General features: G+C 51.9%; 52 protein-coding genes (2 of these 52 cut by a window edge). 20 read left to right on the top strand and 32 right to left on the bottom strand.

The genetic code is table 11. The features are described from left to right. The 4 genes from ACFO3I_RS13275 to ACFO3I_RS13260 all read right to left on the bottom strand — a co-directional run. A protein-coding gene (locus tag ACFO3I_RS13275) for a flavin reductase family protein (protein ID WP_377334596.1) crosses the window boundary here: on the bottom strand, positions 1–1,013 show its 5' portion. Its footprint begins 94 nt before the window's first position; the window shows 1,013 of its 1,107 coding nt (coding positions 1–1,013); the start codon lies at positions 1,011–1,013; its stop codon lies beyond the left edge, outside the window. 273 nt (positions 1,014–1,286) lie between these two features. Further along, positions 1,287–1,748 carry a GNAT family N-acetyltransferase gene (locus ACFO3I_RS13270; RefSeq protein ID WP_377334594.1) on the bottom strand — a complete coding sequence of 154 codons (462 nt, stop codon included), beginning with the start codon at positions 1,746–1,748 and terminating at the stop codon, positions 1,287–1,289. A gap of 49 nt (positions 1,749–1,797) precedes the next feature. Beyond that, positions 1,798–2,295, bottom strand: coding sequence for a thiol peroxidase (gene tpx / locus ACFO3I_RS13265; RefSeq protein ID WP_377334592.1), 498 nt, complete (start codon positions 2,293–2,295; stop codon positions 1,798–1,800). Between the two features lie 41 nt (positions 2,296–2,336). Next, positions 2,337–2,963, bottom strand: a complete 627-nt coding sequence (locus ACFO3I_RS13260) for a methylamine utilization protein (RefSeq protein ID WP_377334590.1) — start codon at positions 2,961–2,963, stop codon at positions 2,337–2,339. A 136-nt stretch (positions 2,964–3,099) separates the two neighbouring features. Here ACFO3I_RS13260 and ACFO3I_RS13255 point away from each other — a divergent pair, with 136 nt between their 5' ends. Further along, positions 3,100–4,398 carry a hypothetical protein gene (locus ACFO3I_RS13255; protein WP_377334588.1) on the top strand — a complete coding sequence of 433 codons (1,299 nt, stop codon included), beginning with the start codon at positions 3,100–3,102 and terminating at the stop codon, positions 4,396–4,398. A gap of 15 nt (positions 4,399–4,413) precedes the next feature. Here ACFO3I_RS13255 and ACFO3I_RS13250 read toward each other — a convergent pair whose 3' ends face one another. Continuing rightward, complete coding sequence (locus ACFO3I_RS13250; protein ID WP_377334586.1) at positions 4,414–5,037, bottom strand: LysE family translocator; 624 nt, start codon at positions 5,035–5,037, stop codon at positions 4,414–4,416. A gap of 113 nt (positions 5,038–5,150) precedes the next feature. Then, on the bottom strand, positions 5,151–5,993 hold the full coding sequence (locus ACFO3I_RS13245; protein WP_377334584.1) for a DNA ligase: 843 nt from the start codon (positions 5,991–5,993) through the stop codon (positions 5,151–5,153). 227 nt (positions 5,994–6,220) lie between these two features. Here ACFO3I_RS13245 and ACFO3I_RS13240 point away from each other — a divergent pair, with 227 nt between their 5' ends. Beyond that, positions 6,221–7,495 carry a DUF3422 family protein gene (locus ACFO3I_RS13240; RefSeq protein ID WP_377334582.1) on the top strand — a complete coding sequence of 425 codons (1,275 nt, stop codon included), beginning with the start codon at positions 6,221–6,223 and terminating at the stop codon, positions 7,493–7,495. 5 nt (positions 7,496–7,500) lie between these two features. Here ACFO3I_RS13240 and upp read toward each other — a convergent pair whose 3' ends face one another. Beyond that, positions 7,501–8,151: a uracil phosphoribosyltransferase gene (upp, locus tag ACFO3I_RS13235; protein WP_377334580.1), complete on the bottom strand. Its 651-nt coding sequence runs from the start codon at positions 8,149–8,151 to the stop codon at positions 7,501–7,503. Positions 8,152–8,265: 114 nt separating this feature from the next. Here upp and ACFO3I_RS13230 point away from each other — a divergent pair, with 114 nt between their 5' ends. The 3 genes from ACFO3I_RS13230 to ACFO3I_RS13220 all read left to right on the top strand — a co-directional run bounded on the left by ACFO3I_RS13230 (position 8,266) and on the right by ACFO3I_RS13220 (position 12,915). Then, a complete protein-coding gene (locus ACFO3I_RS13230) occupies positions 8,266–9,087 on the top strand; it encodes a M90 family metallopeptidase (RefSeq protein ID WP_377334578.1) in 822 nt (273 codons plus the stop codon). 48 nt (positions 9,088–9,135) lie between these two features. Next, positions 9,136–9,618, top strand: a complete 483-nt coding sequence (locus ACFO3I_RS13225; protein WP_377334576.1) for an FKBP-type peptidyl-prolyl cis-trans isomerase — start codon at positions 9,136–9,138, stop codon at positions 9,616–9,618. 231 nt (positions 9,619–9,849) lie between these two features. Then, positions 9,850–12,915, top strand: coding sequence for a transglycosylase domain-containing protein (locus ACFO3I_RS13220; RefSeq protein WP_377334574.1), 3,066 nt, complete (start codon positions 9,850–9,852; stop codon positions 12,913–12,915). A gap of 63 nt (positions 12,916–12,978) precedes the next feature. Here the strand turns inward: ACFO3I_RS13220 and ACFO3I_RS13215 are convergent, their stop codons facing one another. The 5 genes from ACFO3I_RS13215 to ACFO3I_RS13195 all read right to left on the bottom strand — a co-directional run bounded on the left by ACFO3I_RS13215 (position 12,979) and on the right by ACFO3I_RS13195 (position 20,842). Then, complete coding sequence (locus ACFO3I_RS13215; protein ID WP_377334572.1) at positions 12,979–15,390, bottom strand: putative bifunctional diguanylate cyclase/phosphodiesterase; 2,412 nt, start codon at positions 15,388–15,390, stop codon at positions 12,979–12,981. Between the two features lie 3 nt (positions 15,391–15,393). Further along, positions 15,394–16,581 carry a hypothetical protein gene (locus ACFO3I_RS13210; RefSeq protein WP_377334570.1) on the bottom strand — a complete coding sequence of 396 codons (1,188 nt, stop codon included), beginning with the start codon at positions 16,579–16,581 and terminating at the stop codon, positions 15,394–15,396. Beyond that, entirely contained in the window at positions 16,541–16,954 is a 414-nt protein-coding gene (locus ACFO3I_RS13205; protein WP_377334568.1) for a substrate-binding domain-containing protein, read from the bottom strand. The genes ACFO3I_RS13210 and ACFO3I_RS13205 overlap by 41 nt, the downstream gene beginning before the upstream one ends. 112 nt (positions 16,955–17,066) lie before the next feature. Beyond that, the gene (locus ACFO3I_RS13200; RefSeq protein WP_377334566.1) at positions 17,067–19,544 is read right to left on the bottom strand and encodes an EAL domain-containing protein; all 2,478 of its coding nucleotides are present in this window, start codon (positions 19,542–19,544) and stop codon (positions 17,067–17,069) included. Between the two features lie 536 nt (positions 19,545–20,080). Continuing rightward, positions 20,081–20,842 (bottom strand): type 1 glutamine amidotransferase domain-containing protein, encoded by a 762-nt coding sequence (locus ACFO3I_RS13195; protein ID WP_377334564.1) that lies wholly within the window; start codon positions 20,840–20,842, stop codon positions 20,081–20,083. Between the two features lie 89 nt (positions 20,843–20,931). Here ACFO3I_RS13195 and ACFO3I_RS13190 point away from each other — a divergent pair, with 89 nt between their 5' ends. The 3 genes from ACFO3I_RS13190 (at position 20,932) to ACFO3I_RS13180 (ending at position 24,254) form a co-directional block, all read left to right on the top strand. Then, on the top strand, positions 20,932–21,843 hold the full coding sequence (locus ACFO3I_RS13190) for a LysR family transcriptional regulator (protein WP_377334562.1): 912 nt from the start codon (positions 20,932–20,934) through the stop codon (positions 21,841–21,843). A 356-nt stretch (positions 21,844–22,199) separates the two neighbouring features. Continuing rightward, complete coding sequence (locus tag ACFO3I_RS13185; protein WP_377334560.1) at positions 22,200–23,123, top strand: alpha/beta fold hydrolase; 924 nt, start codon at positions 22,200–22,202, stop codon at positions 23,121–23,123. 3 nt (positions 23,124–23,126) lie between these two features. Further along, positions 23,127–24,254, top strand: a complete 1,128-nt coding sequence (locus tag ACFO3I_RS13180; protein ID WP_377334558.1) for an RNA polymerase sigma factor — start codon at positions 23,127–23,129, stop codon at positions 24,252–24,254. 28 nt (positions 24,255–24,282) lie between these two features. Here ACFO3I_RS13180 and ACFO3I_RS13175 read toward each other — a convergent pair whose 3' ends face one another. The 4 genes from ACFO3I_RS13175 to cysS form a co-directional block, all read right to left on the bottom strand. Further along, positions 24,283–25,245 (bottom strand): hypothetical protein, encoded by a 963-nt coding sequence (locus ACFO3I_RS13175; protein WP_377334556.1) that lies wholly within the window; start codon positions 25,243–25,245, stop codon positions 24,283–24,285. 1 nt (position 25,246) lies between these two features. After that, the gene (locus ACFO3I_RS13170) at positions 25,247–25,591 is read right to left on the bottom strand and encodes a PadR family transcriptional regulator (RefSeq protein WP_377334554.1); all 345 of its coding nucleotides are present in this window, start codon (positions 25,589–25,591) and stop codon (positions 25,247–25,249) included. A 193-nt stretch (positions 25,592–25,784) separates the two neighbouring features. Next, positions 25,785–26,108 (bottom strand): hypothetical protein, encoded by a 324-nt coding sequence (locus ACFO3I_RS13165; protein WP_377334552.1) that lies wholly within the window; start codon positions 26,106–26,108, stop codon positions 25,785–25,787. 9 nt (positions 26,109–26,117) lie between these two features. Next, positions 26,118–27,497, bottom strand: coding sequence for a cysteine--tRNA ligase (gene cysS, locus ACFO3I_RS13160; protein WP_377334550.1), 1,380 nt, complete (start codon positions 27,495–27,497; stop codon positions 26,118–26,120). A 151-nt stretch (positions 27,498–27,648) separates the two neighbouring features. Here cysS and ACFO3I_RS13155 point away from each other — a divergent pair, with 151 nt between their 5' ends. From ACFO3I_RS13155 to ACFO3I_RS13140, 4 genes are all read left to right on the top strand, one after another. Beyond that, on the top strand, positions 27,649–28,146 hold the full coding sequence (locus ACFO3I_RS13155) for a peptidylprolyl isomerase (protein WP_377334548.1): 498 nt from the start codon (positions 27,649–27,651) through the stop codon (positions 28,144–28,146). After that, positions 28,139–28,912: a UDP-2,3-diacylglucosamine diphosphatase gene (lpxH, locus tag ACFO3I_RS13150; RefSeq protein WP_377334546.1), complete on the top strand. Its 774-nt coding sequence runs from the start codon at positions 28,139–28,141 to the stop codon at positions 28,910–28,912. The genes ACFO3I_RS13155 and lpxH overlap by 8 nt, the downstream gene beginning before the upstream one ends. After that, positions 28,884–29,666, top strand: coding sequence for a tRNA isopentenyl-2-thiomethyl-A-37 hydroxylase MiaE (gene miaE / locus ACFO3I_RS13145; protein ID WP_377334544.1), 783 nt, complete (start codon positions 28,884–28,886; stop codon positions 29,664–29,666). Before lpxH ends, miaE begins: the two co-directional genes overlap by 29 nt. A gap of 237 nt (positions 29,667–29,903) precedes the next feature. Continuing rightward, positions 29,904–30,503: a Yip1 family protein gene (locus ACFO3I_RS13140; RefSeq protein ID WP_377334542.1), complete on the top strand. Its 600-nt coding sequence runs from the start codon at positions 29,904–29,906 to the stop codon at positions 30,501–30,503. 69 nt (positions 30,504–30,572) lie between these two features. On the opposite strand, the gene purF is transcribed toward ACFO3I_RS13140, so the two are convergent. From purF to fabB, 10 genes are all read right to left on the bottom strand, one after another. Then, positions 30,573–32,090: an amidophosphoribosyltransferase gene (purF, locus tag ACFO3I_RS13135; protein WP_377334540.1), complete on the bottom strand. Its 1,518-nt coding sequence runs from the start codon at positions 32,088–32,090 to the stop codon at positions 30,573–30,575. A gap of 20 nt (positions 32,091–32,110) precedes the next feature. Next, positions 32,111–32,599: a CvpA family protein gene (locus tag ACFO3I_RS13130; RefSeq protein WP_377334538.1), complete on the bottom strand. Its 489-nt coding sequence runs from the start codon at positions 32,597–32,599 to the stop codon at positions 32,111–32,113. A 59-nt stretch (positions 32,600–32,658) separates the two neighbouring features. Beyond that, positions 32,659–33,372 carry an SPOR domain-containing protein gene (locus ACFO3I_RS13125; protein WP_377334536.1) on the bottom strand — a complete coding sequence of 238 codons (714 nt, stop codon included), beginning with the start codon at positions 33,370–33,372 and terminating at the stop codon, positions 32,659–32,661. Further along, positions 33,369–34,643 (bottom strand): bifunctional tetrahydrofolate synthase/dihydrofolate synthase, encoded by a 1,275-nt coding sequence (gene folC, locus ACFO3I_RS13120; RefSeq protein ID WP_377334534.1) that lies wholly within the window; start codon positions 34,641–34,643, stop codon positions 33,369–33,371. The genes ACFO3I_RS13125 and folC overlap by 4 nt, the downstream gene beginning before the upstream one ends. 9 nt (positions 34,644–34,652) lie before the next feature. Beyond that, complete coding sequence (gene accD, locus ACFO3I_RS13115) at positions 34,653–35,525, bottom strand: acetyl-CoA carboxylase, carboxyltransferase subunit beta (protein ID WP_377334532.1); 873 nt, start codon at positions 35,523–35,525, stop codon at positions 34,653–34,655. Positions 35,526–35,653: 128 nt separating this feature from the next. Continuing rightward, positions 35,654–36,442: a tRNA pseudouridine(38-40) synthase TruA gene (gene truA, locus ACFO3I_RS13110; protein ID WP_377334530.1), complete on the bottom strand. Its 789-nt coding sequence runs from the start codon at positions 36,440–36,442 to the stop codon at positions 35,654–35,656. 61 nt (positions 36,443–36,503) lie between these two features. Beyond that, complete coding sequence (locus tag ACFO3I_RS13105; protein ID WP_377334528.1) at positions 36,504–39,437, bottom strand: FimV/HubP family polar landmark protein; 2,934 nt, start codon at positions 39,435–39,437, stop codon at positions 36,504–36,506. 288 nt (positions 39,438–39,725) lie between these two features. After that, positions 39,726–40,745 (bottom strand): aspartate-semialdehyde dehydrogenase, encoded by a 1,020-nt coding sequence (locus ACFO3I_RS13100; protein ID WP_377334526.1) that lies wholly within the window; start codon positions 40,743–40,745, stop codon positions 39,726–39,728. A gap of 16 nt (positions 40,746–40,761) precedes the next feature. Further along, complete coding sequence (locus tag ACFO3I_RS13095) at positions 40,762–41,877, bottom strand: 4-phosphoerythronate dehydrogenase (RefSeq protein ID WP_377334524.1); 1,116 nt, start codon at positions 41,875–41,877, stop codon at positions 40,762–40,764. A 207-nt stretch (positions 41,878–42,084) separates the two neighbouring features. Next, positions 42,085–43,299, bottom strand: coding sequence for a beta-ketoacyl-ACP synthase I (gene fabB, locus ACFO3I_RS13090; protein ID WP_377334522.1), 1,215 nt, complete (start codon positions 43,297–43,299; stop codon positions 42,085–42,087). Between the two features lie 156 nt (positions 43,300–43,455). Here fabB and mnmC point away from each other — a divergent pair, with 156 nt between their 5' ends. Then, a complete protein-coding gene (gene mnmC / locus ACFO3I_RS13085; protein WP_377334520.1) occupies positions 43,456–45,276 on the top strand; it encodes a bifunctional tRNA (5-methylaminomethyl-2-thiouridine)(34)-methyltransferase MnmC2/FAD-dependent 5-carboxymethylaminomethyl-2-thiouridine(34) oxidoreductase MnmC1 in 1,821 nt (606 codons plus the stop codon). Between the two features lie 55 nt (positions 45,277–45,331). On the opposite strand, the gene ACFO3I_RS13080 is transcribed toward mnmC, so the two are convergent. Further along, complete coding sequence (locus ACFO3I_RS13080; protein WP_377334518.1) at positions 45,332–46,198, bottom strand: flagellar protein MotY; 867 nt, start codon at positions 46,196–46,198, stop codon at positions 45,332–45,334. Between the two features lie 118 nt (positions 46,199–46,316). Between ACFO3I_RS13080 and rnt the strand changes: the two genes are divergently transcribed. Continuing rightward, positions 46,317–47,003: a ribonuclease T gene (gene rnt / locus ACFO3I_RS13075; protein WP_377334516.1), complete on the top strand. Its 687-nt coding sequence runs from the start codon at positions 46,317–46,319 to the stop codon at positions 47,001–47,003. 50 nt (positions 47,004–47,053) lie between these two features. Here rnt and ACFO3I_RS13070 read toward each other — a convergent pair whose 3' ends face one another. Further along, positions 47,054–47,398 carry a Grx4 family monothiol glutaredoxin gene (locus ACFO3I_RS13070; protein WP_377334514.1) on the bottom strand — a complete coding sequence of 115 codons (345 nt, stop codon included), beginning with the start codon at positions 47,396–47,398 and terminating at the stop codon, positions 47,054–47,056. Between the two features lie 200 nt (positions 47,399–47,598). Between ACFO3I_RS13070 and ACFO3I_RS13065 the strand changes: the two genes are divergently transcribed. From ACFO3I_RS13065 to ACFO3I_RS13050, 4 genes are all read left to right on the top strand, one after another. Next, the gene (locus ACFO3I_RS13065; RefSeq protein WP_377334512.1) at positions 47,599–48,186 is read left to right on the top strand and encodes a Fe-Mn family superoxide dismutase; all 588 of its coding nucleotides are present in this window, start codon (positions 47,599–47,601) and stop codon (positions 48,184–48,186) included. Between the two features lie 232 nt (positions 48,187–48,418). Next, positions 48,419–50,341, top strand: coding sequence for a PrkA family serine protein kinase (locus tag ACFO3I_RS13060; RefSeq protein WP_377334510.1), 1,923 nt, complete (start codon positions 48,419–48,421; stop codon positions 50,339–50,341). Positions 50,342–50,362: 21 nt separating this feature from the next. Further along, entirely contained in the window at positions 50,363–51,643 is a 1,281-nt protein-coding gene (locus ACFO3I_RS13055; RefSeq protein ID WP_377334508.1) for a YeaH/YhbH family protein, read from the top strand. A 50-nt stretch (positions 51,644–51,693) separates the two neighbouring features. Beyond that, positions 51,694–53,196: a SpoVR family protein gene (locus ACFO3I_RS13050; RefSeq protein WP_377334506.1), complete on the top strand. Its 1,503-nt coding sequence runs from the start codon at positions 51,694–51,696 to the stop codon at positions 53,194–53,196. Positions 53,197–53,199: 3 nt separating this feature from the next. On the opposite strand, the gene ACFO3I_RS13045 is transcribed toward ACFO3I_RS13050, so the two are convergent. Both ACFO3I_RS13045 and ACFO3I_RS13040 read right to left on the bottom strand, forming a co-directional pair. Next, positions 53,200–54,162: a sensor domain-containing diguanylate cyclase gene (locus ACFO3I_RS13045; RefSeq protein ID WP_377334504.1), complete on the bottom strand. Its 963-nt coding sequence runs from the start codon at positions 54,160–54,162 to the stop codon at positions 53,200–53,202. Positions 54,163–54,167: 5 nt separating this feature from the next. After that, entirely contained in the window at positions 54,168–55,199 is a 1,032-nt protein-coding gene (locus ACFO3I_RS13040; protein ID WP_377334502.1) for a response regulator, read from the bottom strand. Between the two features lie 151 nt (positions 55,200–55,350). Between ACFO3I_RS13040 and tpx (ACFO3I_RS13035) the strand changes: the two genes are divergently transcribed. Both tpx (ACFO3I_RS13035) and ACFO3I_RS13030 read left to right on the top strand, forming a co-directional pair. After that, positions 55,351–55,959 (top strand): thiol peroxidase, encoded by a 609-nt coding sequence (gene tpx / locus ACFO3I_RS13035; RefSeq protein WP_377334500.1) that lies wholly within the window; start codon positions 55,351–55,353, stop codon positions 55,957–55,959. Positions 55,960–56,082: 123 nt separating this feature from the next. Next, positions 56,083–56,556: an Hsp20 family protein gene (locus ACFO3I_RS13030; RefSeq protein WP_377334498.1), complete on the top strand. Its 474-nt coding sequence runs from the start codon at positions 56,083–56,085 to the stop codon at positions 56,554–56,556. On the opposite strand, the gene ACFO3I_RS13025 is transcribed toward ACFO3I_RS13030, so the two are convergent. Both ACFO3I_RS13025 and ACFO3I_RS13020 read right to left on the bottom strand, forming a co-directional pair. Continuing rightward, complete coding sequence (locus ACFO3I_RS13025; RefSeq protein WP_377334496.1) at positions 56,538–57,296, bottom strand: alpha/beta fold hydrolase; 759 nt, start codon at positions 57,294–57,296, stop codon at positions 56,538–56,540. The two genes, ACFO3I_RS13030 and ACFO3I_RS13025, sit on opposite strands and share 19 nt — an antisense overlap. Next, a protein-coding gene (locus tag ACFO3I_RS13020; RefSeq protein ID WP_377334494.1) for an MAPEG family protein crosses the window boundary here: on the bottom strand, positions 57,297–57,671 show its 3' portion. It continues 6 nt past the right edge of the window; only the last 375 of its 381 coding nucleotides appear in the window; the start codon falls outside the window, past its right edge — the gene reads right to left on this strand; its stop codon occupies positions 57,297–57,299.

The following is a 57,671-nucleotide window of genomic DNA, read 5'->3' as shown; positions in this document are numbered from 1 at the left end:
CGCTGGCCAGTACGCAGATTGAGCACCACGCCAGACTCCTTCTGGCACACACATTGATAACAGACTCCCATACGACAGCCGAAGCTGGGTTGCAGGCCCGCTTGTTCTGCTTGGTCAAGCAACGACTGACTGGCATTGACGTCGCTTACGACCTGCTGCTCTGCCATTTGCCAGCGCACTTGCCACTGCTGATCCCCGGCGGTCTCAACCAATGGCGGCAAATGAAAAAACTCACGCTGGCAGTCTGCCGGTTTTAACCCACAAGCAGCGCCAAAGGCTAACGCCGCTTCGGTAAAAGCGTAAGGTCCACACGTCAGTAACTGTTGGCTATCGGCAGCGTCAGGTAATACCTCAGCAAAGGGCTGTCTGCCGGCGCTGGCAGTTTCAACCAGCTGCAACCGGAACAATGGCTGAGCAGAAGCGAGCTGTTGCAACTCAGCCAATAATGCGGCCTCCGCTTGCTGCCGAACGTAATACAGCAAGGTGACAGGTGCCGTCCAGCAACGCTGACTGAGCAGCATAGAAGCCAGAGGTGTGATGCCTGACCCGGCCGCCAGCATCAGGCTTGAGCTGGCCGGACTGTGCCACTGAAAGTCACCAGCTGCAGGCGAAATACTTAACCAGCGTAGCGCCCCTTCGGCAATCAGTTTTGGCAACTGACGGCTTAACTGGCCTTGCGGGTTTATTTTGATGGTCAAGCGGATCTGCCCCTCCCTCTGCCATTGCTGTAACGACGAGCTGATGCTGAAACGCCGGCTTAACCAACGGCCGTTGTTGTCAAAGCCAAGCTCGATGGACTGCCCGGGAACAAAGCCAGGCCAGTTGGCAGCAGGTTTTAGCCAGAGGCTGTAACTGGTTGCGCCGTCAGGATGCACAGACAACACCCTGGCGCGGTAGTAGCCGGGCCGGTAACCAGGAAGGCACCAGCTCAATAGCGGCATTAACGCCAGTGACAGACGGGGTTGATTCCCCAGCAGCATCGACAGATGCCGCTCAATAACAGGGTGGAACACTTTTGCGACTCGCCAGATGATTTCAGCGCACATTTGTACACTCAAATTAAAATTAATTCCAGATAAAGATCTGATCAGTCAGCACATAAAAACGTAAAACATTGTTTTTAAAACACTTATTCAAATTAAAAAAATCAACCCATTCATTAAAAAATGAACACATGTTCGCAAAAATAGCAAATCACCTGCTGAAGCTGGTGATTTAAGGGCTGAAAACAAAAAAGCCACCAGAGTCTCTGGTGGCTTTCATAACTGGACAAGCAGCGCTGGTGTTTACAGCGATTTCTCCATAAATACACTTAACGGATCCGGCTGATAACCCGCAAATGGCGGTCGATACTGGTAGCCCAGTTTTTCATACAAACCAAGCGCTTCTGGCTGATGGATACCGGTTTCCAGCCGGGCCAGCGATACTGATTTTGCTTTCAGCTGGTGCTCAAGCTCGAGCATCAGAGCTTTGGATAAACCCTGACCACGAAACTCAGGCAGCACAAAAACCCGTTTAACCTCACCATAAAGCCCGTCATCGCTCAGGATCTTTACCGCGCCACAGCCTGCGAGTTCGCCATGCCAATAGACGGCCAAAAACACCACGTTTTCTTTGGTTAATGCTTCTGCGCTTTCGATGTGATTACTTTCAGCCGGATACAGTGCAGCCAAATAGGCCTCTGACTGGCGGAAAATCTGCTGTACCGGCTCCGACAACGGATCCGCGCTACAAATAACAAGGGACATATCAGCACCCATTAGCTCACAGGCTGGCCAGAACCAGCCTGTTTCCGGTTTAAGCTAAAGCGGCTAACGCTTTTTCATAAGACGGCTCATCAGCCGTTTCAGCAACCTGCTCGGTATACAGCACAGTGCCATCCGCACCGACAACCACCACGGCACGTGACAGCAGACCGGCCAGCGGACCGTTGGCAAAACTCACGCCATAATCCTGACCAAAACTGCTGCGGAAGCTGGAACCGTTTTTCACCTGTTCCAGTCCTTCAGCACCACAAAAGCGTGCCTGAGCAAAAGGCAGGTCAGCAGACACACAGAGAACTGTGGTGTTGCTCAGGCTGGATAATGCCTGGTTAAAAGTGCGTACAGAGGTCGCACAGGTCGGGGTATCCACACTTGGAAAAATATTCAGCACCAAACGCTGACCGGCAAAATCAGTCAGTTTCACGTCAGCCAGGCCTGCGCCCGTTAACACAAAATCAGGCGCTTTACTGCCTACTGCGGGTAATTCACCTACGGTCTGAAATGGGTTGCCTTTTAAAGTTACAGTTGCCATTGGTTCCTCCAGAGTTGTTATGGCGTCGTAAAAGTTCAGGTTTAACTGCCAGTGTAGGCACCAAAACCTTTTTTCGGTTTCTGCGGTTTTTGTTGATGTGTGATAGCCAGGCTGGATTGATAGATCTGGCCTGCACTGAGTGTCACCTTCTGCGGTTGCCAGTCTGCATTTTGCCAGGGATGCCACAGCACCAGTTGGTACTCTCCGGCGGGTACTGCCAGCGTCACCAAGCCGTTTTTACCTGTCACCGCAAGGTGCGGACTAGTGCCCACATAAATGTAAGCCTGCATATAGTCATGAATATTGCAGCCAAGTGCCACTATTCCGGCTTTGTCAAAAAGCACCGGCGCTTCAGGTTTGCCGACATAAAGTTTTAATTCAAATTCTTTGGCAGGAGAAAAGGAATAGACGTGATGGCGGGTCTTGTCCATATTGGGGAACTCAACCTTAGTGCCACGCACCACCGCCGAAACAAAAGGCACAAAGGTCAGGTCCTGCTGTCGGACTTCTGCATGCACCGCCTTGCCACTGCCAGGCTGGGATGAAATCAGCTCAACCACAGCATCTTCCAACGGCTGACCAGCCTGGTCATTGACCTGGATCGTCACCTCAGCCAGACAAGCTGTGCTCAGACCAAAGGTGAACAGCAACACGAGTAATAGCTTCACGGTATATCCCCTGTGATCTCAGGCTCGCTGGGTAGCCAGCACAATTACCGGCTGAAGTCTGACGCTGGTAAGAAAGGTAACACCAGCTCAGTTCAGCGAAGTTCAGGCAGTGTAAAAGGCTGGCCTGCGGAAATCTATGGTTAAATTCGGTCTGCCCGTCAGCAAAATTCAGGGTATGCTGCCAGACAAAAAACAGAAGGACAACAGTATGCGCTGCAGCTTTATCGCTCTGGTACTCAGCTTCTACCCAATGACCCTCACCGCAGCAGAACTCAGCATAGCCGGACGTGGCGAATTCTATCTGAGCCAGACACCAGACAGCGAACCCTATGCCCGCCCCTGGTGGCAAAAAGGCACAGGCCAACTGGCCCAGCAAAAGCAATTCAGCGCAGGCCCGCAGTATCTGGTCAGCCGGCTTGACACTGACAGCGCCTGGTCAGCACAGCTACATGCCCAGTGGCACCGGACCCCCGAAGCAGGTTTTGGCATCACCGAAGGCTGGTTGCAGTACAGCCCCCTGCCCTGGTCAGGCTATCGCTTTCGCAGCCGCATTGGCTACTTCTATCCGTCGTTATCGCTGGAAAATACCGATATCGCCTGGACCTCCCCCTACAGCAGCAATTTTTCGGCAGCCAACAGTTGGATTGCTGAAGAAATAAAAGCCAGAGGCGTGGAGATCAGCCTGAGCCGGCCAGGGCGCTTTTTTCACACAGAGCACAGTCATCAGGCAGTAGTGGGGCTGTTTCAGGGCAATGACCCGGCCGGCAGTCTGCTGGCCTGGCGTGGTTTTGCCATCCACCCTTACCAGACTGCCTTAGGAGAGCGGGTCGATTTCGCCCGCTATCTCAGCATTGGCCCTGGTAGCGCAATTCCAAATCAGCCTTCCTGGGTGGAACCCAACCGGGAGCTTGACCAGCGCACCGGTTATTACCTTGGCTGGCACTGGTTATATCAACAGACTGAGCTGCGCCTCTACCATTACGACAATAAAGCTGACCCACTGGTGCTGACCAATCAATATGGCTGGCGCAGCAAATTTACCAATCTGGCCATACAGCACCAATGGACGGAGCAACTGCGGCTAGTGGCGCAGTGGTTACGCGGAGACACTCAAATGGGCGCTGACGTCGTCAAAGCCGGCTACCAAGCCTGGTTTTTGTTGGTCAATTACCAGGCAAATGACTGGCAAGGCACAGTGCGTTATGACAGTTTCTGGGTGAAAGACCGCGATCAGACGCAAGCAGATGACAATAACGGCGATGGCGACAGCTGGACTTTGCGTCTGGCTTATCCGCTGACTGAGCAGCTCAGCTCCGCACTGGAATACAGCATCGTCAACAGTAGCCAGGCCAACCGAGCGCAGTGGGCTGGCTGGCCAGTTGAATTCAGTCAACGCAGCCTGCGCTTCACCCTGACGTATCAGTTTGCCCTGTAAGCGGCCTGCGCACTGTTAATCCAGCACCATCCACACCGCCAGTCCTGCCATCAATACAGCACAGATACGGTTGAGCCACTGTGCTTTGGCCGGGTTTTGGAAAAAGCGGGCCATCATGCGACCGCTGCCGGCGTACATCAGCAGACAACTGAATTCGAGCGCCAGCAGAATAAACAGCAGTACCAGCAGTTGCGGCCAGAACGCCAATGACGGGTCGATAAAAGGTGGCAGTAACGCCATATGAAAGGCCCAGCCCTTTGGGTTGGAGACGGCGGTGATAAAGCCCTGACTAAACAGCTCTTTGCGCGGCAACAGTACCCGGGCTTCACCGGGCTGCGGCAAACGGAAGCTGCCTTTGGACCACCACATCTGTGCTGCCATATACAGCAGATACAAAGCACCTGCGCATTTAATATAAAAAAACCAGGCCGGAAATTGCAGCATCAATGCCGCCACCCCACAAACAGCAGCAGTTGCCACCAAGCCTACGCCCAATAACTCGCCAGCCATCATCCAAAGCGCGCGGCGCATGCCCTGGCTCATGCCGACCGTCATAGCCATGGTCATACACAAGCCCGGGGACACAGAAACCAAAAAAAAGGTGGGAATAAATGCGCCCATTAATGCCAGATTGACCATAGAAACTCCGCTGAGACTACTTAGGCTGCGTCAGGCCCGGAAAAGCGGGAACTACTGCCAGCGGGCGCTATTGTGGCGCCGTCCCCGCGCTTCGGCAAGCCCTGCCGGTCTGACTACAGCTGCGGCTGTGTATTCTGGTCAAGCTCCGACATAAAGACCGCAAATCGGGGGATCTCTTTATGCGTCAGCCCCTGGTATTTGAAGCGAACCCAACGACCAATAGCGGGCGGTGCTTTGCGCTCAGCCAGACTAAACCCAGTACCCAGTTTAAAACGGCGTCCATCCGGCAATTCGACCAGCAAAGACCCAAGCACCCCAGCGAACTGGCCTTTACCCGGCAGATGGGCCACCACCCTGGCCTCCGCGTCGGTATAGCTTTTCAGTTTCAATAAATGGCTGACTCGCCCAGCCTGATAACGGGCATCCAGGCGATGCAACATCAGGCCTTCGCCACCGGCCGATTCCACCTGCTGCAGCAACTGCTGAAGTTCGCTTTCCCTGGTAAGTCGTTGCTGCGCCACCAACTGAATAAAGGACGACTGCGGCAGCATACGACGAAGAAACTGTTGGCGCTCGCCAAAAGGGCCTGTGTGTTGTGGTGCGTCAAACACCATCAGCTTGAGCTCCGAATACGCGGGGTCAGACAGCGGTCGCTGCAGCAGCGCCTGCAGCTCGGCAAAACGCCCAGTCCCCAGCCAAAGTTCAGCGTCCAGTGCAAAAGCTGGCAACTGCTGCACAAGCTCTGCCGGCAATGCCAGCCAGTTGCCGGAACGGCTGCGTAAGCGGCTGCCGTCCCAGTACACCCGCACTCCGTCATACTTCTGGCTCACCAGGTAGCCACTCAGGTCAAGACCGCCCGGGTAGACTGAAGCCAGCTGTAACGAAGGTAGAGTTTCTGCGACAAGAGCCGGGCTGAACACCAGCAAACCGGCTGAAAGGATCAGATGGTTGTTCATAAAGGCACTCCTTTGCCCTATCAGGAGTAGTAAGTGTAGCCCCTTCCCTCAGGCTGTGCCGTCCCGGCTCAGTTACGCCCAAGCCTGGTGCAATACAGGCTTAAGCCACTGGAATGACATCCGGCTGACTTAAAAATTAATGATAAAAATCAATAAACTGCCTTCAATTGTTCATCAGGGGAACGAAAACTGCTTGCTGCAGATATCCGCAGCGGCAGGAGTTGTGTATGAGCCTTACCCATTTACGCCAGCACCCGTTACGTGACGCGCTGGAACAAGAACTGCAACAACGTTTTTTCCCCCCTCTGCAAAGTCCGGCGCTGTTGTGCCAATTTGTGCTGACGCTGTCTGCCAGCTCCAGAGCACAGGAACTGCAACTGATGAAGCAACTGGCTGCGCAACTGGGGCAACAATTACTGGACCATGAGCAGGACGCCAACCTGCACTGGGGAGAGGTGATGCTGCGCTGGGAACGGCACAACGAATTCTCCACCCTCACCTTTATTCGTGCCGGGCTGACCAGCAATTTATTTGCAGAGCCCATGTCACTGGTACCAGACCCTGACTGGCTGGCGCAATTACCAGGTCAGGTATTCCGCGTGGTGGTGATGGCGGTGGTCAGCCCTGCCGATTTGGCCGGACGGGATCCGGCCAGCCTCTTTGCCAGCCAGCATTTAATCAGCAGTGAACTGGCGTCAGGCCAGGCCAGATTGTGGACAGATTTTCGTAAACACAGTGAAGGCGCTGGCCGCATCTTATTGCTCGACAGAGGCTTAAGCCCTGGCGCTTTAGCCGCCACAGTGCAACAGGTATTCGATTTAGGTAACTACCGCAAACTGGCATTGCTTGGCTGGCCTTACTGCAAACAGGCGCTGTACCAACTGGCCCAACAAGAACAGCAGCTGGCCGATATTACTCGTCGTATTGAGCAAAAAAGTGATGATGAGACCCGGCTGTTGGACGAGCTGATGCAATTGGCTGCTCAGTCAGGTCACCAGCAGGCCGACAACGCCAGCCGCTTGCAGGCCAGTCATGCCTATTACCAATTAACGCTGGACCGGCTGAAGAGCCTGAATGAAAGCCCGGTGGAAGGCTTAATGTCGCTGCAGCATTTTACCGAGCGCCGCCTGACCCCGGCCTGGCGCACCGCCCGTTCGGTGCTGACCCGCCAACAGCAGTTGTCTGAACGGCTGGGCCGCGCTACTGAATTGCTGCGCACCCAAATTACCATTCGACTAACCCGGCAAAACCAGCATTTACTGAGCTCTATGGAGCAACGGGCAGGCCTGCAACTGAAGCTACAGGCCGCGGTGGAACGCTTGTCTGTGGTGGCGATCAGCTACTATGCGCTGCAATTGCTGGATAAAGCCCAACAAAGCCTGAAACACTGGTGGCCAGCCTGGCCGGCCGACTGGGTGCAGGCATTCAGCATTCCGCTGGTGATTGGTCTGGTGTTCTGGTACTTCTGGCGGCTGAAGCGCCAACTGCACCACGCTGAATAACCCGTTCAGAGCTTGCTGCCAAAGCAGAGATCACCGGCATCGCCCAGGCCCGGCACAATATAGGCTTTTCCGTTCAGGCCCTGGTCGAGTGCCCCCAGCCATAAGCTGCTTTGTGCTGGCAATTGCTGCTGCAGCAAAGCCACCCCTTCAGGGGCCGCGATGGCGCAGGCAATATGCACTGAACGCGGCTGCCCGTAAGCACTGAGGTTTTGCCAGACTTTCAGCAAACTCTGTCCGGTCGCCAGCATGGGGTCAATCAGGATTAGATCCCGGCCGGTTAAGTCCGGCAGCGCCTGATAATTCAGCGCAATCTCTAAAGGTTCGCCTTCGCTTTCAACCCGGTACGCGCCAATAAACCCACTGTCGGCCTGGTCGAATGCGTCAGCAAAACCCTGATAAAACGCCAATCCAGCCCGCAGCACCGTCACCAGCACCGGCGCTTGTTGCAATAACGGAATACGGGTGCTGCCAAGCACCGTTTGCACCGGCTTGAGGTCCGTTGGCAACCCTTTGGCAATTTCCGCCGCCAGCAAAAAACCCAGCCGGGTCAGGTTAAATTTAAATCTGAGCCTGTCGCGTTGAGTGTCCGGGTCCCGCAGTTGAAACAGAATTTGATGCACTAACCCAGGAGTTTGATTTAACTGGAAAATATTCATGAATATGCCCTTTTGTTGTCTGCTATCAGACTAGAGCTATTTTGCCCTTTCCTGCAAGTCACCTTGAAAGCACAGTGCAGAGCAGCCATTTCAGGAAAAAATAGGGAGCCTGTAATGATTGCACTTGTTGTACTAGCCACGTTAACCCTTGGGGTATTGGCGGCTATTTTTGTTCCACCATACTGGCGCCGCTACCGACGCCACCACCTGATGCAGCAACCTTTTCCGCATGCCTGGCGACAAATTCTGAAGCAGCGCATGCCTTATTTTCGCGCCTTACCAGCCGATTTACAGCTGCAACTGAAGAAATTGATCCAGGTTTTTGTCGCAGAAAAACACTTCGTCGGCTGTGCCGGTCTTGAAGTCACTGACGAAATGCGGGTGACGATAGCCGCACAGGCCTGCTTGCTGATGCTGAACAAACCCGCCCATTTTTACCCTAAGCTGCGGCAAATCCTGATTTATCCCGGCGCTTTTGTGGTGCCGGCCACACAACAGGATGCAGCCGGAGTTGTCCAGCAAAACCAGCAGGTTCGGCTGGGTGAATCCTGGCAAAGCGGTCAGTTGGTGTTGTCCTGGCTCGATACCCTGCAATCCGCCGCGGTCACCGACGATGGCCATAACCTGGTGATCCATGAATTTGCCCATCAGCTGGATCAGCTAAAAGGCGCCGCCACCGGAGTGCCGTTATTGGCGACTGTCGGCGCCTATCAGCGCTGGACTGACGTCTTCTCCGCCGAACTCCAGCAGTTGCAACAGCAACTGGCCCGCGGTGAAGCCACTTTTATCGACCCCTATGCCGCAACGAACCCGGCCGAGTTTTTCGCCGTGCTCTCTGAAGTGTTTTTTGAGCAGCCCAAACAGCTTGCGGTTCGGCACCCGCAGCTTTACCAGCTGTTGAAACAGTATTATGCGCTTGATCCATTGAGCTGGTAGGGCCCATCCGCCATAATAGCGCCTCTTTTTTTGCCGAGGATTTCTCAAATGCAAGTCAGCCAGAACAGCGTAGTGCAGTTTCACTACACCTTAAGTGACGAAAACGGCCAGTTAGAAAGTTCAACAAACCAGGACCCAGTGCTGTATCTGCACGGTCACCAGAACCTGATCCCTGGGCTTGAGAATGCGCTGGCGGACAAAAAAGCCGGCGACAGTTTCAGCATCACTCTGGCACCGGCCGATGCGTACGGCGAGCGGAACGAAGACGCCATTCAAAGCGTTCAGGTGAAACACCTGATGGGTGCGAAAAAATGGAAACCAGGTATGGTCGCTGTGGTCAATACCAGCGAAGGCCAACGTCAGGTCACTGTCGTGAAAGTCGGCATGTTTAAAGCCGAGGTCGATACCAACCACCCACTGGCCGGTAAAACCCTGACCTTCGCGATTGAAATTCTGGATGTGCGCGAAGCCAGTGCAGAAGAAATTGAACATGGTCACGCCCATGGCGTTGGTGGTCACCACCACCACTAAGGCTGCAGTGCCAACCTTGCCGAAAGCCCGCATTGCGGGCTTTTTTCATTGCTGCAGGCCCCAAGCCCGGCCGAACGATGGCAATGGAGGACGCCAAATCGCGGCCGCCGCCTTAGCTCCAGCCCCGCCAATGACTTAGCAGCTATAAGTCTGGAAAATTCAGCTGCACAAGGCGGTCAATCACGTTAGAATCGAAAACACGGACTGTTGCAGAGCGTCATGGAACCCAATTTGTCGTCCCCACCAGAAATGAATCAGATACAGTTTGATAATTACCGCGAAGACAGAGCGCCAGAGCCTGAAGCTCCTGCAGCGCCAGTGCGTAAGCGCAAAAGTCTGTTGCCCTGGCTGTTTTTATTGCTGTTGTTATCGGCAGCAGCACTGGTCGCTTACGAGCTGCATACTGCGCATTATCAGTCCACCGAAATTACCAAATACGCGAAGAAGCTGACCTATCAGCTAAAGGACGGCCCGACCGATCAGGTGATTTATCCGGTATCTGGTCCTTTTGACCATCGCCTTGGTTATTCCAAATTGCCCAAATTCTTGCCACGCCTGACCCAAAATAATTTTGTGGTTGAGCGTCAGGCTCAGTTTTCTGCCGAAATGCAGTTTTACAGTCAGTTAGGGTTCTTCCCGCCTTACCGTGAAAAAGCTCAGGCCGGTTTATTGATTGGCGATTGCCGCAACGAGCAGCTGTTTTCCTTCGCTCACCCACAGCGCGTCTATCAACAACCGGCAGATGTGCCGGCGTTGGTGCGCGACAGCCTGCTATTTATTGAAAACCGTAAACTACTGACATCGCCACCACGGGCCAACCCTGCCGTGGACTGGCCTCGTTTTATCATGGCTGCCGTGTCTCAGGTGGGGAAAGTGCTGAATGTCGAAGGCCAGTCGGCAGGCGGTAGTACCTTGGCTACTCAAATTGAAAAATACCGGCACTCGCCACAAGGCTTAACACGCAATTTTACCGACAAGTTTCTGCAAATGGTCTCAGGCTCAGTACGGGCTTACCGCTATGGCTCCGACACATCGTTAAGCCGGCATGAAATTGTTCTGGATTACCTCAATTCAGTCCCCTTGTCGTCTGCACCTGGTTTTGGTGAAGTTCATGGTGTCGGCGACGCGCTCTGGGCCTGGTTTGGTACCGACTTCAACCGCTTTAACCAGGTGCTTAAAGCACCGCTCACTGAGCAAAACCTCAAGCTGAAAGGCCTGGCACTGCGCCAGGCGCTGGCGTTGATGATTGCACAGCGTCGCCCATCCTATTACCTGCTGCAAGGCCATGACGATCTGGAACAACTGACCGACAGCCACCTGCGAGTATTGTCCAGTGCACGGGTGGTGGATAAAGCCGTCGCAGACGCAGCCATTGCCCAGCGTCTGGTGTTTAAAGGTGGCAAAGCGCCTACCTTAAAGCTCAGCGCACAGGAATTAAAAGGTATTAACGTCGCCCGCGGCCGGCTGGGTAATCTGCTGAACCAGCAGCTGTACGACCTGGACCGGTTAGACCTGACCGCCAAAGTGGCACTGCACAATGAACTGCAGCAAAAAGTCAGTCAGTATCTGAATAACCTGGCCTCCCCTGCTTTTGCGGAGAAAGTTGGCTTGTTGGGTGAGCGTTTACTGACAGCCAGTACCACGGATCAAATCACCTACAGCTTTACCTTGTTTGAACGCACCCCAACAGGCAATAGAGTCCGGGTGCAAACCGACAATACCGATCAGCCGTTTGATTTAAACGAGCAAAGTAAACTGGAGCTGGGTTCCACCGCCAAATTACGGGTACTGACCACCTACCTGGAAATTATTGCGGAACTGCACGATGCCTTTGCTGAAGAATTACCAGAGAACCTGCTGAACCTGGAAATTGCGCCCAATGACCAGCTGACCCGCTGGGCTGCTCAGTATATGGCGCACACCACAGACCGCGATTTAACCAAAATGCTGGACGCGGCCTTGCAGCGCACCTACTCGGCTTCGCCTAACGAGCGTTTCTTCACCGGCGGCGGCTCTCAGGTGTTTGGTAACTTCCAGAAAAAAGACGATGCCAAAGTGGCGACTATGTTGCAGTCGCTGCAGGAATCACTGAACCTGCCTTTTGTCCGGCTGATGCGCGACATCGTCGCCTACAGCAGTAGTTACCAGACCGCAGGCAGCAGTTCGCAATTGCTGAAAAACGACAATGACCCGCGCCGGGAAGAGTACCTGCGTAAGTTTGTCGATAAAGAAGGCACCACCTTCCTGTCGCGTTTCTGGCGTAAATACCAGAAGAAAACCGAAGCAGAACGGCTGGATATGTTTTTTGAAGGCCTGAAGCAAACGCCGGACCGACTGGCCGCTGTGCACCGGTATTTACTGCCGGACTCGGATTTTGCTGTGTTCAGTGCCTTCCTGCAGCAACGTCTGCCGGAAGAAAACCTGACCGTAAAAGACATTGACGAGCTGTACAACAAATACGGTCCGGGCAAATTCAGCCTGCCGGATCAAGGCTATATTGCCAGGGTTCACCCGCTGGAGCTCTGGTTGCTGAGTTACCTGCAGCAAAACCCGGAAGCCAGTTTCCAGGACGCCGTCGATCAATCCAAAGATCAGCGCCAGCAGGTCTATCGTTGGTTATTTAAAACATCCAACAAGTCAGCCCGTGACACCAGGGTGCGAATTATGCTGGAGGTTGAAGCCTTCCTGGATATCCACCAGCGCTGGAAGAAACTGGGTTACCCCTTTGACTTCCTGGTGCCGTCTTTAGGCACTGCACTTGGCAGCTCGGGCGACCGGCCCGCCGCATTGGCCGAGCTGATAGGTATTATTCAAAACGGCGGTCTGCGCTTGCCGACAGTGCGGGTAGATGCGCTGCATTTCGCAGCCGGCACGCCTTATGAAACGCAGCTGCGTTACCAGCCGGCTGCACCAGAGCGGGTGATGAAAGCCGAAGTCGCCGCTGCGCTGAAACACGCCTTGTCGATGGTGGTGGCTGATGGTTCTGCCCGCCGTCTGAAGGGTTCTTTCCTGAACCGGGATCAGAGCGAAATGGCGATCGGCGGTAAGACGGGGACTGGTGATAACAAAGTGGCGACTCAGGTTATTCGTGGTAAAACCGTGGCAGCCACCAAAGTCAGTCGTACTGCGACTTTTGTGTTTTACCTCGGCGACAACTACTTTGGCACCCTGACCGCTTTTGTACCGGGCAAAAGCGCGGAGAACTTCAGCTTTACCTCGGCATTACCACTACAGGTATTAAAAGGCATGGCGCCTCTGCTGACGCCTTATGTGCAGCAGCAGGAGCTTTGTCAGTAGACCTGATGCGCTCTTCGGAAATAGCCCCGCATTGCCGGGGCTATTTCTTTCAGGCTAACTCATTTAAGGCTGCTGAGGATGCCAGACGCCTTGAGTGAAGTGCTGTTCTATATAGCCCAATAACTCGGTCTGAGGAATAGGCCGGGCAATCAGATAGCCCTGAGCCATATCGCAGCCGTGCTGACGTAAAAACTCCAGTTGCTGGGTGGTTTCCACCCCTTCGGCCACCACCTGCAATTCCAGCTGATGCATCATGGCAATAATCGAGGTAATGATCTGACCGTCCGCCCGGTTTTCCAACATGCCGGATAAAAAGCTTTTATCTATCTTGATGCTGTCCATCGGCATCTGCTTCAGGTAGTTCAGGGACGAGTAGCCGGTACCAAAATCATCAATCGCCAGATGCACGCCTAAGGTTTTAATTTGTTGCATGCGTTGCAGCATGCAGTCAATGTCCTGCACCAGGGTGCGCTCCGTCAGCTCCAGCTCGATAAAGCGGCCATCCACTTCATACTGCTGCAATAACGCCGTCAGACGATTGAAGAGTTCCGGATCACTGAACTGCTCTGCTGACAAGTTGATGGCAATACGCAAGTCATGCCAGCCAGCGTACTGCAGGCTTAAACTCAGCTGCAGGCAGCGTTCAATAATCCAGTAGCCGAGCGGAATGATCTGGCGGTTTTGCTCTAGCACAGGAATAAAGTGGTCTGGCGGCACATGGCCCCGCTCTGGGTGTTTCCAGCGGATCAGCGCTTCAAAACCAACCAACTTGCCGCTACTGACTTCCATTTGTGGCTGAAAACTCAGACTGAATTGCTGTTGTGCTAATGCCAGGGTTAAATCCTGCTCGAGCCCAACCCGCTGCCGCACCCGCTGGTACATGTCCAGGTTATAGGCCTGAGCGCCATTGCCGCCATTTTGCTTCGCAGCATACATGGCAATATCAGCCTGGCGGATCAGGTCGTCAGCTACAGAGCCTGCATCGTCTGTCAGCGCAATGCCAATACTGGCAGTGATGACAAAGTCACGGCCGTCCAGGGTAAAAGGCGGCTCCAATAGCTGCAATAAGGTACTGGCAAGTTGAAATGGCAGATCAGCTTCTTTGCAGTGACTTTGCACCAGCACAAACTCGTCGCCGCCAAAACGGCACAACAAGCGCGGCTCGGCCTGCACGGATTTCAACCGCTCTGCCACCTGTTTTAATAAATCATCACCTAAGGCATGACCCAGACTGTCATTAATACGTTTAAAATCATCCAGGTCGACAAACAAAAGGCAGATAAAGCCCTGAGGTCTGGCTTGTTTGAGCAGCAACCCCAGTTGAGATTGCAGCATATTGCGGTTCGGCAAGCCGGTCAGTAAGTCATACATCGCGACTTTTTCCAGCTCTTGATTATGGTGTTCCAAGCGCTGGTTCAATTGTTCCAGTTCGACCGACAAATCCACCGCAGCATCACGCAGATAATCTACTTCGTCGGTCAGCAGGCCATCCCGATTCTGGCTTTGTTGGCGGAATTTCTGGTATTGCTTTTGTGACAGCAGCGGCAGGCTTTTGGTCAGGTTACTTAAACGCAGGCTGATGCGCCGCATCATCAGATACACCAGCAGCAACATAGCCACCAGTAAAGCGGCGCTAGACCACCAAAGCTGAGTCCGGTAGTACTGATCGGTCTGGACAAAGTCGGTCACATCTTCAATCACCGCCAGGTAGATCCCTTTGGTTTCCAGCATAAAAGCTGACAGCAGGTAATAACGGCCATCCTGCTCCAGCTGCACGCCCTGATGCAGCAGCAGATTATTCACATCGTCCGGCAGCTTTTGCAGCAATTGACGGGCCAGCCTGGGGTTGGAGCCAGACAGCAGCTTGCGGTTTTGCCCCCCTTCGGTCGCCGTGAGCCGGATCAGTGCCAGATCTGCCGCCAGGCTTTGATGCAGCGCTGACAGCATATCGACCAGGGTGGTACTGACACTGATCACCGCTATATCCGCATTGGCATTAAGCACTGGCACACTGAGCTGACGCACACAGTAGTCTTTGCACAAATAGGCACTGGCCGGGCTTTGTTGGCGCAGCACCTGCTGCACCAACAAGGGGTCAAATAAACCCGGGCTGGGCTGACTGGCAAACAGCATTCGCTGATTGGCGTCATGCAACCATAACTGGTCAATATTCAGGTGCAGCTGCATAGTGGCACTTTGTTCGGCCAGTTGACGGCCGAAGCTGACGAAATCATGTTGTTGGTTCAGCTGGATCAAGTCGACAAAGCTCTCCAGCCACAAACGGATTTGCTGTTCAGCAATCTGGTTTTGCTGCATAAACTGCTGTTCAGCATAATTGCGGCGCAATTGCTGCTGGCGTTCAAAGGTCGCGTCCATCCGTAATAAACTCAGGCCGGTATGCAATAAGGTCATCACCAGCAACACAGTGCTGGTCAGCAGCAGAAATTTCAGCGGTAAGGACAACGCGGGTTTCATCAATCAGAACCAGTACATCAGTTGCAGAGCCCAGAGCTTCCAGTGCTCTTCTGTGTTGTGCTGAATATCCGGCAATACCGGATACGCCAGACGTGCGGTGCCATCGACCCAGTGGTGTTCCAGCATTAGCCGCAGGTTATCATCCAGGTCAATGCTAAGGCCGAGGCTAAGATCGTTCTGATAACCAAAGTAAGCAGGAACTAACCCGCCGGTGCTTAGCGGGAAATTGCTGCCACTGCGGTTGTCTTTATCCAGGTCAAAATTATCGTAGGTCAGGCTAAGCCAGCTATGGTCCAGCCATTGGTAACGGCCCTGCACGTACCAGCCCTGGCTGAAACTTCCCCGACGGAAACCCGGTGCAAAAAAGTCATAAATACTCATGCGTTCCTGCATCCATTCACCGGACAGTTCCCAGAATTCGGCGGCGTAGCGAAAGTTGGCCATCACCCGCTGCACAGTAATGCCACCATCGAAATAATAATCCTGCTCTGCGCTGTCGTAGCTGAAGTCGGAATCCAGCAACGAAATGCCCCACTGCCAACCACTTTGTGCTGGTCGCCAGTACAGGCTCAACTGATGCACATAGTCCTGCTCTGCATCGCCTTGCGCCAGAGTACTAAGCAGCAACTGACTTTGCTCTTTGCTCAGATTGGTAGCGCCATAACTCCAGTTCAGTTCCCACTCGCCGTAATCCGTTAAGCGAATTGCTTTGAGCGCCAGGCCGTCACTGCCCATCGCGATATCGCGGAAGGAATCAAAATACACAGATTGCGGCAACACAATGGCATTGCGGGTGAAAGGCACATCACGGGTTGCAGAGTACAGCCAGTGCTGATTTTTAAAACGGCCTAAAAACAAATCCAGCCGCCAGTCAAAGCTGCTGTGTACAGTCCAGTCCAGAAACAGGTAATCCAGCTTGCTGCCCTGCACAAAACGGCGGCCACCATCGACATAGACCACTTGCCCGGCCAAACGCAGTTCGTCAGTCAGGGTCCAGGACGCATTCAGGCCAACTTCGGTCAGCTCGGCCGAGACCTTGTCATCCAGATTGACAAAGTTGGTGTCTTTCGCCTGCATCAGCCCCTGCGAGACAAAGCCGTGCCAGCTGGGCTCATCCGCCAGTGCGTTGCTTTGCCATGGCCATGCCAGGCTAAAGACGAATAGGCAGCACAGTAACGGATGAATTTTCATCGGCTTCCTCAACATATCCTATGGCACCTGTAGTATTGCTGACCATTTCCAGCATTTGTGCAGCGGAATTGACCACTACAGGGGCAGATCCCAAACCTGAGTAGGTAATTTTTTGCCAGATCCTATCCAGCTGATACGGAAACATCTGCAGCTTTTGTTTACTGAACTGCTGATGCACATCACTTTTGGCGGGCAACACAAAAACCCGGATCGGTTGCCCGTCCGGCCAGTTTTGTTGGCGCATGGAATAAATACTTCGCAACTGGGTGACATTCAGCTCAGCCATACCGACGCCGGGATGCACAATCACATCCAGCGCCAGACTAACGCCTGAATAAAGCAGCAACAAAACTGTGACCAGTAAGCGGCTCACCTGAAAGCTTTCCCTTCGCAAAAATCAAAATATGAAAAATTCAGCAATTGATGCGCAGTATAGCCAGCCGTCTCCGAAAAAACAGAGAGAACTGAAAAATAAACGCGGAAAATCAGCAGTTTCCTGCCTGCGCCAGCGGGATAATTTCAGGTTCTGGTAACCAAAGTCGGGTCATAGGTTCAGGTTGATGCAGGCTGTAGCCCTGGCCATAACGCACACCAAACTGCTGCAACCAATAGACGGATTCAGGGTCGGACACAAATTCGGCAATACACTCTTTACCCAGGCTTTGAGCAATTTCGGCAATGGCTTTCACCATAGCGCGGTCAGCGCTATCGAGCTTCATATTGCGGACAAAAGAGCCGTCAATTTTGACGTAATCCACCTTCATATGCTTCAGATAGCTGAACGACGACATACCAACACCAAAATCGTCCAGCGAAAAACGACAGCCAATTTGCCGCAGGCTGTTAATAAACCGGCTGGCGCTGGCCATATTACTGACCGCAGCGGTTTCGGTGATCTCAAAGCAAATCTGATCCGGTCGTACTTTCGAGCGGGCAAAACGTTGTGAAATCATCGCCAACAGCTGCTCATCGCCAAGCGACAGACCGGACAGGTTTATAGCGCATTTGGTTAAGCGGTCCAAGTGTTGTGGTTGACGTTCCAGCTCGGTCATCACATGGTTAAACACATAGGCATCAATTTGCTGCATCAGGCCATGACGCTCTGCCAGCGGAATAAAAATGGCCGGGCTAATCCATTCCCCTTCGGAGCTTTGTAAACGCAACAACACCTCGTAATGCAGCTCCTGGCATTGCGGGTCCAGCGGTTTAATTTGCTGGTAATACAATTGAAACTGCTGATGCGCCAACGCCTGCTGCACTGTATGCAACAGCTTCAGCTCAAACTGGCGGTGGTTTAGTTGTTCCGTTTTGTCATGCACCACAAAATACCGATTTTTGCCTGACACTTTGGCCTGGTAGCAGCCACTGTCGACCGCCTGCACCACACTGACCGCATTGTGGCCTTTGCCACTGAGTGCCATTACGCCGATGCTGGCACCAATTTCAAACACATGCTGCTGCCAGACAAAACGGTACTCGCTGATCCGGCGCAGCAGGCTGCGCAGGCGCTCTTCGACCTGCTCCAGCGACAAACCAAAATAAATCAGACAAAACTCGTCGCCACCAACCCGGGCCAGCACGTCTTTTTCCCCCAAATCCAGCGCCAGAATACCGGCAATATGGCGTAGCAGCTCATCACCGGCCAGATGACCGCAACTGTCATTCACCAGCTTAAACTGGTCCATATCGATGTAACACAAGCAGCAATCGGCGCCTTTATTCAGCAACTGATCCAGTTGACGGTTAAAGGCATAACGGTTCAATAACCCCGTCAGCTGATCATGGTCGGCCTGGTAACGGATTTTCTGCTGCATCGCATGCTCAGCCGTCACGTCCCGGCCTATGCCTTCGATAGCCACCAACTGGCCATGGTCACCCAGCACCGGCGCATCCCGGTATTCAATCAGCTTACGTTCGCCGGCTGGTGTCTGGTATTCCACCAGATAAGGTTCAGGAGTTTTACCCCGGGCAATCACCGCCTGCGCTAAAGCACGCTCTTCCGGTGCTTTGCTGATGTAATCCAGGTGGTGTAACTGAAATTCTGCCGCCGGGTAACCCAAAATATGGCTGACACTTTCGCTGACAAATTCAACCTGCCAGTCGCGCGACGCACGATAAATAAAATGCCCCTGTAAGCCTTCCACTAAACGGCGGTATTTGGCCTCATGACTGGCCAGCAAACGCTGCTTGCCCAACGAGTGCGTCAGCACCCAGGCGGAGATGCAGGCGATAACCAAACCAAGCAGCAGCACCAGCACGCTGATGCTCAGGCCTACAGGCTGTGACTGCACCCGGAATACCCAAGGCCGGCCGGCAAACTCAAGCGGCTGTTCACTGATACTGCGTTCACTGAAAAATACATTGTGCTGTTTGACCAGTCGCTGCTGGTCGAGCACAGCGAAACTTAAGTCTTCCTGCTCCAAGCCGCCCGTCAGTACAGTCAGAATTTCTGGGGTATCAAACACGGCAGCAATGTAACCATAGGTGGCGTGTTCAGACAGCACAGGCCAAATCATCAGGTTGTAACTTTTCTCTGGTAGCTGCACAAACAAGGCTCTAGCCTCACCACCTTGCGCCGGTAAGTCTTGCTTTAGTTGCGGCCAGTCAGCGACCTGTGTATGTTCACGGAATTCTTTATTGATAGACCAGAGTAAGCGACCCTGCTTATCCAGCAGCAAAATATCGGCAAAACCAGGTAGCATGCGGGCCAAAGTACGGGAGCGCACATTAAACCAATCGACGTGATTCACATGGTTCACCGGCCAGCTGCCAATCAAATCCTGCATGGCACGCACCCGGTCTGCTGAAAACACTTCCAGATTGTTGCCAACCTGCTGCGCTATCACGGCCGATTTCACTTCGGAATTTTTTAGCTCCGCATAACGGATATAACCGCAAAATAAGGCGGTCAGCAGCAGAACCACTAAGGCGACAAGTACGGGAAGATAACGGGCTTTTAGCATAACTGGCAGGTGACAAAACCGAGTAATGTCAGCTTAACGGGGATAAATGGCGGTTTTATGACAAAAATCAGTACCACTGTACCGAATGAGACAGACGCACTACCTCCTGCGAGGTTCAGCCCATAACACAAGCCACCCCAAACCAGGGGGCGTCAGCAGCTCTCCCGTGTCGATAAAAAAAGGGCCTGTAAAGGCCCGGAGAACTCTCAAGCAATGCAACAAGCCCTGCCAGTATGGGTAAAGCCTGTTGCACCTGCATGACACTAAATCTAGGGCTTGTTGACGTTTCGAGATTAAATTTTGTTCGCTCTGGCGGCGTTCTGAACGCGAAACGAGGAGCGAAGTTTAGTTATTCTAAATGAACGACGAGTGACAAAGTGCAGGGCGCCGCCAGAGCGAACCCGAAGGGCAGCGCCTGGCCGGTCTTTCTGCTGCGTTAGTGCTCGCTTATGTAGAATAACTACACTGCACTCGCACTGCCTTGCATAAAAACCGGCCAGACTGCTGCAAAAATAACCCTGAAACGTCAACAAGCCCTAGTTCGATGACAGTGCAGCAGCTTTAAGTAGTTTGCTGACCTCATGCCCGACGGCTTCGGCAGATTGTGGGTTTTGCCCGGTGACCAGCCGCTGATCGACCACTACATTGGATTGCCACAAGCCGGCCGCGCTGTATAGCCCGCCACGGCTGGTCAGCTCATCCTGTAACGAAAACGGCACGACCTGATCCAGTTTGACTGCTTGCTCTTCTTCATTGCTAAAGCCGGTTAGTTTTTTGCCTTTAATCAACAAATCGCCGCTGCTCAGCCGAATATTCAGTAGTGCCGCCGGACCATGACAAACCGCGGCCACCACCCCTTGTCGCTCATAAAGTGCTGCGGCAAATTGTTGCAATACCTGATCGCTCGGAAAATCCCACATGGTGCCGTGCCCACCAGCAAAGATCACCGCGTCATACTCTTCTGGCTTTAAAGCACTCAGCTTCAGGCTCTGTTCTAACTTTTGCTGATGCACTGCGTTCTCTGCAAACCATTGATTGACACTGTCTTTGCTGTCCAAGCTGCGAGGGTCTGCCGGCGCTTTTCCACCTGCCAGACTGGCAATATCCACGCTAAATCCGGCATCTGTCAGTACCTTATAAGGGTGAGTCACTTCACTCAGCCAATAGCCGGTTTGCTCAGCGGTGTTGCCCATCTGACTGTGGCTGGTCACCACGATCAGTACTTTGTCTGCAGCCTGAGCCGCGACAGAACTTAAGCCCAGCAAGGCTGTTGCTGCAGCAGTGATCACTATTTTCATCGGTTTGTCCTCTTGTGTTGGTTGCATGCAGTCTAGGTGCAGCGTAGATTCAGATGAAATGAATTGATTAAATACAAGCCATCCAAATTATGAATATCAGTAACCATGATCTGAACCTGCTGTTGCTGTTTAAAGTGGTGTATGAAGAGTTGAATCTGACCCGTGCTGCCCAACGGATGCATTTGAGCCAGCCAGCGCTGAGCCACCAATTAAACAGGTTACGCAAAGAATTTGACGATCCGCTGTTTGTGCGTGCCGCCCGCGGCCTGACGGCGACTCCAAGGGCAGAACGACTGGCCACCGAACTGCTCGGCCTGGTCGCACAGCTGGAACAGTTTTACCAGAATGCACAGTCTCCTGGCTTGCATCAGCAAAAACGCCAGCTGCGGATTTACAGTACGGACTATATTGAGCAACTGTTATTACCCAAGCTGTTGCCCGTACTTGCCAGAGAGGCGCCGCAACTGCAGTTGGTGTTTCGCAATACCCAAGGCCAGCTGCCAAAGATGGAGCTGGAACGCGGTGATTGCGACCTAGCCATCGCCGGTTTCTACCAGGACTTGCCACTGACCTTTTACCAACAGAAATTGCAGCAGGAACACTTTGTGGTTCTGCTGTCTGTCAGTCACCCGCTGGCGTTAAATGCTGAATTGTCATTCAGTGACTACTGCCAGGCCCGGCACCTGATGACCACCTTAACCGGAGACATGCACGGCCTGGTGGATAAAGCCCTGGCGCTACAAGGGTATAAACGTCAGGTGGTGGCTGGATTGTCCAGCTTTATGACCCCGGCGGCCATGCTGGCAGAGACCGATCTGCTGCTCACTTGCCTGGCTTCCATTGCAGAACAAGCCTGCAGCCAAAACCCTCAGCTGACCACCAGGCCTTGCCCCGTTGAGCTCTCACCGGTGCAAGTGTCACAAATCTGGCATTCCAGAACACAAGGGGATTTTGTACTCGCCTGGCTTCGGCGACAAATTCATCAGCTGTTAACGCAGTAAAGGAGAGAGACGCAAGTTGGGTTCATCCCTGAACCCCTTCCTGCATGTCTGTCAGTGCATCCTTTACAGGATCACCGCCATTGCCAGCCAACAAGGCTGGCAAAATGGGTTGTGTCAGCTGGAGTGCAATCAGGCTGACAGTTTCAGTTTACGGCCCTTAGCTTTACCTTGGCTGAATGCTGTTCTCAAAACTGACGGCTGAAAACTGCTCTGCAACGCTGATAAAAAAACCGAGGTAAATCAGTAGCCTTAGTCTTGCCGAAAAAAAATCAAAAATTTTTGTCACAGTCAGTTCGTCTGCCGGCACTTGGAATTAAACACAGCAATTAATTTCAAACCACACGGAGACTACGTCAATGAGCACCAAAACGATCATCAATAAAAATGCCGCTAAAAAACCTGGCTTCTGGACCCATTTCGCCATCAGTCTGACCATTGTCGCCGGTGTACTGGCTGGCAATCTGAAAGCTGAAGAGCGGCAATTTGACGTAGAAGTGCGAGGGAAAGGCCCTGCCGTTATTCTGATCCCGGGCCTGATGTCAGACCAAAGGGTTTGGCAACAAAGCGCCGAAGTACTGAGTCAGGATCACCAACTGCACCTGATCAATGTTAAAGGTCTTGGCCAAACAGCAAGCTCGGCCCATCAGGGCCACCTGCTGCAGACCCTGACAGAGCAGCTGGCTGACTACATCCGTCAGCACACCCTGCACCAGCCGGTAGTGATTGGCCACAGTATGGGTTCGTTCCTCGCGCTGAATCTGGCCAGCCAGTACCCGGAGTTAACAGGCAAAGTGGTGGCCGTAGATGGCTTGCCGTTTCTTGCCCCCATTTTTACGCAGTCGAATCAGACCACTGCAGCCCAGATGCAACCTCAGGCTGCGCAACTACAAGCCCTGTACCAGGCGATGAGCGCTGAGCAGCTTAAAGCCATGACAAAGCAAGGTATTCACATTCAGGCAGTGACCCCGGCCGCTCAGCGCCTGGTGCTGCAAATGGCGGCCAGCTCGGATCCAAAACGCACAGGCCAATTGGTGGCGGAACTGCTGACCAGCGATATTCGCAGCAAGATGCCGGCCATCGATGACAAAGTACTGTTCCTTGGTGCCAATGCCGGCCTGCCAACCCGTGAGCAGCAAGCACAAGCGGCAAAGCTGTACCGTGAACAACTGGCAGGAATTCAACAGCTTGAGCTTGAATTTGCACCAAGAGCACGGCATTTTATTATGCTGGACCAACCCAGCTGGTTTCTCAGCAAAGTGCAGGCTTTTTTAAAGGATTAACCCATGACCAGTCAAACTCAGGAACAACGCCTGCTGCCAGATGTACTGGCAGCAGGCCAGGGGGATGTCCAGGCATTCAGTCGTCTGATGCAACAAAGTCAACGCACGGTCAGCAGCATTGCGCTGGCGATAGTGAAAGATTTGGATGCCAGCGAAGACATTACCCAACAAGTGTTTATTTATGCCTGGAAACAGCTGCATAGTTTGAACAATCCGGCCAGCTTCTTACCCTGGCTGCGACAAATCACCCGCTACCGCGCTTTTCATTATCTGCGTGACAACAGGGTTCAAAGCACTGAACGTGGTGAAGAAGCTGAAGCCTTACTGGAATCCTTTTGTTCAGGTATAGAGCCTGAGCAAGATTTAGCGCGTGAGCAGCAAAATCAGTTGATTGGCAGCCTGATAGAGCAGCTGCCCGACGAAAGCCGGGAGATAGTACTGCTGTTTTATCGCGAAGAACAAAACAGTCAGCAGGTGGCACAACTGCTCGGGTTAACCGAAGCCAATGTGCGCAAAAAACTGCAGCGGGTGCGCGAGTTATTAAAAGCCCAGTGGTTGCGACGGGGCGGCGAATTGTTGTGCTCCACTGCGCCAGGGCTGGGCTTAACCACCGCCGTCTGTGCAGTGCTGAGCAGCGTTGCGCCACCTGCCGCAGCCGCGACGGTTTCAGGTCTGGCGGCCAGCCAAAGCGGCTGGGCAAAATGGCTGCTGCTGTTCAGTGGTGCCATGCTGGGCGCTTTTGTTGCGGTCATTGGCGTCATTATCGGCATGCAGCAGCCGATTAAAAATGCCGATTCACCTGTTTTGCGCCAGCAACTACGCAAGTTGCGTAATCAGACGGTTGCCTGGGTGCTGCTTAGTGGCCTGGCCCTGACAGCTGCCTATGAGCTCACTTCTGGGGCTGTCGCTCCTCTGCTCTGCTTCACCGTCTTTCTGGCGGGACTGAGTCGGCAGCAATACCGGATGTGGCAATTGATTGCACCTGGGCTGGAGCAAAAAGCACTGTTCAGCGCAGCGGGACGGCGCAGTGTGCTCTGGCAGAAGCTGGGCTGTCTGTTTGGCCTGGTGGTCGGTTATGGCGGCGGCTTATTTGGTATGGTTTACGGTTTAATCCAAAGCGGGCGTTTGTAAGTGCCCGCTTTGCGATGCGGCGCTGCCGTCAGTCCCATTGACGCAAGCGCAACGAATCCCGCAGCACTTCATAGCCTGGGAACAACGACGACACCAGCAGACCCCAGCTGAGCCCCCGTTCTAACTGCAATTGCGTCAACATGCCGGCCAAGGGCTCGTGCCGGGCTTCCAGTAGCGGTTGTTGCCACAGCGGGTATTGCAAGCCCAGCCAAACCAACATCGCCAGCCAACTCAGATTCACAGCAATGGCCGTTGTCAGCATGGCTTTGCTCCATAAACGGCGTTGCAATTGCCAGAAACAAAAGGCGACCGATAACGCCATCACCGGGCTGAAAAACCATAACCACAATTGCGCGTCGCTGTTGAATACCAGCAGCAGGCCTTGTTGCTGAGCGTCACTCATCCAAACAGGCATAGTGGTCAACACCAGCACAAAGATATAAGTGGCCAGGTCGGTAAAGACGTCACTTAACCGGATGTAGCGCCAGGATTGCTCGGCTTTGGGTAACTGTGACGGCTCCCATAACTGCGCACAACGTGACGACAGACTGCGGCCATCCTGAGCCGCCAGCCAGAACGAGATCACTATCACGGCAAACACAAAACAACCTTGACGGATCACATCAGCCAACAGCTGAAAGACAAAACGAAACGGATTGGGGTCGGAAAACACCAGCCGGGCTGACGCTTCCACCACTTCGAATACAAAAATAACCCCAATCACCATCGCCAGTACATGCCACAACAGAGGCATGTCGTCAGCAGCCACCAGCGGGCGCACAGGCACAAATTGCCGTGCGACCCGAGCCGGGTGGCCACATTGCCTTAAAAGCTCAGCCCATTCGCTACCGTTTAACACTCGGCCAAGCTCTTGTTCCTTCTGCTCTGCACTGTCGAGCAGATTGGCTTTCAGCTCGCGGCTGATTTCATCCCGCAGTGACTCCGGGAGTTCACGCGCTACGGCGCTCAGATAACGTTCCAATAATTCCATCTTATTCTGCCTCCGAAAGAGTGTTCAGTAAGGGTGAAAGTGCGCTACCAAGCAGCAACCACTCCTGTCGCAGTTGTTGCAATAACTGCTGCCCTTGCTGATTCAATTGGTAGTAGCGACGCTCCCGCCCTTCGGCCTGCTGCCACTCGCTGTCGAGCACCCCCTGCTCTGCCAGCCGCCGGATCAGCGGGTACAAGGTGCCTTCATCAATCTCTACACCAGCGTCTTGCAATTGTTTGCGTAATGAATAGCCATAATGCGGTTGCTTTAACGACGCCAAAACCGCCAGCACCAGCACGCCCCGCCTTAACTCCAGCCGCATTTTGTCCAGTTGCGATGTGGTCATTTCGATGTTTCCTTATACTGTGCGACACATACTGTGCGACACACAGCAAATACTATGCGCCACACAGTATATTCGCAATGTTTTTGTGCGCAAAAACAGCAATAGAAATTTAAGCCATTGAATCTAATAGAAATATAAATGGAGTGTTCGACGTCATTTTATGGTCGGCGAGACAATAAAGGAGCAATAAGGTTTAGACGATGCTGAAAAACAACAGAGATAACAGAAGGATGCAGCAAAGCAGCACGGCACAGCACCAGCAGACCCGGTCAGCAACACTGCATGCTGACCAGTGCTGAACAACAAAAACTGAACGGGTCAGACAGCAGAGCAGCATCCAGACACCACTGATAATGGACACCGGTGCCAGAAAAAGTGCAAAAAAGGTGAGCAACATAGGTGTACCACCTGCAGCGCTATGCGCGGAAGTGGCACTCAGCAGTGCCCACCATAATAGTGCACTGCTGAGCAACGCCGGTACTGAGTAACGCAGTGACTGCAGCGACAGTATGCTCATTGCTCAGTGTCAGGCACGACGCCAGCTGGTGACACCTGCTTTGTCTTCAAGAATGATGCCTTTTGCAGTTAAGGCGTCACGGGCCGCATCGGCCGCGGCCCAGTCTTTCGCTGCACGGGCTGCATTACGCTCGGCAATGAGGGCTTCAATTTCTGCTACATCATCAGCGGCAGTCCCCGCTTGCAGGTAAGCCTCTGCATCGCCTTGCAAAATGCCCAACACAGCACCCAGGGTTTTCAGCAGCGCCGCAAGCTCAGACGCTTTGGCCGGGTTGGCCGCTTTTTCTTTATTGATGTCACGGGCCAGTTCAAACAGCACGGGCAAGGCCAGCGCGGTATTAAAATCATCGTCCATCGCCGCTTTGAAGCTCGCCACATAGCTGTTGTCCAAGCGGACCTGCTCTGCTGGCGTCACTTCACGCAGCGCTGTGTAGAGGCGGCCTAACGCCGACTGCGCCTGTTCCAGGTTTTCTTTGGAGTAATTCAGCTGGCTGCGGTACTGGCTGGAGATCAGGAAATACCGCACGGCTTCCGCGTTGTGGTCCGCCAATACGTCTTTCACGGTAAAGAAATTGCCCAGTGACTTGGACATTTTTTCTTTATCCACCTGCACCATACCTGTGTGGATCCAGGTATTCACATAAGGTGAATCATGGGCGCAGCAGGACTGTGCAATTTCGTTTTCGTGATGCGGGAACTGCAAATCAGAACCGCCACCATGAATATCGAAATGCTTGCCCAGGTGCTTCGCGCTCATCGCCGAGCATTCAATGTGCCAGCCAGGACGGCCTTCGCCCCAAGGCGATGACCAATGCGGTTCACCAGGCTTCGCCATTTTCCACAGCACAAAATCCAGCGGGTCATCTTTGGCTTCGTCCACTTCCACCCGGGCACCGGCTTGCAGCATCTCCAGGTTTTGTTGGCTGAGCTGACCATAGGCCTCGTATTTGCTGACATCAAACAACACATCGCCATTTTTAGCGACATAGGCATAGCCTTTGCTGACGAGGGTTTCAATCAGCTCGATGATTTCCTGCATATGGGTGGTGACCCGCGGTTCAATATCGGCAGGCATCAGGCCCAGCGCATTAAAATCGTCATGCATCGCCAGGGTATAACGCGCCGTCAGTGCATCGCAGCTTTCGCCGTTTTCATTGGCACGCTTGATAATTTTATCGTCCACGTCAGTGATATTGCGCACATAAGTCACGTCATAACCGCTGAAACGCAGATAACGGTTAATCACATCAAAGGCAACATAAGTACGGGCATGACCGACGTGACAGAAGTCATAAATGGTAATACCGCAGACATACATTGATACCTTGCCGGGCCGTAAAGGAACAAAAGGCTCTTTTTTACGGGTCAGGGTATTAAAAATATGCAGCATGGTACTCCTCGGTGACTTCATCCGGTTGAAAACGCGATAGTGTAACACCGGCCTCAGGGATGAGCTATCCTCCGCACACTGCAGACAGGATGTTTTGTGAAAAGCCTCAGCTGCGTTAAACTAGCGGCACTTTTATCCTAAGGAGTTTGTAATGGTTCGTTTGCACACCAATTATGGCGTTATTACGCTGCAATTATTCGCTGATAAAGCCCCGGCGACTGTGGAAAACTTTCTGAGCTATGTAAAAGATGGTTTTTACGACAACACCATTTTCCACCGTGTGATTAACGGCTTTATGATCCAGGGCGGTGGTTTCACCCCTGAAATGGAACAGAAAGACACGCAAAAGCCAATTAAAAACGAAGCCAACAACAAAGTGTCGAATAAAAAAGGCACCATTGCGATGGCCCGTACCAGCGACCCGCATTCTGCAACCTGCCAGTTCTTTATCAACGTGGCCAACAATGACTTCCTGGATTTCAGTTCCGAATCCTCTCAGGGCTGGGGTTACTGCGTATTCGGCGAAGTGGTCGAAGGCTTGGATATTGTCGATAAAATCAAAGCCGTAGCCACTGGCCGTAAATTCGGTCATGCCGACGTGCCAGTAGACGCTGTCGTGATTGAAAAGGCTGAAATTACTGGTGAATAAGGGCAACACAAATAGCCGCACGCTATTTATTGCCGATTTGCACTTAAGCTCAGAGCGGCCCGATATCACGGCCGCTTTTTTGCGCTTCCTGCAGCAGGAAGCCACGCAGGCAGAGGCCTTGTATATCCTCGGCGATTTGTTCGAAGTCTGGATTGGCGATGACAACCCTGAAGCCTTATTGGCTCAGGTGGCTCAGGCGACCAAGGCGCTGTCTGACAGCGGGGTGCCGGTTTACTTTTGCCACGGCAATCGCGATTTCTTACTGAAACAGCGTTATGCCAAACGGGCCGGGCTTCAGCTGCTGGCGCCAGCGACTGTGGTGGAACTTTATGATCACCCCACCCTTCTTATGCACGGCGATTCACTCTGTACTCTGGATTTGGGCTATCAGAAGTTTCGCACCTGGTGGGACCAACCCTGGTGGCAATGCCTGATCCTGTCGCTGCCCTTGTGGTACCGCCAGCACCTTGCACGCAAAGCGCGCCGGGTCAGCGCCAAAGACAAAGCCGGTAAAAGCAGTGACATTATGGACGTGACACCAGACGAAGTGCCCAAGGTGATGGGCATCTATGGCGTTCAGCGCCTGATCCACGGCCACACCCACAGACCGGCAGTGCATCAGGTGCCTCTCGCCAATGGCCAGAGCGGCCAACGTTATGTGCTTGGCGACTGGTATCAGCAAAGCTCCTATCTGGAAGTCAGTCGCGATGGCTGGCAGCTACATTTTGTAAAGTTAAATGAAAGCGATACACCCGATGCAGTTTGACGCCCAAATTCTCGACCCTATTCAGCAGTTTCTTCATTGCCAGACGCCGTCAGAGTGGTTGAATGAAGCCGCTAAACCTGAGCGGTTAGCCATATTGCTGCAGGACCATTTGGTCTGTGAACTCAAAGCCGCACAAACCGCTATGTATCTGCTGCGCCGATACGCCTGCAATGACGAAAGTTCAAAACACCTGCTGCAGTGGTTAAAGCCATTCGAGGATTTCGCCTACCGCTTTGAAGGCAGCCTGGACGACCTGAAAAGTGCTGAAAAGCTCAGTAAATCCATTATTGGCCGCTCGGACTTTGAACATTCTGATCTGATTATCAGCAAAATGGTGCTGTTGATCCGCGAAGAGCTGCATCATTTTTGTCAGGTGCTGGAAATCATGCACGATCGCGCCATTCCGTACCAGAATATCTCGGCCAGTCGGTACGCCAGGACCTTAATTCAAAACTGCAAAACCCACGAGCCACAGATTTTTATCGACAAGCTGCTTTGTGGTGCCTATATCGAAGCCCGCTCCTGTGAGCGCTTCGCGGCGTTAGCCCATTTCGTCGACCAGGAACTGGCTGAGTTTTACGTGTCTTTATTGCGCTCTGAAGCCAGACACTTCAGCGACTACCTCGAACTGGCGCAAACTATTGCCAAAACCGATATCTCCGCACGGGTTCGTTTTTTTGGTCAGCTTGAAAGCTCACTGATTTCAGAACCAGACACCGACTTTAAATTCCATAGTGGCAAGTTTGCAGGCTGACGATTCGCCGTGGCCATTTGGCCCGGCAGCGTCCCTTTACAGCTGCACCTGGCAGGCAATTTTTCAGCCAGCCCCCCCCCAAATAAAGTGACTGTTGCTTATGCTTCCCTCTGCTCTATCCCAGGCCTTTGCTTTTATCTGCATCAAACTTGACGAACCGACATCTGTTGACCATAACAAAGATAAGGGTACTTGCTGTTACCTGTAGTCACAACGTAGTAGACAAGGATAAAAACGATGATTCTAAATCACTTATGGGGACTGTATGCCCATCCCAAAGAAGAATGGCATACCATAGACGAACGTCATGAAAGCTTTAAATACAGTTTAATCCACATCCTGCTGGTCGCTTTAATTCCATCCTTCTGTGCTTATTACTCTGCGGTACATATCGGTTGGAGTATTGGCGTCGGTGAACCTATTAAATTGACCGCAGACAGTGCCATGATGCTGTCTGTTGCCATGTATGTCGCGCTGATTGCTGGTGTGTTCGCACTGGCGTATCTGGCACACTGGATGGCACAGACCTTTGGAGCTGACCCAAGCTATACCCAGACACTGGAGTTAGCAGCTTACACCTCTACCCCGCTCTTTATGGTTGGGGTGGCAGCCTTTTATCCGGAACTCTGGTTTGTGATGATGGTAGGTCTGGCAGGTTTAACTTATTCGGTTTACCTGCTGTACGTCGGCGTACCCATTTTGATGCATATTCCGGAAGAACGTGGTTTTATCTACTCAAGCTCAGTGGTCACTGTAGGCTTGGTGTTACTGGTGTGTGTGTTAACCGCCACAGCTATTTTGTGGAGTTCGGGATTCGGTCCGGCTTTTACGCACTAGGCAGGAATGACAAGGAAAAAAGGGTAGCTAATGCTACCCTTTCGTCTTTCTGAACTACGGCAAACGGCCTTAGTTGCTGCCTTCGTTATGCAGCTCCAGGCTTGCTGTCAGCTCGGCTTGCTTTTTCTTTTTCGACGCTTCATTGCGCTGAGCATCCAGGCGGTTCAGGTAGGCCTGGTCGATGTCGTTGGTGACATATACACCGTCGAACACAGAGGTCTCAAAACGCTTCAGCTCTGGGTTTTCTGAGCGGACCGCATCCACCAGATCGTCCAGAGACTGGAAAATCAGACCGTCAGCACCGATAATTTTGCAGATGCTTTCGACGTCATGGCCGTGGGCAATCAGCTCATTGGCCGACGGCATATCAATGCCGTAGACATTAGGAAAGCGAATTTCAGGGGCGGCAGAAGCGAAATAAACTTTTTTCGCACCGGCTTCGCGGGCCATATCGATGATTTGTTGCGACGTCGTACCACGCACAATGGAGTCATCCACCAGCAACACGTTTTTGCCTTCGAATTCCTGCCAGATTGCATTTAGTTTACGTTTGACTGATTTCTTGCGTTCGGTCTGGCCCGGCATAATAAAAGTCCGGCCAATGTAACGGTTTTTCACATAGCCCTGACGGTATGGCAAACCCAGTTCGTGAGCAATTTGCAAAGCGGCATCGTTTGAAGTTTCAGGGATAGGAATAACGACATCAATGTCCAGATACGCCCATTCTTTTTTGATTTTCTGCCCCAGCTTTTTACCCATAGCAACTCGGGATGCGTAAACCGACACATTGTCGATGGTCGAATCCGGACGGGCAAAATACACGTATTCGAAGATACAAGGGGCATAACTTGGGTTTTCTGCACATTGTTGGGTAAACAAATCGCCACCTTCAGTGATATACACAGCTTCACCTGGTGCAACATCGCGCATTACGGTAAAACCATCTGCGTCCAGTGCCACACTTTCTGAAGCCACCATGTATTCAGTGCCCAGTGGTGTTTCACGTTTACCAATGACTAAAGGACGAATGCCATTCGGGTCACGGAATGCCACCAGACCATGGCCAATCACCACAGCAACAACAGCATAACCACCACGAATTTTACGGTGCAGGTTAGCCACTGCTTTAAAGATATGATCTGGGCTTACATGCATATCCGCATGTTTTTCCAGTTCATAGGCAAAAGCATTTAATAAGGCTTCAGAGTCTGAATTGGTGTTGACGTGACGGCGGGCGTTGCGGAATAAATCCAGCTTCAGCTCATCAGAGTTGGTCAGGTTACCATTGTGCGCCAGGGCGATACCAAAAGGACTGTTACTATAAAATGGCTGAGCTTCTGCGGTGCTGGCGGTACCTGCGGTTGGGTAACGAACATGACCAATACCAATGTTGCCGGACAAACGCTGCATATGGCGCGCTTCAAACACATCTTTGACCAAACCCAGCGCTTTACGCAGACGCAATACATTATCGTCTACTGTAACAATACCGGCGGCGTCCTGTCCTCTGTGTTGCAGTACTGTCAATCCGTCATACAGGGCCTGATTGACCGGATATTTTCCTACGATACCAACAATACCACACATCGTTTATTTCCTCGCCAGAGTTAAGGTCGTTGCATAAAACTGGAGTTGTTTTTCAGGTACTCAAAAAACCACTCGATAATAAAACCAAATTCGGGGATCAACCGGGAGCTCTTCCACCATGCGCTTTGGTCAGCCATGGTAAAAGCGTCCAGAAAAAACAAAATGGCGCTGACGATCAATACGCCGCGCAAAGCACCGAAAACCAGGCCTAACACCATATCAGTGCCAGACAAACCGGTAGACTGCACCAGTTTGCCAATTAAATAATTCAGTAATGCCCCCAGGATCAGGGTACAGATAAATAACACTGCAATAGCGACAGCGTTGCGGACTATGGCGTCCTGTAAATCGGTGAAGTAACTGGCCAGATAAGGGTAGTAATAGCTGGCCACAAAAAATGCCGCGATCCAGACAATCAAAGAGATGGCCTCTTTGGCAAAACCGCGAACTAAGCTGATCACGGTCGACAGGCTAATAACAGCCAGAATGGCATAATCAATCCAAACCATGTGCTACCAAAGGATGCTTGATGACGGCGCGCATTCTACCAAAACGCGCGCCGCAAAACCTAATTATTTTCGATAGGTTTGAAAGGGGTCAGTTTCAGGCCTTTGACACCTGTCAGCTGTTCCAGCTCAGAAATGCGGGTTTCCAGCCGTTCTTTTTTCAGCTCAGGCCCAACCACGACGCTGGTCATCGTCTGGCCCTGACTGTTACTGCTGGCACGGGTAAAGGTGGTAAAGCCAGCTTGTTTTAGCTTGCTGACCAGGCTGGATGCATTATCGCTTTTACTGAAACTGCCCACCTGCACTATCCAGGCAGCAGCATTTAGTGCCGGGTTCCCTTTGGGTTCAGCTTTAGGCGTTTGCTCCTGCGCAACAGGTACTGCAGTGGTTTGATCTGCCTTTTCTGGCGCAGGTTCAGCAGTTTCAGTCACAGGGCCAAGCGGGTTTACTGGTTCTGTCAGCATTTGTGCTGTGTCCGTGCTGGCTTCGCTACCGGCAGCGCCTGCGGTGACTTGAGCAAACTCGTCTGAAGGCAAGCTATCCAAAGCCGGACTATCGTCGGGGCCATTCAGCAATTCCTGCTGCTTTTCGGCCAATTGCTCTTTGGTAAAGACCTGCTCCTGCTGCACCGTCGAAAACTCAGGACGTTGCGGAATGGCTTTAAACTCTTCCCGCACAATTTGTTTTTCGCCATCCAGCAAATCAGGCAAAAACACCACAGCAGCAATGACTAAGATGCTGCTGCCTATTAAACGGTTTTTCAACGCGCTGTTCATACTTCAGTCTCCATTTGCAGCGCCAAAACTGCCGATACTGTAACAAAAGAGCCAAAAATCACCAATAAATCATCTTGTTGCAATGCATCTAATGCAGCTTGATAGCCGTCCTGCACCATTGAATAACAGCAAAGCGCTGAATTGTCACTGAATACAGCCGACAGTTGCTCCGCTGTCGCGCCACGCGCGCCCGGTAATGACACCAGATGCCACTGGTCAATCAAGCCATCAAAGCACTGCAGGCTTTGTGCACAGTCTTTGTCTTTTAGCATGCCGACCAGCGCATGGATTTTCAGGTAGCGGCCTTTTAACTCAGTCAACTGCGAAGCCAGATACGCGGCAGACTGCGGGTTATGGGCCACATCCAGCAAAACCGCAGGCTGGTGACTTAACCACTGCATACGGCCAGGCAGGCTCAGATCAGCCAACACCTTCTCCAGCACGCCAACGTCAGGCAGCACCTGCAGTAGCTCAAGTGCCATCAGTGCCGCTGCCACATTGGCCTGAGGCACAGCAGGTTTGGGTAACTGCAGCAGCTGGTGATTGGCCGACTGCCAGGACCAAAGTTGTCCCTGACTGAACTGATACTGCGCGCCAGAGCGCCAAAGTTGGGTGCCCAGCTGGGCAGCTACTTCAAGTACAGAGTCAGGTAAATCAGTTTCCAGTACGACTGCAGGAACGCCATGACGAAAGATGCCAGCTTTTTCTCTGCCAATGCTGACCCGGTCTGGCCCCAGATAATCCTGGTGGTCCAGGTCGATGGTGGTCAGCAGGCTCAGGTCAGGCTCAATGATGTTGGTCGCGTCCAGACGCCCGCCCAGACCCACTTCAATAAGACAGAAATCCGGTTGTAGCTGACACAGAATACGAAAGGCCACCAGCGTGGTGAATTCAAAATAGGTGAGTTCGGTGTCTGCACGCAGTTGCTCGACGAAACCAAACGCGTCCAGCCACAACGGGTCCGCCACATCCTGGCCATTCAACCGCAAGCGTTCATTAAAGTTCAACAGGTGTGGTGAGCTGTAGACGCCAACGGAAAACCCCTGAGCCAGTAATAACTGTTCAAGAGTGCGGGCTGTGGTGCCTTTGCCATTGGTACCGGCAATCAGGATTTTTTTACCCGGCAACTGCTGTAAACCAGCTCGTTCGGCCACGAGGCGAATACGGTTTAGCCCAAGTTCAATCTGATGTTGCGGATGTTTCTGTTCAATATAACAAAGCCAATCGGCCAGTGAAGGCGACGATTGGCTTAACGGAGAGAGTACGGTCATAACACCTTATCAGGCGACCCTGTGCTCCTTGGCCGGCGCAGGTAATCGCATAAATTTTGCTACCAGACGGGCAATTGTATCGCGCATTTGCCGACGGTCAACAATCATGTCGATAGCACCGTGTTCTAACAGGAATTCGCTGCGCTGGAAGCCTTCAGGTAACTTCTCACGCACTGTCTGCTCGATTACGCGGGGACCAGCAAAACCGATTAACGCCCGTGGCTCACCAATGTTGATGTCACCCAGCATCGCCAGACTGGCGGACACGCCGCCCATAGTCGGGTCTGTTAACACAGAGATATAAGGCAAACCCGCTTCACTCAGCTTGGCCAGCGCCGCACTGGTTTTTGCCATTTGCATCAGCGACAACAGGGCTTCCTGCATCCGGGCACCGCCACTGGCAGAGAAGCAGACAAAAGGAATTTTATGCTCAAGCGCATACTCCACGCCTTTGACAAACTTGGCACCGACCACTGACGCCATAGACCCCCCCATAAAGGCGAATTCAAATGACGCAGCGACTATCGGCATGCCATGCAGCGAACCGCGCATCACCACCATGGCGTCTTTTTCATTGGTTTCTTTTTGCGCGGCGACAATACGGTCTTTGTATTTTTTGCTGTCTTTGAATTTCAGCAAATCTTGTGGTTCCAGCTCAGGAGCCAGCTCAACTGCGCTGTTGGTGTCGAGGAATTGGGTCAGCCGGTCACGGGCGCTGACACGCATATGATTGTCACATTTAGGGCACACGCCCAGGTTACGGTCTAATTCAGCTTTGTATAAAACAGCGTCACAGGAAGTACATTTGGTCCAGACCCCTTCAGGGATATTACGACGGGCTGATGACGATGTTCTGGGCAGAATTTTCTCTAACCAACTCATAAATGTTCCTTGGTCTGACAGCAGGGGCAAAACCCTGCCTGACATTATTGTGTAAAAAAGCGCCGAACGTGCAGCAAACGGCGCCTATTAAAGCACAAAGGCCAAGAAGAAAATACAGCTAACTGGTCTTAGTTGTCGGGCAGAAACAGGGGGCCAAGCGGCATTCTAGGCAGCGAAAAACGCTCTGGATAATCCACATCCACCAAGTACAAACCTTCGGCTTTGGCCGTTGCTGCTGCCAGATTTCGATCTTTTGCCGCCAATAGTTCAGCCATCCATTCCGGTTTTTGCGTGCCTTTGCCCACTTCCAGTAAACTTCCGGTAATGTTACGCACCATATGGTGCAAAAACGCATTGGCTTTGATATCCAGTACGATGTAACTGCCAAACCGGCTGAGATTCAGGTGAATAAGGTTGCGAAACGGACTGTGCGATTGGCACTGAATAGCACGAAACGACGAGAAATCATGTTCACCCAGCAGGTATTGCCCGCCCTGGTGCATTAATTCCACATCCAGTTGTTGGTGATAATGACTCAGCCCTGCCCCCAAAATAGCAGGCCGGTATTTATGGTTATAAATCACATAACGGTACCGGCGTGCTGTGGCGGAAAAGCGGGCATGAAAATCGTCGGCAACCGGCACAGCCCAGCGTACAGCTACGCCTGGTGGCAAATTGGAGTTGCTTCCCATCACCCAGGCTTGCATATCCCGCATTGCATCGGTATCAAAATGCACCACTTGTCCTGTCGCATGGACACCAGCGTCAGTGCGGCCGGCACAAAAGGTTTCCACAGGATGGTTGGCCACTTTGCTTAGCGCCGCTTCCAGATGCCCCTGCACACTTGGCACTTCACGCTGACGTTGCCAGCCAAATAGTGAACTGCCGTTGTATTCCACACCCAACGCAATACGCATACCTTCTCCTCTGCTTCGGGCCGCAAGTATACCGTTGTCGCGCCCCGACCAGAATAGAAAATTACGACTCCAGTTGCTGTTGCAGTTTAATCACTTCTGAGCGGATCCCTTCAGGCAGTTCTTCGGCAGCCAACAATTTGTCAATCAGCAAACCAGCCCCTTCCTGTTCACCAATTTCCAAGTAAGCGCGGATCAAATCCAGGTCGGCACCGTAAATTTGCTCCATCGGGTCGACTTCGCTTTCCTGTTGGTCGGCAATAAATTCTTTGTAATCGTCCAGCCCGACATCGACCGACAACAGTTCAGGGTTCGGCAGTTCGGGTTCTGACTCTTCTTCAGACTGCTCGAGCAAGTTATCTAACTCCAGCAAAGCTTGGTCAACATCAGTCAGCTCGCCGGTCAATACCTCGGGTTCTTTTTGTTCGATGTCCAGTTCGGCCAGGACAGCCGCCGCCGTCGCTGCATCCTGAGGACTTTCCAGCTCTTCATCCGACTGACTGACATCGGCCAGCAGTTGGTCAAAGTCCAGACCATCCAGTTCATCCAGATCACTCAGCACAGAAGCCTGTGGCGCACTTTCGTCTTTATCTTCAACCTGGGTTTCGGTTTCAAGCTGAGGTTCATCCTCGCTTGGCTCCGTCAATAAGGACCCCGCGTCCTCTTCAACCGGGAAATCCGATTCCGTCTGCAGCTCTTCTTCTGGTTCTTCAACAAAGTCTTCGCCAAGCTCCAGCTCAGGGTATTGTTCAAGCACCTTACTTGGTTTTTCCACCGACAGGGCGGCATCAGACAATCGGCTGACGCTTTGATCCTCAGACCCATCCAAATCCGGCATAGGCGCCACTGCCACTTCGTCGGTCAGGCTTTCAGACAATTCCTGCCAACTTTGAGCATCGTCTTGCGCCAACAAGTCGTCTGCGACCAGTTCGTCAGAAGACAACTCATCTGAAGGGAATTCTTCTGCGGCTAATTCATTGCCAGAGGGTTCGTCGCCCGAAAATTGGTTGAGAGAGAGTTCGTCAGCCAGATCTGCCAGTTCCTGATGATCGGCATGGAACTGTACAGGCGGCTGGTCGGCTGGCTCTTCATCATTTAACAACAAAGCAACATCATCTGGCGTTAACGGATAGTCGTCCTCGTCAAACGCCAGTTCAGCGCCTTGCGGCTGCGCGTCAGCCGGGTCTGTATCTTCAGACTCAAAAGCAACCTGCTCGTCCGGCAGAATGGCTGTCATTTCAGTTTCAGCCGGATCAGTCTCAGCCGGTTCGGAGACGCTGGTCGGCTCTGACTGCGGCATATCCAGCAGCTCTTCAAGCTCCGAAGCCTCTGCCATCAGCTCGTCCTGCAATTCAGACTGGTCGGCAACAGCCGGGTCATCGTCCTGATCCACCAAAGGCCAGTCTGTGGTCAACTCTTCATCCACCAGGGATTCCGCGAATTCGTCCAGCTCGGTGCTGTCAAACTGAGTACTTTCTGACAATAATTCGTCCGTTTCTGAGCCAGCGGCCAGCTCCAGCTCTTCTGCCAGCACCAATTCCGGTTCCGTCGTCACTTCGTCAATCAGCAGTGGCGGTTCAGCCTGTAATTCCTCCAGCAACGAATCGAAATCCACTTCTTCGACATCGTCAGGTTGAACTTCAGCGCTGACTTCAGGTTCCAGGTCATCCAGCTCAATTTCTTCAATTAAATCATCAAGTGCAGGCTCATCTGCTGCCTCATTGCTAAGCTCGGCTGTCTCGTCCGCTGCTTTTTGTTTTTCTTCGGTGGCCAATTGCTCGGCCACCGCCTGAGCGAAAATATCGTCGGCCGACTCGTCCAGACTATCATCTTCCAGTAATGAGCTGAGGTCAGTTCCGGACAGAATATTATCCGGGTCAAACTCGACTTCAGTGGCTGGTTCAGCCGGGCTCACCTCGTCCAGCAAATCGTCCAACAGCTCATTGTCCAAATCGCTGCTGCTTAATAAGTCTTTGGTGTCCAGCAGTTCGTCGTCATCCAACAACACGTCGTTAAATGGTGAGCCTTTACCACCACCCAATAAATCATCGGACAAATCCAGTGGGTCATCGTCCAACCGGACACCTGATTTGGCATCACCACCTCCCAATAACGACTCATCCAGTGTCATCAGGCTACTTTCATCAAAGTCCAGACTTTCATCCAATGGCGGCAACGGTGATTTGTAATGCGGGTCCTGCTGCGGAGCTGCGGTGGCTGCGGTGACAACATCTTCGGTATGACGGGTACGACGTTTTAACCAGCCCAACACCAACACCAGTAGCACCACGACAGGTAAAGTTCCCAGCAACACCCAGCTCAGACCACTGTCGGACACTTTTTGCCACCACTGGGCAAAATTAAACCCTTCCTGCTCACGGGCAATTTGCGCGCGTTGCTGCTCCAGCATTTCGGTTTGTTGTTGCACCAGCATTTCCAGGTTTTTCTGGATTTCACTGTCCTGGTCAACCTGCGACTGCACTTTGAGTAGTTGATCAGTCAGAATATCGAGTTTTTCTTTCAGTGCCGTGTTGTCGGTCAGGACGGTTTCGACAGTGGCGTTCGACTCGGCCAGCTTTTTCTGCAATTCAACCAGTTGTTGCTTTTGCAGGTCTTCGACCCGGCTCAGTTCTGTTTTTATTTCCTCGCGGGCTTTATCAACGTCTTGCTGGCGGGCTGTGACCAAACCTTCTTTCACTTTGGCTGCCGCCGCGGCACGGACACGCTGTGCCCAAATTCTGTCGTCTTCTTCCGACTTGCGTTGAGCCTGGGCGGCGTCCACCGCCAAAATTTCGTCAGTGGTTGGGATGGTCAGGAAGGAGCCAAGGTTCAGATGATTAAAATTGTCGTCAAGAAATGCATCCGGGTTTTTCATAAAAATGGCGTACATCACCTGGTACATATTCAGCCCGGGATGAGGCCGCACTTCTTCGGCAATACGCCATAAGGTGTCATTGGCAGTCAGAGGGCCAACCCTGCTCAGTACTGGGTTTTCCATGTTTTTGGGCCCTTTGAGGCGCACCGGTGCCTCGACCTGAGCAGAGGCCCCAGAGACAAGACAGAAAAACAGAATAAACAGCCCGACTACACGCATTGATGATCCCTTAAGGCTCCGATTGGACATTTTGTCCTGCAAACATTGTTCCACAACAAAATACTAAACCAGTTAACCAGGCTAAGCCATGCTTATGTTCTGGATTATCGGCAGATTTTTCAGGGGCTTGAATAAGGATATGGCAACAAAAAGCACAAAGGCCCGTTAACGGGCCTTTGTGGTCTGGAGAGATTAGAGGTAATCGCGGATCAAATGTTCAGCGATCTGGATGCTGTTGGTCGCAGCCCCTTTGCGGATATTGTCAGCCACAACCCAGAGGTTCAGCCCATGCTCGTGGGTGAAATCTTTGCGAATACGGCCAACAAAGACGTCATCCTGCCCGGCGGCATTTTCTACCTGCGTCGGGTAATCGGCATCCTCTTCCATCAACACAATGCCGGGGGCGTTGGCTAACAGTGCTTTCACCTGTTCAACACTGATTGGATGACGGGTTTCGATATGCACAGCTTCGGCATGACCATAAAACACCGGCACACGTACAGCCGTTGCATTCACGGCAATGCTGTCATCACCCATGATTTTTTGGGTTTCCCAGTGCATTTTCATTTCTTCTTTGGTGTAACCATTGTCCATAAACACGTCAATTTGCGGGATGGCGTTAAAGGCGATCTGACGAGCAAACTTGCCGTTGGACTCCAGCGGACGGCCGTTAAGTAATTGCGCAGTCTCAGACGCCAGAGTTTCAACTCCTTTCTGGCCGGCACCAGCCACAGACTGATAAGTTGCCACGTTAATCCGGCTAATGCCCACCGCGTCATGAATAGGTTTTAACGCCACCAGCATCTGAATGGTTGAACAGTTTGGGTTGGCAATGATGTTACGGTTACGGTAATCGGCAATGGCGTGGGCATTCACTTCAGGCACGACCAACGGAATATCCGCTTCGTAGCGGTAATGGGAGGTGTTATCAATGACCACACAACCCGCTTCAGCCGCGCGAGGCGCATACACAGCAGATACACTGCCACCAGCGGAGAACAAGCCAATCTGCACCTTAGCCCAGTCAAAGGTCTCAGCATCCAGCACTTCTACCTGTTTACCCTTAAAGGTCACTGTGCCGCCAGCAGAGCGCGCGCTGGCCAATGGGTATAAGTTGTTTACCGGAAAATTGCGCTGTTCCAGAATTTCCAGCAGGTGCTGACCAACCAGACCTGTTGCACCTAAAACAGCGATATCGTATTGCTGAGCCATTGGATAATCCCCTCTGCTACTGGCTGCTAAACCCTAATTCTTTTAAATATGTGGGTACCTGAGTACCGCTCAGCCGCAGCGAACTGTATTCGCGCCGGGCTGGGTATGACTTTCTGAGCCAGTCAAAACCTTTATGCTGCAAATGCAGCCGGAACAATGCGTCGTCCCGGCGCACATCATATAACAGCCGGGTTAAATTTTGGACATCTAAAAGGCTAAAATTCGAATTTATTTTTAACTCGGTAAATTGCGCCTCGGGCAGTACCTGCGTCAGGTTAAGCTCTGCGCTGTGGCCAAGCTGATCGCACAACGCCTGATACAACATTTCCGTGCCACGGGCCTTGCCTTCCACGCTGTGACCGGCGATATGCGCCGTCGCAATGTCGCAATGGGGAATCAGCGCCTGCAGTATGTCCGGCTCGTTGGCCCAAACATCCAGCACTAAAGGCCGCCCACTGCCTGTATTCGCTTCAGCAAGCAGAGCCTGATTATCAACAACTTCTCCACGACATGCATTGATCAGTGCACAATCTGGCTTGAGTTGCTTTAACTCACGAGGGCCAATCAGCTGTTCTGTCGGCCACAAACCTTGCCGGGTTAATGGCACATGCAAGGTCAGTATATCCACTTGTGGCAGTAACTGCTGAAGACTAAGGTGAGGAAAATAAGGCTCTTGCGCTGCACGCAGCGGATCGCATTGCAGCACATTCAACCCCATGGCTTGTAATGCTTTGACCACCAACCGGCCTATATTACCCACACCAACCACGCCTACTGTTTTACTGTGCAAATCCCATTGGTATTTTTCTGTCAGCCAGAACAGGCTACTGAGCACATACTCGAGCACAGACTGCGCATTACAGCCGGGCGCACTGCTAAATCCTATACCGCGCGCAGCTAAAGCTTCACGGTCAATATGGTCAATGCCTATGGTGGCTGTGCCGACAAACTTCAACTGTGGACAAGCAGCAATCAGCGCCTGATTGACTTTGGTGACAGAACGGACCAACAGCACATCGGCATCCTGCAGTTCCGAAGGCTGTACTGTACGCCCGGCAAATAAGCGGACTTCTCCCAGGTGGGAAAAAAACTCCCGGGCATACGGCATATTGTCGTCGGCGTAAATCAGCATAAGGCCCCCAGTAACTGCGCATTGGCCGGCATTGTACTAAAGAACCTGCAGAACACAGCAAAAATATCTGGCGCTGATATTGATGTCGATGTTGATGTTGAAAAGCCAGTGACCCGCCAATGAATAGAGGGGCGATAAAGTGCAGACCATAAAAAAGGCGGCACAGTCGCGCGACTGTACCGCCTTTATCACAGTGTCAGAACGAATTTAGCCCTGGTATTTACTGAAAATCAGCGTGGCATTGGTGCCACCAAAACCGAAGCTGTTCGACATCACGGTGTTTAGTTTGGCTTCACGGCTTTGCGTCACGATATTCAGACCAGCTGCCGCTTCGTCCAGTTGACCGATATTGATCGAAGGCGCCACAAAGTTGTGTTCCATCATCAGCACCGAATAGATAGCTTCATGCACGCCTGCAGCGCCTAATGCATGGCCTGTCATCGCCTTGGTCGCACTGATAGCTGGCGAGTTACCACCAAATACCTGCTGAATCGCACCCAGTTCTTTGACATCCCCCACCGGGGTACTGGTGCCATGGGTGTTGATGTAGTCAATTGGGGCATTCACACCCTGCATCGCCATCTGCATGCAGCGCACTGCACCTTCGCCGCTTGGTGCAACCATATCGTAACCATCAGACGTCGCGCCGTAACCGACGATTTCCGCATAAATTTTGGCGCCACGGGCCAGGGCATGTTCCAGCTCTTCAATCACCAGAATACCGCCACCGCCGCTGATCACGAAGCCATCACGGTCGGCATCATAAGTACGGGAGGCTTTGCTTGGATCTTCATTGTATTTGGTCGACAAAGCGCCCATGGCGTCGAACTCCATGGCCAGTGTCCAGTGCACTTCTTCGCCACCACCGGCAAAAATAATGTCCTGTTTACCCAGCTGGATCAGTTCCAGTGCATGACCAATACAGTGCGCGCTGGTGGCACAGGCTGAACTGATGGAGTAGTTCACGCCTTTAATTTCAAATGGGGTTGCCAGACAAGCAGAACAGGTGCTCGACATGGTCTTAGGCACGGCATAAGGACCAACCCGCTTGACGCCTTTTTCGCGCAAGGTGTCTGCCGCTTCAATTTGCGTTTTTGACGAGGCGCCACCTGACCCCACCACCAGACCAGTGCGGAAATTCGACACCTGCTCTGGCGTCAAACCTGCGTCTTCAATGGCCTGCTGCATTGAAATGTACGCATAGGCAGCGGCATCGCCCATAAAACGTAAGGCTTTGCGGTCAATCAGTGCGGCTGTGTCAATGTTAATCTGGCCCCACACCTGAGAGCGCAGCCCCATATCAGCGAATTCCTGAGAAAAGGCGATGCCGGAGCGACCTTGTTGCAACGAGGCCAGCACTTCCTGCTGATTGTTGCCAATGCTCGACACTATACCTAACCCTGTGATCACTGCTCTTTTCATGTTGTCTCCAGTCGTGGCCTTCGCCCTTTGTAATCAATTGCCGTCATTGTACGGAGTTTCGTTCAGAAACTGGTCCGCTTTCAGCGCACAGTTGTACACTATTATCGGCTTTGATTGCAGCTGAGTTACAATGGCGTCAATTCATGAGAGATTTTTATGACCCAACTGCAACACGCCCAACTGCATTACAACGAAACCGGCACACCGGTTTCGGATTTATTTGATGACGTGTATTTCTCCAATGACAATGGCTTATTGGAGACCGACTACGTTTTTCTGCAGCAGAATCAGCTACCTGACCGCTGGTTTGCTCATCCTAAAGATTTTTTTCATATTTTTGAAACCGGTTTTGGCACCGGGCTGAATTTTCTGCTGACCTGGCAACGTTTTCGCGAAGCCCGTGCGGAAGGCTGCGGCTGCAAACGTCTGTACTTTTCCAGCTTCGAAAAATACCCGCTGCAAAAGGCCGATTTGCAACAAGCCCTGACCGCCTGGCCGGCACTGGCGGAGCTCAGCGCGGAATTGATTGCCGCTTACCCTGCGGCGTTTCCTGGCCCACAACGGCTTTGGCTGGATAATGGCACTGTGGTGCTGGATTTATGGCTTGGCGACGTGAACGAGCTACTGCCACAAATTCCGCTGCAAAATAAAGCGGACGCCTGGTATCTGGACGGCTTTGCCCCCAGTAAAAATCCGGATATGTGGCAAGACAGCCTGTTCCACGGCATGTTCAGGTTGAGTCAACCAGGCACCACAGTTTCCACCTTTACCAGCGCTGGTTTGGTGAAACGGGGCCTTGCCGCTGCAGGTTTCGCTGTGCAAAAAATCAAGGGCTATGGCCGCAAACGGGAAATGCTGGTGGCTCGCCATCCAGAATCTCAGGTTGCCGACCAAGCGCAGTCCCAAAGCGCACTGATTATCGGCGCGGGCCTCGCCGGCCTTTGCAGCGCGGTAATGTTGCATCAGGCTGGGTGGCGGGTTACCGTACTTTGTGCAGACTCAGGGCCTGGCGAGAGCGCCAGCCAGAATCGCCAGGGAGCGCTGTATCCGAATTTACATGCCGATTACAGCCTGATGTCAGCCTTAAGCACTCAAAGCTTTCAGTTTGCCACGCAGTGGTATCGCAGGCTGCAAGCTGAGCTGGGTTTTGCTGTGGGTTGGTGTGGTCTGTTGCAACTGGCCTGCACGGATGAATTAGCACTGCGCCAGCAAAAAATAGCCAGCCGCCCCAGCAGCCTCTACCAGGCAGTCAGTGCCACCGAAGCCAGCAATATAGCCGGGCTGCGGCTGCCCTTTTCGGCATTGTATTTCCCGCAAGCTGGCTGGCTGTGTCCGCAGCAAATTTGCCAGACCTTAACCGGATGGCTGCAAAATCAGGGGGTGCGCTTTGAATTTAATTGTCAGGTTCGGTCTGTCACTGCAGGGCATGCAGTAAGCAACCAGGGCGATTTCAGCGCCGATCAGCTGATTTTAGCCACAGGCGCACAGCTGACCGAGCTTTGGCCCAGCGCAACATTGCCGCAGCGAAAAGTTCGCGGTCAGGTCAGCCACCTTGAGTCCGAAAAAATGCATGGCTTAAAAACCGTGATTTGCCATAAGGGCTATATCACCCCGGCGGATCAGGGCCTGCATTCGGTAGGTGCGACTTTTGACAGGCAAAGCCCGACGCCGGACCTCAAAGACGAAGACAACCAGTACAATATTAATTTGGTCAACCAGGTGCTGTCTGCACCAGACTGGTTTAGCGATGTGCGGGTGCATTCGGCCAAAGCTGGCATGCGCGCCACTGTACCGGATCATTTGCCCTTACTGGGCAATCACGAAGGCATTTGGGTGCTGGGTGCACTGGCCGCGCGCGGCTTAACCTGGGCGCCTCTTTTAGCCAATAGCCTGAACGCCTTGCTGTCAGATGAACCTGTTGCGCTATCGCTCCAGCAGCTCAAGGCATTGCGGCCAGACCGTTTTCAGCCCAAATAAAAAAACCACCGGATAAACCAGTGGTTTCGCATAGCTACTCGAACAGGTGCAGGCCTTACGGCTTCTGCATCTGGATCACCACCCGACGGTTTTTCGCCCGCCCAAGGGAGGTTTCGTTGGAGGCTACATGGCGCTTCTCACCAAAGCCTTCGACATCAATTCGGCTTTGTTCCAGCCCAAAGCCTAACAAAATATCCTTGATGGCATTGGCTCTTTTAATCGACAACTGCTCGTTCATCCAGCGCCCGCCATACGAATCGCTGTAGGCCTGGATGGAAATGCTTTCGATGCTTTTATCTTCCGCCAGATACTGTGCGATTTGCTGCAACCGCTGCTTAGACGCTTTGGTCAGGTTGTCCCCACCACTTTCATAGGTCAGCACAGTGAACGCAATGTCCTCAAAATTAAAGGGCAGCAGCTGGCTGACGCACTGATTAAAGGCATCCATCACCGGCATAAAACGTATAGGGTTTAAGGAGGCTGCAACCCGGTCAAATGGACTGTACCAGTCGCTGAAATAAAAGGTTGGGCTGTAGCCCTGCTCCAGTTCAGTCAGCATGGTCCAGCTTTCTGCTTTGCCTAAATCACCGTCAAACTGGCGCAATACCTTCATCGAGGTAATGGCCTTGGCTTGCTCGCCAGGCCGCCATACCGGAGGCACAGATAACACCTCAGCCAGTCCGTAGTGATCGGGTAACTTCAGCATGTCCAGCTGAAAGCTCAGGTTGAGCTCCTTGCCGGCAACACTGGTAAACATCGCAGTACCAAAGCGAGGGATGTCATGGCGCAATTCACACTGCAATGGCGTGTTACTGGCAAGCGACCAGCTGGATTGTTCAAGCGTTGCCGAATACTGCCGCAGTCCGGCCATCGCATAGCAGGAGAAAAAAGCACACCCCAGAAGCACAACAGTCTTTTGCATAACGGTCCCTAACAGAGCAATTTCAGCCGTTTAAGTCTTAGTCTAAACCATGGTGTCACAAGACGCTGACCGATTTCTTTGGCATAATGCCCGTTCATCATAACAGGACCAGCGTTTTATGACTCAAGCTTTACATCCCTTATCACAACGTTTTCGGGGATACTTTCCTGTAGTTATCGACGTCGAAACGGCAGGCTTTAATGCAAAAACAGATGCATTGCTGGAAATTGCTGCCACCATGCTGACCATGGACGAAAATGGTCAGCTGAAACCGGCGCAAACTCTGCATTTTCACGTTGAACCATTTACCGGCGCCAACCTTGAAGCCAGCTCACTGGCGTTTAACGGTATTGACCCGCACAACCCGTTGCGTGGCGCTGTTTCCGAGCGCGAAGCCCTGACCGAAATTTGCAAAGCGGTGCGCAAAGCACAAAAAGAAGCCGGCTGTCAGCGGGCTGTGGTGGTGGCACACAACGCCGCCTTTGACCAAAGCTTTCTCAATGCGGCCATAGACAGGGTTAAACTGAAACGCTCACCATTCCATGCGTTTGTGTCGTTTGACACTACTACGCTCGCAGCTCTGGCGTTAGGCCAGACAGTACTGGCAAAAGCCTGCAAACAAGCGGGTATCGATTTTGATAACAAAGAAGCCCATAGCGCTTTGTATGACACCGAACGCACGGCCGAACTCTTTTGTTACATCGTCAATCGCTGGCATCAGCTCGGTGGTTGGCCTGCTCCAATGCTGGAGGCGGACGATGAGACTGAGCAGGACAGCTCAGAACTGGTGGAAGCCGACGACTAAACCGGCAGTAAAAAGGCAGCCTTCGCTGCCTTTTTTGTCAGTCGCTGCAGTTATTCTGCCGCAGTTTCGTCTTGCTTGTATTTGGCGGCGGTTTCTTTAACCAGAGGCTGCAGTTCACCACGCTGAAACATCTCCAGCATAATATCGCAACCACCGACCAGCTCACCTTCCACCCACAGCTGTGGGAAAGTTGGCCAGTTGGCAAACTTTGGCAACTCGGCACGGATATCCGGGTGCTGCAGAATGTCCACAAACGCAAAAGGCTCACCACAGGCAATCAGAGCTTGGGAAGCTTGCGCCGAGAAACCACAACTTGGGAACTTTGGTGACCCTTTCATATAAAGAATGATTGGGTTCTCAGCCAACTGCTGCTTAATTTTTTCGATGGTTTCCATCAATCCGCCTCTACAACTTCAGGTTGAAAAATTTTTGCGATTTTACGCACTGCACTGTGCTTTGCCACTTGAGATTTAAAATATTGCCCCAAGGATGTCGGAAGCAGACCACTCTGCAGAGCACAGAACTTGAGTATTTTAGTCAGGTTTTGTAGTCTACGCGATGCAGACCCCATAAACAACGCCTTTGGAGAATCAGAATGGCTTTCGAATTACCAGCATTACCTTACGCTAAAGACGCTTTATTACCGCATATCTCCCCGGAAACTCTGGACTATCACCATGGCAAACACCACAACGCTTACGTGGTGAAACTGAACACACTGATTGAAGGCACTGAGTACGCTGGCAAATCACTGGAAGAGATCATTGTTGCTTCCAAGCAAGGCCCTGTATTTAACAATGCAGCGCAAATCTGGAACCACACCTTTTACTGGCACTGCCTGTCACCAAACGGTGGCGGTGAAGCCACTGGCGCTCTGGCGGCTGCCATTACAGCTAAATGGGGCTCTTTCGCAGCATTCCAGACTGAATTTAACGACCGCGCTGTCAACAACTTCGGTTCAAGCTGGACCTGGTTAGTGAAAAAAGCGGATGGCAGTCTGGATATCGTGAATACCAGCAACGCCGGTACACCAATCACTGAAGCAGGTGTCACACCAGTGCTGACTGTTGATCTGTGGGAACACGCTTACTACATCGATTTCCGCAATGCTCGCCCAACTTACCTGAATGCCTTCTGGGCTCTGGTGAACTGGGAATTTGCTGCTGCGAATTTCGCCAAGTAAGTTTTTTTACTTGAGAAAAAACCCGGCGATTGCCGGGTTTTTGTTTTGCAATAGCACGCTCTGATTTCACCGCTCTGACTGTAAATCTAAGCGTTCAGTTCCTCATAGCCATTACAAAAAATTTTCAATAATTTCTGTGAATTAGTCGAGCGAAGCCGTTCTTTCCTGTCTAACCTTAAAGCAAGATCCCCGTTTTTTTCGTTTCCCTACAGACCAAAACCGGAGGTGCGCTATGGGTATTTTTGAGCACTACAAATCCAGATACGAGGCTGCCCGCGAAGAAGAATACAGCATTCAGGAGTACCTGGACCTGTGCAAAAACGACAAAAGCTGTTACGCCAGTGCCGCAGAGCGATTGTTAATGGCCATTGGTCAGCCGCAACTGACCGACACGGCGCAAGATCCTAAACTAAGCCGTCTGTTTTCCAACCGGGTGATTGCCCGGTACCCGGCTTTTTCAGAGTTTTACGGCATGGAAGATGCCATTGAACAAATCGTCTCGTACTTAAAGCACTCAGCCCAAGGCCTGGAAGAGCGTAAACAAATCCTGTACTTATTAGGCCCGGTTGGTGGTGGTAAATCATCTTTGGCGGAAAAGCTTAAAGCACTGATGCAGCAGATGCCGGTGTATTACCTAAAAGGCTCGCCCGTGTTTGACAGCCCACTATGCCTGTTTGACGTGAATGAGGACGGCAATATCCTCGAGCAGGAATACGGTATTGCCAAACGGTACCTCAGGCCCATTATGTCCCCTTGGGCCAGTAAACGGCTGCATGAATTTAACGGCGACATCAGCCAGTTTAAAGTGGTGAAAAAATATCCGTCGATTCTGGACCAAATCTCCATCGCCAAAACCGAACCCGGCGATGAAAACAACCAGGACATCGCCTCGTTAGTCGGCAAAGTCGATATCCGGCAGCTGGAACACTTTGCCCAGAATGACCCGGATGCCTACAGCTACTCAGGAGCCTTGTGTCGTGCCAATCAGGGGCTGATGGAATTTGTCGAAATGTTTAAGGCCCCCATTAAGGTGCTACACCCGTTGCTGACGGCCACTCAAGAGGGCAATTACAACGGTACCGAAGGTCTGGCCGCCCTGCCCTTTGAAGGCATTATTCTGGCACACAGCAATGAGTCAGAATGGCAGACCTTCCGTAACAACAAAAACAATGAAGCCTTTTTGGACCGGGTCTATATCGTCAAAGTACCTTATTGCCTGCGGGTCTCTGAAGAGGTGCGTATTTATGAAAAACTTCTGGAACACAGTGAGTTAACCACGGCCCCATGCGCGCCAGGCACACTGACCTCGCTGGCACAGTTTGCTGTATTGTCCCGGCTGAAAACCCCGGAAAACTCCAGCATTTACTCGAAAATGCGGGTGTATGACGGCGAAAGCCTGAAAGACACAGATCCGAAAGCCAAGTCGTATCAGGAATACAGGGATTACGCCGGGGTGGATGAAGGCATGGCAGGCTTGTCGACTCGCTTTGCTTTTAAAATTCTGTCCCGCGTTTTTAACTTCGACAGCACCGAGGTCGCCGCCAACCCTGTGCATTTGTTCTATGTGCTGGAACAGCAGATTGAACGGGAGCAATTCCCTTCAGACGTGGCGGAACGCTACCTTGAACATTTGAAAGGCTACCTGATCCCCAAATACATCGAGTTTATCGGCAAAGAAATTCAAACGGCCTATCTGGAGTCTTACTCTGAATATGGCCAGAACATTTTTGACCGTTATGTAATTTATGCCGATTTTTGGATCCAGGATCAGGAATACCGCGATCCGGAAACAGGCCAACTGTTCGACCGGGCAGCTCTGAATGCGGAGCTGGAAAAAATAGAGAAACCAGCAGGCATCAGCAACCCAAAAGATTTCCGCAACGAAATCGTTAATTTTGTGCTGCGGGCCAAAGCTAAAAATAATGGCAAAAACCCGACCTGGACCAGCTATGAGAAACTGCGCACAGTCATTGAAAAGAAAATGTTTTCCAGTACGGAAGAGCTGCTGCCGGTCATCTCGTTTAATGCCAAAACATCGACGGATGACCAGAAAAAGCACGACGACTTTGTTGACCGGATGATGGAAAAAGGCTACACCAAAAAACAAGTCCGGTTGCTGTCCGAGTGGTACCTACGGGTACGGAAGTCGCAATAACGGAACCGAGCTGGAGGTGGTATGGCTCATTTTATTGACCGACGACTCAACGGCAAAAATAAAAGCGCTGTCAACCGGCAGCGTTTTATCCGCCGTTACAAGCAACAAATCAAGCAAGCGGTGTCAGAGGCCATTAGCAAACGCAGCGTGACTGATATCAGCAGCGGTGAAAAAGTCTCAATTCCGGCCAAAGACATTACCGAGCCTTTTTTTCATCAGGGCCAGGGCGGTCATCGTGAGCGGGTGCATCCGGGCAATGATCAGTTCAGCCAAGGCGACCGGGTGAAACGGCCACAAGGCGGTCAGGGCTCAGGCTCTGGTCAGGGCGATGCCAGTGCAGACGGCGAAGGGGAAGACGACTTTGTGTTTTCGATTTCCAAAGATGAATACCTGGATCTGCTGTTCGAAGACCTGGAACTGCCCAACCTGAAAAAAAACCAGCTCGACAAACTGATGCAATACAAAATGGTGCGGGCCGGTTTTCGTTCCGACGGCGTGCCAACCAATATCGACATTGTTCGTTCCCTGCAAGGCTCCCTGGCGCGACGAGTGGCAATGACAGCCGGTAAAAAAAGGTTGTTACGTGAAATTGAAGACAAGGCCGAATTACTGGAACAGGATGCGGTGCCTGATCAACAAAAACTACTGCAACTGCAAAAAGACGCAGACGAACTGAAAAGGCGCATCGATGCCGTGCCATTTATTGACAGCTTCGACCTGCGTTTTCGCAATTACCAGAAACGGCCTGAACCTACCAGCAAGGCCGTAATGTTTTGCCTGATGGACGTATCCGGCTCGATGGATCAGGCCACCAAAGACATGGCAAAACGTTTTTATATTCTGTTGTATTTGTTTTTAAGCCGCAGCTACAAAAATGTCGATGTGGTGTATATCCGCCACCACACCCAGGCCAAAGAAGTGGATGAGCAGGAATTTTTCTACTCGCAGGAAACTGGCGGCACCATTGTCTCCAGCGCACTGAAGCTGATGAGCGAAATTATTCAGCAGCGTTATGACCCTACAGAATGGAATATTTACGCAGCTCAGGCGTCAGACGGCGATAACTGGGCCGATGACAGCCCACAATGTGCAGAGATCCTGACCAGGGAATTACTGCCGTTGGTGCGCTACTACGCCTACATCGAGATCACGCCGCGCCCGCACCAGAGCCTGTGGCTGGAGTACAAAAAGCTGCAAAGCCGTTTTGAGCACTTTGCTATCCAGCCTATCCGGCAGCAGGCAGATATTTACCCGGTGTTTCGCGAATTGTTTCGCAAGAGTGTCAGTCGGCATTCAGCCTGATCAAAGCAAAAATGCCCGAAGCTCTGGCGACAAATTGATAAGGGAAAGTTATGAGCGCAGCCAAAAAACGCAAAGCATTGTCAGATGGCCCAGACTGGAGTTTCGAGCTGCTCAGCCAATACCAGGCTGAAATTGAGCGTGTCGCCAAGTTTTACCAGTTGGATACCTACCCCAACCAAATCGAAGTCATCACTGCCGAACAAATGATGGACGCTTACTCCAGTGTCGGCATGCCTATTGGCTACAACCACTGGTCCTACGGCAAAAAATTTATCCAGACCGAACAAAACTATAAACGTGGTTTTATGGGGCTGGCCTATGAAATTGTCATCAACTCAAACCCTTGCATCGCCTACCTGATGGAAGAAAACACCATGACCATGCAAGCATTGGTGATGGCGCATGCCTGCTATGGCCACAATTCTTTTTTCAAAAACAATTACCTGTTTAAAACCTGGACTGATGCATCGTCTATTATCGATTACCTGATGTTTGCCAAAAACTACCTCACTAAATGCGAAGAGAAATATGGCATCAGTGAAGTGGAAGACACGCTCGATTCTTGTCATGCCCTGATGAATTACGGGGTGGACAGGTACAAGAGGCCACAGAAAATATCGATGGATGAAGAGCAGAAACGGCAACAGGAACGGGAAAATTACCTGCAGTCTCAGGTCAATGATCTGTGGCGTACTATTCCAAATAAAGCATCCTCTGCGTTACCGTCCGAGCACAGATTCCCGGCCGAGCCGCAGGAGAATATTCTGTATTTCATTGAAAAAAATGCGCCTTTGCTTAAACCCTGGCAACGGGAGGTGGTACGGATAGTACGCAAGATATCCCAGTACTTTTACCCGCAAAAACAAACGCAGGTGATGAACGAAGGCTGGGCCACCTTCTGGCACTACACCATTTTGCAGCATCTGTATCAGGAAGGACTGGTGACCGACAAATTTATGCTGGAAGTACTGCACAATCACACCAATGTGGTGTTCCAGCCCGAATACAACAGTAAATACTACTCAGGTATCAACCCCTATGCGCTGGGCTTTGCCATGTTTACCGATCTGCGGCGTATTTGTGAGCACCCCACTGCCGAAGATAAAGAGTGGTTTCCGGACATCGCCGGCAGCAACTGGCTGGACACCCTGCATTTTGCCATGCAGAACTTTAAGGATGAGAGTTTTATCAGTCAGTATTTATCGCCCAAAGTGATCCGGGATTTCCACCTGTTTGCGATTGAGGATGACGATCAGGACAACATGCTGGAAATTGCGGCCATCCACAATGCTGAGGGCTACCAGAAAATTCGCCAGACTTTGTCTGCCCAATACAATCTAAGCTCCATTGAGCCGAATATTCAGGTGTATTCTGCGGATATCAGCGGCGATCGTTCGTTAACTTTACGGTTTGTGCCGAATCGGCGCGTTCCGCTGGCGGATAATCACAAGGAAGTGCTGAAACATTTGCACCGGCTTTGGGGATTTAACGTCCAGCTGGAACAACAAAATGATGACGGCTCAGTGCAGTTGCTGGCCAGTTGCCCGGTTTAGCGCTCAAATTCCGCCGGCTTTGGTGACCTGATTACGTCCCCCAGCCTTGGACTGATACAAGGCCTTGTCAGCGCGTTCTATCCAGTCGCGGTATTGTTGCAGGTCTGCCTGAAAGTCGCCCAGACCAATGCTGACCGTGACATTGAGTAATTGTTGGTTAAATTCGATCTGCATAGCTTCAACGTTTTTTCGCAGTCGCTCTGCAAAGAACAATGCCTGATCAGCCGACGTGTCTACCAGAAGTACCGCAAATTCTTCGCCACCGTACCGTCCGGCTATATCAGTGGAACGCAGATTTTTCTTCACAGCCAACGCCACCTGCTTGATGACCACGTCACCAGCAGCATGACCATAAGTGTCATTGACCCGCTTAAAGTGGTCGATATCCACCATCAACAGGGTACTTTGGTGTCCACTACGCTTGACCCGTTTGAACTCGTTAATCAGTGCGTCTTCCCAGGCACCACGGTTATGCAAGCCGGTCAGAAAATCTGTTTTCGACAAAGTCTGCAACCGGCCATTCATTGACTCCAATTCCATTCGGCTGACAGCGACATCGGTCACATCATAAATAATGATACATAGGTGAGTGACCACACCCCGGGTATCCGTCAGCGGGAAAATGGTGCAGTTCTGATACATGTATTCGGCTGAGCCGGTAATAGGCCGATAGTTGCGGAATTTGAAGATATAAGGCCGCTGCTCCCAAATGGTAAAAGCGCGGTTTTTCAGTAAAATCACCGGGTCACATTTTCTGCGTAACCAGTCTTCGTCGATTTCAGAGAACAAATCAAACAGATACCGATCGCGCACCTGCCGGGGCGTCAGGCCACTGTGGTTTTCCATAAAACCATTCCAGACCTGGATACGATAGTCGGCACTTAACACGACCAACCCGACATCAACGGTCTGGAACATATCCATCAACCAATGGATTTCAGCAACATCTGCAGTGATTTGCGACATACAGCTTAATCTTCCAACAAAAATTCGACTTTATAATTCAGGGTTTTCAGGCTGTCTTCGGTAAACAACAATAACAAGTCACAACTAATGTCATAATGCTCAATACCATAGCTGATTTCGATAGCCAGTGTTTTACGCCAGCGTCGGGCATTGGTTTTTATCAGTTCAGCAACGGGCATATGCTGCCCGAGCACCACAGGGTGTCCTTGACTGAACGTCATATCAATTTGCTCACTTAACCCCTTGAGTACAGCACCAATCAAAATATTGGCAATGTCCATCAGCAGCTCTAATTCCACCTGGGTGGTTAGTTCGCCGTCAAACTGCATCAGGCGGGCAATTTCTTTAAAGCTGGAATCGTTCAGAATCAACAGTGCTTCGCCAGCCACTCCGCCACCAATAAAGCCCTGACACACAGCCGAGGTACTTTCTTTTTGTTCGACGGATGCCAGCGCCATATGCAGTTCGCTGACTTCAATAAGATTCACATTCGGGATAGGTAATTTGACGAAAACGTTCAACAGACGGGCCAACAAGTCTCCGGCTTGGCCCATAGCGACATTACTCAGCTCTTGAAACACATCCCGCAGTTCTGCAGATAACTGCACATCTGACGAGGCCATTTTTTTCACAGCGGCGGGGACTGCCTGCGCAGGCTGTGCCGGACTTGCGTTGAATGCGGGCAGACTGGCCAAGACTTGTTGTAATTTGGCCTGGTCCACAGGTTTCTTGATAAAGTCCAGCGCACCGAAAGCCATCACCCGCTCCCGAGCTTCCGGCTGAATATCGCCTGAGACCACAATAGTGCGAACTTGCAGATTCTGTTTCTGAATGGATTCCAACACCTGATAACCGTCCAACACAGGCATATTTAAGTCGAGAAACAGTAATTCAATCGGCTGGCGTTTCAGTATTTCCAGCGCTTCTGCACCATGACCAGCAAAGTGCAGCCGCGTTTGCCATTCAGGCGGCAGCACACGAGCCATTTGTTTGCGGGCAAGGTTAGAGTCGTCACAGATTAAAACAGCAGCTACCATGTAAGGCTCTTTGTCTGGCTTGTTAATTTCAGTGTAGTCAGAAACCAATTGCTTGGCGAATAGTCATAATGGCTCTAGTATCTGACAAAAAATGAGCAAAACCTACAAATTTTTATCATTTGTGACAAATTCAACTAAGGAACTAGCACTAATGACTTTTAAATTGATAAAAACAATAACACTCTGTGCCTTATTTAGCGCGGGAACACAGGCCGTAGATTTAAATGCCAGCTTACCAGTTCGGTTATCAGAAGTGAAAGTTGGCACCAAAGCGGTGGAATTGCAAGGAAACCCAGTCCAGCTGCAACAGCAGGCGCCTGATTTTCAGGTAGTGAATGACAGCTTCAAAAAAATCAAACTCAGCGAGTTTAAAGGCAAGACAGTGTTGATCAGTGTAGTGCCCAGCATAGATACCGGCATTTGCTCACTGCAAACCAAACGTTTTAACCAGGAAGTGGCAACGGCCGACCCGAATGTGGTGATGCTGACCATTTCAACGGACTTGCCTTTCGCGCAAAAACGCTTTTGCCAGGCAGAAAAAATTGAGCAGCTACAAGTACTTTCTGACGCAGTATGGCGTGACTTTGGCAGTAATTATGGTCTGATTATCAAAGACATGGGCATTCTGGCCCGGGCCGTTTTAATTGTCGATGAAAAAGGTAATCTGGCTTACCAACAACTGGTGCCTGAACTGGCCAAAGAACCTGACTATGCTCACAGCCTGGCCGCACTCAAACAAATAGCCGGAAAAAAATCTTAAATTTCCTCTCTTGAAATTTCTCTGATCGGACATACAAAGGTTACAGGTGGCCAGATTGGCACCTGTAACCCGCTCGTTCAATTGAAGAGCACCAATGACAAATTGCCTGAAGAGGAATATGTAATGACTAACTTAGATTTCAGCCCTTTCTATCGTTCTTTTATCGGTTTTGATCACCTGGCAAACCTGATGGACGCTGCAGTACGTAACGAAAAGCAGCCTGCCTACCCGCCATACAATATTGAAGTCACTGGCGATGACCACTATCGCATTACCATGGCAATTGCTGGCTTCAGTGAAGACGAACTGTCTATCGAAACCGAACACAACACCTTACTGGTGAAAGGTCAACGTGCAGAGAAAACCGAAGGCCGCCGCTTTTTACATCAAGGCATTGCCGAGCGTAATTTCGAACGCAAATTCCAGTTATCCGACTATATCAAAGTCACTGGAGCATCGATTGCCAATGGTTTATTGCATATCGAGTTAGTGCGCGAAGTGCCTGAAGCGCTGAAACCACGCAAAATCAGTATCAGCAATGGCCATACTGCAGTAACCAGCACTACACCGGTGCTTGCTCAGGTCAGCAACGCCTGATCGGCTAAAAACCTCAGTAGTTCGGAGTTAATCAGCTCCGGCTGTGAAACGGGCCCCATGTGGCCCGTTTCTGTTTGAATCCAGACCGACTGCGGCAATGCAGCATGCAGCAGTTCCGTGATCTTCAGCGCGCTGCGTCGGCTGTATTTACCGCTCATCAACAGCACCGGGCATGAAATAGCCCGCTGATACTGTTGTAGCGTTGCAGGCTCGGCGATCAGCGCTTCAAAATCCGCAGCCACCTTCCAGACCTGAGCTGCCATTTTTTGTTGTACTGGAACCGGTAAGGCCGCGAAGTAACCAGGTGTCTGCCAATAGTCGACAAACAGCCCGGCAGCCTGAAGGGGCTCAGATGCTGGCATTGCCGCACTTAACTGCAGTACTTCCTGTAACAACAGCTGTGCTTCGGCGTCCTGTTGCTGCGCCAGCAGATGAAATGCTACAGGTTCAAATAGCAGCACCGCTTTGATATGCTTCGGATAACAACGGGCCAAATGCAACGCAACAGCACCGCCATAACTGTGACCAACCAGGATCACAGACAAGGCAGGTTGCTGTAACAACCAGGAAACGAAAGGCGCAGCCTCCTGTTCCAACCGAAAAGGCCGTTGCAGCATAACGGGCTCAGTACCATAGCCGAAAAAATCCGGGCTTAGACCCTCGAAGTCCGGCCATTGTCGCTTCAGCACTTGCCATTGCCGTCCACTGGACAGTGAACTGTGTAACAGCAAAACCGCCATTTATCCTACCAGTAACAGTAGGGCTGCGATGATAAGCGCGGCCAAAGTCAGGATCATACCGACCAAGCGAGCGATGCTGGTGCCAGAGCTCTGCAGCAGGCCAAGCATATGCAGCACACGACCAGCCAAGGTCAGGCCACCAATCAGGTGCAGTTGCCACAACCCAAAGTCCCGCGCCTCCAGCAAAGCCAAAAGCACCAGCAAAAACGGCACATACTCAGCAAAATTGCCATGAATACGGATCGCTTTTAACAGTTGAGGTTGATTTTTGTCGCCCAAACCCACTTTATATTTCACGCGCTGACGCACCACAAAAGCAGCCAGCAGCACATACATCAGTGCCAGCGCCGCTGCATAAACCGAGGTAACTGCCAA

The organism is Rheinheimera marina (genome assembly GCF_042654345.1).
Lineage (GTDB): Bacteria > Pseudomonadota > Gammaproteobacteria > Enterobacterales > Alteromonadaceae > Pararheinheimera > Pararheinheimera marina.
Note: the sequence above shows the minus strand (reverse complement) of the source record. Positions and strands in the feature narration are given on the sequence as shown.

What these genes read in the sequence shown, in the direction of transcription:
- ACFO3I_RS13270 (WP_377334594.1), bottom strand. Translation starts at nt 1,748, where the DNA reads ATGTCCCTTGTTATTTGTAGCGCGGATCCGTTGTCGGAGCCGGTACAG.
- tpx (WP_377334592.1), bottom strand. Translation starts at nt 2,295, where the DNA reads ATGGCAACTGTAACTTTAAAAGGCAACCCATTTCAGACCGTAGGTGAA.
- ACFO3I_RS13255 (WP_377334588.1), top strand. Translation starts at nt 3,100, where the DNA reads ATGGTTAAATTCGGTCTGCCCGTCAGCAAAATTCAGGGTATGCTGCCA.
- ACFO3I_RS13250 (WP_377334586.1), bottom strand. Translation starts at nt 5,037, where the DNA reads ATGGTCAATCTGGCATTAATGGGCGCATTTATTCCCACCTTTTTTTTG.
- ACFO3I_RS13245 (WP_377334584.1), bottom strand. Translation starts at nt 5,993, where the DNA reads ATGAACAACCATCTGATCCTTTCAGCCGGTTTGCTGGTGTTCAGCCCG.
- ACFO3I_RS13240 (WP_377334582.1), top strand. Translation starts at nt 6,221, where the DNA reads ATGAGCCTTACCCATTTACGCCAGCACCCGTTACGTGACGCGCTGGAA.
- upp (WP_377334580.1), bottom strand. Translation starts at nt 8,151, where the DNA reads ATGAATATTTTCCAGTTAAATCAAACTCCTGGGTTAGTGCATCAAATT.
- ACFO3I_RS13230 (WP_377334578.1), top strand. Translation starts at nt 8,266, where the DNA reads ATGATTGCACTTGTTGTACTAGCCACGTTAACCCTTGGGGTATTGGCG.
- ACFO3I_RS13225 (WP_377334576.1), top strand. Translation starts at nt 9,136, where the DNA reads ATGCAAGTCAGCCAGAACAGCGTAGTGCAGTTTCACTACACCTTAAGT.
- ACFO3I_RS13215 (WP_377334572.1), bottom strand. Translation starts at nt 15,390, where the DNA reads ATGAAACCCGCGTTGTCCTTACCGCTGAAATTTCTGCTGCTGACCAGC.
- ACFO3I_RS13210 (WP_377334570.1), bottom strand. Translation starts at nt 16,581, where the DNA reads ATGAAAATTCATCCGTTACTGTGCTGCCTATTCGTCTTTAGCCTGGCA.
- ACFO3I_RS13200 (WP_377334566.1), bottom strand. Translation starts at nt 19,544, where the DNA reads ATGCTAAAAGCCCGTTATCTTCCCGTACTTGTCGCCTTAGTGGTTCTG.
- ACFO3I_RS13195 (WP_377334564.1), bottom strand. Translation starts at nt 20,842, where the DNA reads ATGAAAATAGTGATCACTGCTGCAGCAACAGCCTTGCTGGGCTTAAGT.
- ACFO3I_RS13190 (WP_377334562.1), top strand. Translation starts at nt 20,932, where the DNA reads ATGAATATCAGTAACCATGATCTGAACCTGCTGTTGCTGTTTAAAGTG.
- ACFO3I_RS13185 (WP_377334560.1), top strand. Translation starts at nt 22,200, where the DNA reads ATGAGCACCAAAACGATCATCAATAAAAATGCCGCTAAAAAACCTGGC.
- ACFO3I_RS13180 (WP_377334558.1), top strand. Translation starts at nt 23,127, where the DNA reads ATGACCAGTCAAACTCAGGAACAACGCCTGCTGCCAGATGTACTGGCA.
- ACFO3I_RS13175 (WP_377334556.1), bottom strand. Translation starts at nt 25,245, where the DNA reads ATGGAATTATTGGAACGTTATCTGAGCGCCGTAGCGCGTGAACTCCCG.
- ACFO3I_RS13170 (WP_377334554.1), bottom strand. Translation starts at nt 25,591, where the DNA reads ATGACCACATCGCAACTGGACAAAATGCGGCTGGAGTTAAGGCGGGGC.
- ACFO3I_RS13165 (WP_377334552.1), bottom strand. Translation starts at nt 26,108, where the DNA reads ATGAGCATACTGTCGCTGCAGTCACTGCGTTACTCAGTACCGGCGTTG.
- cysS (WP_377334550.1), bottom strand. Translation starts at nt 27,497, where the DNA reads ATGCTGCATATTTTTAATACCCTGACCCGTAAAAAAGAGCCTTTTGTT.
- ACFO3I_RS13155 (WP_377334548.1), top strand. Translation starts at nt 27,649, where the DNA reads ATGGTTCGTTTGCACACCAATTATGGCGTTATTACGCTGCAATTATTC.
- miaE (WP_377334544.1), top strand. Translation starts at nt 28,884, where the DNA reads ATGAAAGCGATACACCCGATGCAGTTTGACGCCCAAATTCTCGACCCT.
- ACFO3I_RS13140 (WP_377334542.1), top strand. Translation starts at nt 29,904, where the DNA reads ATGATTCTAAATCACTTATGGGGACTGTATGCCCATCCCAAAGAAGAA.
- purF (WP_377334540.1), bottom strand. Translation starts at nt 32,090, where the DNA reads ATGTGTGGTATTGTTGGTATCGTAGGAAAATATCCGGTCAATCAGGCC.
- ACFO3I_RS13130 (WP_377334538.1), bottom strand. Translation starts at nt 32,599, where the DNA reads ATGGTTTGGATTGATTATGCCATTCTGGCTGTTATTAGCCTGTCGACC.
- ACFO3I_RS13125 (WP_377334536.1), bottom strand. Translation starts at nt 33,372, where the DNA reads ATGAACAGCGCGTTGAAAAACCGTTTAATAGGCAGCAGCATCTTAGTC.
- folC (WP_377334534.1), bottom strand. Translation starts at nt 34,643, where the DNA reads ATGACCGTACTCTCTCCGTTAAGCCAATCGTCGCCTTCACTGGCCGAT.
- accD (WP_377334532.1), bottom strand. Translation starts at nt 35,525, where the DNA reads ATGAGTTGGTTAGAGAAAATTCTGCCCAGAACATCGTCATCAGCCCGT.
- truA (WP_377334530.1), bottom strand. Translation starts at nt 36,442, where the DNA reads ATGCGTATTGCGTTGGGTGTGGAATACAACGGCAGTTCACTATTTGGC.
- ACFO3I_RS13105 (WP_377334528.1), bottom strand. Translation starts at nt 39,437, where the DNA reads ATGGAAAACCCAGTACTGAGCAGGGTTGGCCCTCTGACTGCCAATGAC.
- ACFO3I_RS13100 (WP_377334526.1), bottom strand. Translation starts at nt 40,745, where the DNA reads ATGGCTCAGCAATACGATATCGCTGTTTTAGGTGCAACAGGTCTGGTT.
- ACFO3I_RS13095 (WP_377334524.1), bottom strand. Translation starts at nt 41,877, where the DNA reads ATGCTGATTTACGCCGACGACAATATGCCGTATGCCCGGGAGTTTTTT.
- fabB (WP_377334522.1), bottom strand. Translation starts at nt 43,299, where the DNA reads ATGAAAAGAGCAGTGATCACAGGGTTAGGTATAGTGTCGAGCATTGGC.
- mnmC (WP_377334520.1), top strand. Translation starts at nt 43,456, where the DNA reads ATGACCCAACTGCAACACGCCCAACTGCATTACAACGAAACCGGCACA.
- ACFO3I_RS13080 (WP_377334518.1), bottom strand. Translation starts at nt 46,198, where the DNA reads ATGCAAAAGACTGTTGTGCTTCTGGGGTGTGCTTTTTTCTCCTGCTAT.
- rnt (WP_377334516.1), top strand. Translation starts at nt 46,317, where the DNA reads ATGACTCAAGCTTTACATCCCTTATCACAACGTTTTCGGGGATACTTT.
- ACFO3I_RS13070 (WP_377334514.1), bottom strand. Translation starts at nt 47,398, where the DNA reads ATGGAAACCATCGAAAAAATTAAGCAGCAGTTGGCTGAGAACCCAATC.
- ACFO3I_RS13065 (WP_377334512.1), top strand. Translation starts at nt 47,599, where the DNA reads ATGGCTTTCGAATTACCAGCATTACCTTACGCTAAAGACGCTTTATTA.
- ACFO3I_RS13060 (WP_377334510.1), top strand. Translation starts at nt 48,419, where the DNA reads ATGGGTATTTTTGAGCACTACAAATCCAGATACGAGGCTGCCCGCGAA.
- ACFO3I_RS13055 (WP_377334508.1), top strand. Translation starts at nt 50,363, where the DNA reads ATGGCTCATTTTATTGACCGACGACTCAACGGCAAAAATAAAAGCGCT.
- ACFO3I_RS13050 (WP_377334506.1), top strand. Translation starts at nt 51,694, where the DNA reads ATGAGCGCAGCCAAAAAACGCAAAGCATTGTCAGATGGCCCAGACTGG.
- ACFO3I_RS13045 (WP_377334504.1), bottom strand. Translation starts at nt 54,162, where the DNA reads ATGTCGCAAATCACTGCAGATGTTGCTGAAATCCATTGGTTGATGGAT.
- ACFO3I_RS13040 (WP_377334502.1), bottom strand. Translation starts at nt 55,199, where the DNA reads ATGGTAGCTGCTGTTTTAATCTGTGACGACTCTAACCTTGCCCGCAAA.
- tpx (WP_377334500.1), top strand. Translation starts at nt 55,351, where the DNA reads ATGACTTTTAAATTGATAAAAACAATAACACTCTGTGCCTTATTTAGC.
- ACFO3I_RS13030 (WP_377334498.1), top strand. Translation starts at nt 56,083, where the DNA reads ATGACTAACTTAGATTTCAGCCCTTTCTATCGTTCTTTTATCGGTTTT.
- ACFO3I_RS13025 (WP_377334496.1), bottom strand. Translation starts at nt 57,296, where the DNA reads ATGGCGGTTTTGCTGTTACACAGTTCACTGTCCAGTGGACGGCAATGG.